At 69.7% G+C, this 57,671-nt stretch carries 47 protein-coding genes (1 of these 47 running past the window's edge); 12 read left to right on the forward strand and 35 right to left on the reverse strand.

Annotation, left to right across the window (positions count from 1 at the left end):
- Positions 1–25: 25 nt before the first annotated feature.
- The 4 genes from VNG13_06730 to VNG13_06745 form a co-directional block, all read right to left on the reverse strand.
- The gene (locus tag VNG13_06730; protein HVA60215.1) at positions 26–538 is read right to left on the reverse strand and encodes an SRPBCC family protein; all 513 of its coding nucleotides are present in this window, start codon (positions 536–538) and stop codon (positions 26–28) included.
- Positions 535–855: a helix-turn-helix domain-containing protein gene (locus tag VNG13_06735; GenBank protein ID HVA60216.1), complete on the reverse strand. Its 321-nt coding sequence runs from the start codon at positions 853–855 to the stop codon at positions 535–537. Before VNG13_06735 ends, VNG13_06730 begins: the two co-directional genes overlap by 4 nt.
- Before the next feature lie 407 nt (positions 856–1,262).
- A complete protein-coding gene (locus tag VNG13_06740) occupies positions 1,263–1,649 on the reverse strand; it encodes a hypothetical protein (protein HVA60217.1) in 387 nt (128 codons plus the stop codon).
- Between the two features lie 636 nt (positions 1,650–2,285).
- On the reverse strand, positions 2,286–2,813 hold the full coding sequence (locus VNG13_06745; GenBank protein HVA60218.1) for a low temperature requirement protein A: 528 nt from the start codon (positions 2,811–2,813) through the stop codon (positions 2,286–2,288).
- A gap of 498 nt (positions 2,814–3,311) precedes the next feature.
- Here VNG13_06745 and VNG13_06750 point away from each other — a divergent pair, with 498 nt between their 5' ends.
- Positions 3,312–4,427, forward strand: coding sequence for a hypothetical protein (locus tag VNG13_06750; GenBank protein ID HVA60219.1), 1,116 nt, complete (start codon positions 3,312–3,314; stop codon positions 4,425–4,427).
- Here the strand turns inward: VNG13_06750 and VNG13_06755 are convergent.
- The 6 genes from VNG13_06755 to VNG13_06780 all read right to left on the reverse strand — a co-directional run bounded on the left by VNG13_06755 (position 4,396) and on the right by VNG13_06780 (position 11,550).
- Positions 4,396–7,146: a penicillin acylase family protein gene (locus VNG13_06755; GenBank protein HVA60220.1), complete on the reverse strand. Its 2,751-nt coding sequence runs from the start codon at positions 7,144–7,146 to the stop codon at positions 4,396–4,398. The two genes, VNG13_06750 and VNG13_06755, sit on opposite strands and share 32 nt — an antisense overlap.
- A gap of 242 nt (positions 7,147–7,388) precedes the next feature.
- Positions 7,389–8,774 carry an NAD(P)(+) transhydrogenase (Re/Si-specific) subunit beta gene (locus VNG13_06760; protein ID HVA60221.1) on the reverse strand — a complete coding sequence of 462 codons (1,386 nt, stop codon included), beginning with the start codon at positions 8,772–8,774 and terminating at the stop codon, positions 7,389–7,391.
- A complete protein-coding gene (locus VNG13_06765) occupies positions 8,771–9,112 on the reverse strand; it encodes an NAD(P) transhydrogenase subunit alpha (GenBank protein ID HVA60222.1) in 342 nt (113 codons plus the stop codon). The genes VNG13_06760 and VNG13_06765 overlap by 4 nt, the downstream gene beginning before the upstream one ends.
- Positions 9,109–10,248 (reverse strand): Re/Si-specific NAD(P)(+) transhydrogenase subunit alpha, encoded by a 1,140-nt coding sequence (locus VNG13_06770; GenBank protein HVA60223.1) that lies wholly within the window; start codon positions 10,246–10,248, stop codon positions 9,109–9,111. The genes VNG13_06765 and VNG13_06770 overlap by 4 nt, the downstream gene beginning before the upstream one ends.
- A gap of 141 nt (positions 10,249–10,389) precedes the next feature.
- Positions 10,390–10,512, reverse strand: coding sequence for a hypothetical protein (locus tag VNG13_06775; GenBank protein ID HVA60224.1), 123 nt, complete (start codon positions 10,510–10,512; stop codon positions 10,390–10,392).
- Between the two features lie 12 nt (positions 10,513–10,524).
- A complete protein-coding gene (locus VNG13_06780; GenBank protein HVA60225.1) occupies positions 10,525–11,550 on the reverse strand; it encodes a DUF4192 domain-containing protein in 1,026 nt (341 codons plus the stop codon).
- Between the two features lie 208 nt (positions 11,551–11,758).
- Between VNG13_06780 and VNG13_06785 the strand changes: the two genes are divergently transcribed.
- A complete protein-coding gene (locus VNG13_06785) occupies positions 11,759–12,949 on the forward strand; it encodes a MarP family serine protease (protein ID HVA60226.1) in 1,191 nt (396 codons plus the stop codon).
- Between the two features lie 11 nt (positions 12,950–12,960).
- On the opposite strand, the gene VNG13_06790 is transcribed toward VNG13_06785, so the two are convergent.
- From VNG13_06790 to VNG13_06810, 5 genes are all read right to left on the reverse strand, one after another.
- On the reverse strand, positions 12,961–13,866 hold the full coding sequence (locus VNG13_06790) for a lysophospholipid acyltransferase family protein (protein ID HVA60227.1): 906 nt from the start codon (positions 13,864–13,866) through the stop codon (positions 12,961–12,963).
- A gap of 5 nt (positions 13,867–13,871) precedes the next feature.
- Positions 13,872–15,452: a lactate racemase domain-containing protein gene (locus VNG13_06795; GenBank protein HVA60228.1), complete on the reverse strand. Its 1,581-nt coding sequence runs from the start codon at positions 15,450–15,452 to the stop codon at positions 13,872–13,874.
- Complete coding sequence (locus tag VNG13_06800; GenBank protein ID HVA60229.1) at positions 15,449–16,642, reverse strand: zinc-binding dehydrogenase; 1,194 nt, start codon at positions 16,640–16,642, stop codon at positions 15,449–15,451. Before VNG13_06800 ends, VNG13_06795 begins: the two co-directional genes overlap by 4 nt.
- Positions 16,642–18,906 carry an HAD-IB family hydrolase gene (locus VNG13_06805; GenBank protein HVA60230.1) on the reverse strand — a complete coding sequence of 755 codons (2,265 nt, stop codon included), beginning with the start codon at positions 18,904–18,906 and terminating at the stop codon, positions 16,642–16,644. The genes VNG13_06800 and VNG13_06805 overlap by 1 nt, the downstream gene beginning before the upstream one ends.
- Before the next feature lie 76 nt (positions 18,907–18,982).
- Positions 18,983–19,324, reverse strand: coding sequence for a co-chaperone GroES (locus VNG13_06810; protein ID HVA60231.1), 342 nt, complete (start codon positions 19,322–19,324; stop codon positions 18,983–18,985).
- Positions 19,325–19,412: 88 nt separating this feature from the next.
- On the opposite strand from VNG13_06810, the gene VNG13_06815 reads away from it, so the two are divergent.
- Complete coding sequence (locus VNG13_06815) at positions 19,413–20,927, forward strand: MFS transporter (GenBank protein HVA60232.1); 1,515 nt, start codon at positions 19,413–19,415, stop codon at positions 20,925–20,927.
- A 2-nt stretch (positions 20,928–20,929) separates the two neighbouring features.
- Here VNG13_06815 and VNG13_06820 read toward each other — a convergent pair whose 3' ends face one another.
- Positions 20,930–22,441 carry a wax ester/triacylglycerol synthase family O-acyltransferase gene (locus VNG13_06820; protein HVA60233.1) on the reverse strand — a complete coding sequence of 504 codons (1,512 nt, stop codon included), beginning with the start codon at positions 22,439–22,441 and terminating at the stop codon, positions 20,930–20,932.
- 502 nt (positions 22,442–22,943) lie between these two features.
- Here VNG13_06820 and VNG13_06825 point away from each other — a divergent pair.
- Entirely contained in the window at positions 22,944–24,170 is a 1,227-nt protein-coding gene (locus VNG13_06825) for a S53 family peptidase (GenBank protein HVA60234.1), read from the forward strand.
- Between the two features lie 47 nt (positions 24,171–24,217).
- On the opposite strand, the gene VNG13_06830 is transcribed toward VNG13_06825, so the two are convergent.
- The 5 genes from VNG13_06830 to VNG13_06850 all read right to left on the reverse strand — a co-directional run bounded on the left by VNG13_06830 (position 24,218) and on the right by VNG13_06850 (position 30,132).
- Positions 24,218–25,456, reverse strand: a complete 1,239-nt coding sequence (locus tag VNG13_06830) for a HipA domain-containing protein (protein ID HVA60235.1) — start codon at positions 25,454–25,456, stop codon at positions 24,218–24,220.
- Positions 25,453–25,788: a helix-turn-helix domain-containing protein gene (locus VNG13_06835; GenBank protein ID HVA60236.1), complete on the reverse strand. Its 336-nt coding sequence runs from the start codon at positions 25,786–25,788 to the stop codon at positions 25,453–25,455. Before VNG13_06835 ends, VNG13_06830 begins: the two co-directional genes overlap by 4 nt.
- A 273-nt stretch (positions 25,789–26,061) precedes the next feature.
- Positions 26,062–28,899 carry a vitamin B12-dependent ribonucleotide reductase gene (locus VNG13_06840; GenBank protein HVA60237.1) on the reverse strand — a complete coding sequence of 946 codons (2,838 nt, stop codon included), beginning with the start codon at positions 28,897–28,899 and terminating at the stop codon, positions 26,062–26,064.
- A gap of 136 nt (positions 28,900–29,035) precedes the next feature.
- Positions 29,036–29,572, reverse strand: coding sequence for a transcriptional regulator NrdR (gene nrdR, locus VNG13_06845; GenBank protein ID HVA60238.1), 537 nt, complete (start codon positions 29,570–29,572; stop codon positions 29,036–29,038).
- Between the two features lie 221 nt (positions 29,573–29,793).
- On the reverse strand, positions 29,794–30,132 hold the full coding sequence (locus tag VNG13_06850) for a LysM peptidoglycan-binding domain-containing protein (protein HVA60239.1): 339 nt from the start codon (positions 30,130–30,132) through the stop codon (positions 29,794–29,796).
- Positions 30,133–30,338: 206 nt separating this feature from the next.
- Here VNG13_06850 and lexA point away from each other — a divergent pair, with 206 nt between their 5' ends.
- From lexA to VNG13_06880, 6 genes are all read left to right on the forward strand, one after another.
- Positions 30,339–31,019, forward strand: a complete 681-nt coding sequence (gene lexA / locus VNG13_06855) for a transcriptional repressor LexA (GenBank protein HVA60240.1) — start codon at positions 30,339–30,341, stop codon at positions 31,017–31,019.
- A 68-nt stretch (positions 31,020–31,087) separates the two neighbouring features.
- Complete coding sequence (locus tag VNG13_06860; protein HVA60241.1) at positions 31,088–31,552, forward strand: IS1595 family transposase; 465 nt, start codon at positions 31,088–31,090, stop codon at positions 31,550–31,552.
- A gap of 756 nt (positions 31,553–32,308) precedes the next feature.
- The gene (locus tag VNG13_06865; GenBank protein ID HVA60242.1) at positions 32,309–32,773 is read left to right on the forward strand and encodes a hypothetical protein; all 465 of its coding nucleotides are present in this window, start codon (positions 32,309–32,311) and stop codon (positions 32,771–32,773) included.
- A gap of 489 nt (positions 32,774–33,262) precedes the next feature.
- Entirely contained in the window at positions 33,263–33,466 is a 204-nt protein-coding gene (locus VNG13_06870; protein HVA60243.1) for a hypothetical protein, read from the forward strand.
- Positions 33,456–33,623 (forward strand): excisionase family DNA-binding protein, encoded by a 168-nt coding sequence (locus tag VNG13_06875; protein ID HVA60244.1) that lies wholly within the window; start codon positions 33,456–33,458, stop codon positions 33,621–33,623. Before VNG13_06870 ends, VNG13_06875 begins: the two co-directional genes overlap by 11 nt.
- A gap of 1,284 nt (positions 33,624–34,907) precedes the next feature.
- On the forward strand, positions 34,908–35,651 hold the full coding sequence (locus tag VNG13_06880; protein ID HVA60245.1) for a hypothetical protein: 744 nt from the start codon (positions 34,908–34,910) through the stop codon (positions 35,649–35,651).
- 8 nt (positions 35,652–35,659) lie between these two features.
- On the opposite strand, the gene hflX is transcribed toward VNG13_06880, so the two are convergent.
- The 11 genes from hflX to rny form a co-directional block, all read right to left on the reverse strand.
- On the reverse strand, positions 35,660–37,033 hold the full coding sequence (gene hflX, locus VNG13_06885) for a GTPase HflX (GenBank protein ID HVA60246.1): 1,374 nt from the start codon (positions 37,031–37,033) through the stop codon (positions 35,660–35,662).
- Positions 37,030–37,776, reverse strand: a complete 747-nt coding sequence (locus VNG13_06890) for a hypothetical protein (protein ID HVA60247.1) — start codon at positions 37,774–37,776, stop codon at positions 37,030–37,032. Before VNG13_06890 ends, hflX begins: the two co-directional genes overlap by 4 nt.
- Positions 37,773–38,594: a diaminopimelate epimerase gene (gene dapF / locus VNG13_06895; GenBank protein ID HVA60248.1), complete on the reverse strand. Its 822-nt coding sequence runs from the start codon at positions 38,592–38,594 to the stop codon at positions 37,773–37,775. The genes VNG13_06890 and dapF overlap by 4 nt, the downstream gene beginning before the upstream one ends.
- Before the next feature lie 29 nt (positions 38,595–38,623).
- Positions 38,624–39,454 carry an EAL domain-containing protein gene (locus VNG13_06900; GenBank protein HVA60249.1) on the reverse strand — a complete coding sequence of 277 codons (831 nt, stop codon included), beginning with the start codon at positions 39,452–39,454 and terminating at the stop codon, positions 38,624–38,626.
- A 56-nt stretch (positions 39,455–39,510) separates the two neighbouring features.
- Positions 39,511–40,491, reverse strand: coding sequence for a tRNA (adenosine(37)-N6)-dimethylallyltransferase MiaA (miaA, locus tag VNG13_06905; protein ID HVA60250.1), 981 nt, complete (start codon positions 40,489–40,491; stop codon positions 39,511–39,513).
- Positions 40,461–42,761 carry a hypothetical protein gene (locus tag VNG13_06910; GenBank protein HVA60251.1) on the reverse strand — a complete coding sequence of 767 codons (2,301 nt, stop codon included), beginning with the start codon at positions 42,759–42,761 and terminating at the stop codon, positions 40,461–40,463. Before VNG13_06910 ends, miaA begins: the two co-directional genes overlap by 31 nt.
- A gap of 121 nt (positions 42,762–42,882) precedes the next feature.
- Positions 42,883–45,207: a hypothetical protein gene (locus VNG13_06915; GenBank protein ID HVA60252.1), complete on the reverse strand. Its 2,325-nt coding sequence runs from the start codon at positions 45,205–45,207 to the stop codon at positions 42,883–42,885.
- Positions 45,208–45,249: 42 nt separating this feature from the next.
- Positions 45,250–45,936 carry a class III extradiol dioxygenase subunit B-like domain-containing protein gene (locus VNG13_06920; protein ID HVA60253.1) on the reverse strand — a complete coding sequence of 229 codons (687 nt, stop codon included), beginning with the start codon at positions 45,934–45,936 and terminating at the stop codon, positions 45,250–45,252.
- Positions 45,933–47,372 carry a tRNA (N6-isopentenyl adenosine(37)-C2)-methylthiotransferase MiaB gene (gene miaB / locus VNG13_06925; GenBank protein HVA60254.1) on the reverse strand — a complete coding sequence of 480 codons (1,440 nt, stop codon included), beginning with the start codon at positions 47,370–47,372 and terminating at the stop codon, positions 45,933–45,935. Before miaB ends, VNG13_06920 begins: the two co-directional genes overlap by 4 nt.
- Positions 47,373–47,577: 205 nt before the next feature.
- On the reverse strand, positions 47,578–49,473 hold the full coding sequence (locus VNG13_06930; GenBank protein ID HVA60255.1) for a glycoside hydrolase family 15 protein: 1,896 nt from the start codon (positions 49,471–49,473) through the stop codon (positions 47,578–47,580).
- 4 nt (positions 49,474–49,477) lie between these two features.
- Positions 49,478–51,100 carry a ribonuclease Y gene (gene rny / locus VNG13_06935; GenBank protein ID HVA60256.1) on the reverse strand — a complete coding sequence of 541 codons (1,623 nt, stop codon included), beginning with the start codon at positions 51,098–51,100 and terminating at the stop codon, positions 49,478–49,480.
- 429 nt (positions 51,101–51,529) lie between these two features.
- On the opposite strand from rny, the gene VNG13_06940 reads away from it, so the two are divergent.
- Complete coding sequence (locus tag VNG13_06940) at positions 51,530–53,308, forward strand: CocE/NonD family hydrolase (GenBank protein HVA60257.1); 1,779 nt, start codon at positions 51,530–51,532, stop codon at positions 53,306–53,308.
- Between the two features lie 77 nt (positions 53,309–53,385).
- Here the strand turns inward: VNG13_06940 and VNG13_06945 are convergent, their stop codons facing one another.
- The 3 genes from VNG13_06945 to VNG13_06955 form a co-directional block, all read right to left on the reverse strand.
- The gene (locus VNG13_06945) at positions 53,386–54,006 is read right to left on the reverse strand and encodes a regulatory protein RecX (protein HVA60258.1); all 621 of its coding nucleotides are present in this window, start codon (positions 54,004–54,006) and stop codon (positions 53,386–53,388) included.
- A gap of 4 nt (positions 54,007–54,010) precedes the next feature.
- Positions 54,011–55,114 carry a recombinase RecA gene (gene recA / locus VNG13_06950; GenBank protein HVA60259.1) on the reverse strand — a complete coding sequence of 368 codons (1,104 nt, stop codon included), beginning with the start codon at positions 55,112–55,114 and terminating at the stop codon, positions 54,011–54,013.
- Between the two features lie 80 nt (positions 55,115–55,194).
- A complete protein-coding gene (locus VNG13_06955) occupies positions 55,195–55,389 on the reverse strand; it encodes a DUF3046 domain-containing protein (GenBank protein HVA60260.1) in 195 nt (64 codons plus the stop codon).
- A 32-nt stretch (positions 55,390–55,421) separates the two neighbouring features.
- Between VNG13_06955 and VNG13_06960 the strand changes: the two genes are divergently transcribed.
- Positions 55,422–57,671: the 5' portion of a DEAD/DEAH box helicase gene (locus VNG13_06960; protein HVA60261.1), read on the forward strand. Its footprint extends 2,232 nt past the window's final position; 2,250 of the gene's 4,482 nt are visible here — the first part of the coding sequence; its start codon is at positions 55,422–55,424; its stop codon lies beyond the right edge, outside the window.

Raw genomic sequence — 57,671 nt, forward strand, 5'->3', positions numbered from 1 at the left:
CGCCCCCCCGCGACAGTGGAGATATCTAGGCTCGGTGCGGACTGGGCAGTGGCGCGCCAGTTTCGAGGACGGTCTTGAGGTTGCTCAGGATCCAGGCCCAGCCGACGACGCTCGCGGCCGTCTTTGGCGAGTCGTCGAGCCGGTCATGGACGAGAGTGAGCTTTGTTGTGTCAACATCGGCCGCCTCGAGTTCCCAGGTGACGCGGCTGGCGGGTTCGGCCGCCATGTCGGCGTCGTAGAGGCTCTTCCAAGTGTGGACGAGCCGGTGCGGTGGGTCGTATTCCTCGATGAGGTTGTCGCCCCACTGCTCGCTGTGGTCGGGTGACCAGGAGCGGATCCGGCCGCCGACGCGGTAGTCGGCTTCCAAGTGCTGACCGTGGAAGAAGCGGGCGACCTGCTCGGGTTCGGTGATGGCCGTCCAGACGGTCTCGAGCGGGGCGTTGATGTAGAGCACGTACACCTGCGTGGCGCCAGCGACTGCGCGCGGCGGCAGGGGGGTCGGGGCCGTGGCGGGGACGGCCGGCTCGGTGGTGGTCATGTGGTGCCCTCCAGACGGTTCTTGAGATCGAGAAGAAGGTCGAGCTGCCGGGCGCGGTACTTGTCGATCCACCGGTCGGCGATCAGCCGGATGGGGACCGGGTTGAGGTGGTGCCGCTTGTGGCGACCGTCGCGTCGTGTGACGACGAGCCCGGCTTGCTCGAGCGTTGCGAGGTGCTTCATCACCCCGAACCGGGTCAGCGCCGGCACCTCTGCCTCCAGCTCGCCAAGCGTGCGGCCGTCACACTCGAAGAGCCGGTCGAGCAGCAGGCGCCGCGTCGGGTCGGCCAGTGCACGGAAGACCCGGTCGTCGCCCACGTCGTCCGCCATAGGGTAACCATAGGTGACCTAGCAGTCACGTGTCAATACAGTCACGTATCGTTTATTGACGGCCAGCCAGTTCGGTGGGTTTCCCGCATGCCCGCTCGTCCAGCTCCGCCTGCCTCGCCTAGCTATCAACGCACTCATCTGCCGCGACGCGGTCGCTCACCGAAGTCCGCGTGCGACCGCTGATCGCATAGTTATGCAGCTCGGGACGTCCATCCAGGTCCAGCCCGGCCGTGGAATCACCAAACAGAGTGCCGGCTCTCGTGCGTCCCCCTGGGACGACTGCTCAAGTTTCCGGTAGCGCCGGTGCCCGGCTCGACGAAGTGGTAACGCCGCCGGCTGCAACGGCTCGTCTGAAACGCCCACTCAGCTCGATCCCACCAGCGCGCCGACTCGGTTCAGCCGACGAGCTGGTGGACCCTCTGGTACGACACGCCGGTGAGGGTGCCGATATCGCGCAGGTTCATGCCACGCGCTCTGAGGGCTCGGGCAGTGACAGCCGTGAGTGCAGCAAGCTCCTTTTCCGACGCTTCGAGGTTGGCGCGGCGCTCGCGTAACTCGGCGGCACGGCGACCTATCTCCTCGTCGTACTCGATGTCGAGATCGATGTCGCTCGGATCCACCACGTCACCAGTCATGAGGTGGATCACCTCGGCGATCCGGCTTGGGAGCTGGTCGAGCCGACGGGCCTGCGTCACACCGCCGGCTGCGGGAACGGCAACCCAGTAGCGCCCGTCCCATTCGACGGCTGCTCGGTACGTCTCGGTCTTTGTGCGCTTGGTCATCGCTGTAGGTCCTTCTGGAGCCACTTGGGTCCGAATTCGGCTGCGAACACCCGCTCGATGTTGCGGAGCACTCCTGTGCTCTGCTCTCGGTCACCAGCCACGATCGTGTTCGTCAGTCCGCCAGGGGTCAGCCACTTCTCATGCGAACCTTCGGTTGCAACGAGTACGCATCCCCTTGCGGTGAGAACCTGGCGAACCCTCCGTGTTGGTACCGGCTTCACCTTAGCAGTCTATCACCTAGACTTACCAAGTCTAGTGTCTAGACAAGTGACGGTAGCGCCGGGCATGGATGCAGCGCCCGCCCGCGAATGCTTGACGGCTATGTTCGCGCCCGCCGGCTACGTCGGGACGAGCTGTGGATCGGCTCACGCGGCTGGTCTGTCGCCGGTTGACTTGTAGGGCCGCGCGCTCGCCGACGCGATCGCTCCGCTCGCCACCAGATCAGCTCGTAGGCATGCAGGGCGAGCCACGCGGAGGCGACGAGCGCGGACACGGATACCGCGACCGGCGTGAGCGCGGCGAGTACGACGCCGGCGATCGGCCGCCCGTAGCCGAGGGTATGTGAGGCGCGCCAGCGCAGCGCCACGAAGGCCAGCAGGTATAGGGCAGAGCCGCAACAGAGAGCAAGAGCTGGGATCAGGGGCAGATGCTTACTGACGTGAGCGAGCGTGGTACGCATCGCGAACCCGAAGAGCAGGATCCCGGCCACCATCGGCAGATGCAGGTACGTGTACGCGTCACGGGCGAAGGCGACCCGTGCCTCGCCCGATGCTGGGCGAGCAGGTGTTCGATGCCTCCAGAGGCGAAGTCGAAGTAGGCGAGCCAGAAGCTCGCGGCAACTACCAGACCGAGCACCGCCGCCGTGATGACGCTGGCACTCAGATGCGTTGAGCGGGCTCCGAAGCCGATCGACACGAGCGATTCGCCGATCGCGATGACGATGATCAGGCCGTGGCGCTCGGCGAAGTGGGTCGGATTTACCCGCCAGCCCCGTAGGCCGAAGAGGTTGGGGCCGAACATCCCCGCCAGGAAGGCGACGGCCCAAAGCACTGGCCGGACATCCGCCGGGACGAATGCCGCGGCCAGGACGAGTGCCGCGCCCGGCATGGCCGTGCAGGACATCCGCAGCACCGCGCGCAGCTGGTCCGGTTCGTCCCCGCTCACTAAACTTATACATAGGCGCGTTCGGGTGGTATCTCTCAGAAGATCGCGTCGTGAGGACCGTTGAGGGCGCAATGAAGGATGCCGGTCCGACCGAGGGGATTTTGGCGCTGACACGGAGCTTGTCCCCGCGTTCCATGTTTGGTGGCGTACAGGCTGGGACGCGCAAATCTTCATAGACAACCTGGCGTCCCCGCTAGCCAACCGGGTTCGGTTGACCACGGACGGGCTGAACATCTACGTGACGGCCATCGAGAACCGGTGTTGCTCCTTGCGCGGCAAGCGACTTCGACGGGCGATCTTGACCCGGCAGGTCACACCAGGCCCAGGTCGACCTTGACCTCGTCCAGGGGTAGGTAGTCGGCTTCCTCGCGGGCGGCACTTACCGCCAGCTAGGTCATGTACCCATCGGTCCCACGGTCGCCGCGGGCTGCGGCCGGGGCATCGAGTTGCGCCAACCCGGCGCCTGACCCCCACCTCCGGCGTGAGACTCTCGGCGGGATGACGACCCTTCCCCCGCTGCGACTGCCCCAGGTCGGCGACCTGCCCGGGGTGGGAACCCCGATCGACACCCTCGCCGGCATCGGGGAGACGGACGGTGGCTTCGGCGCCCGGCTGCGGCGCGCCCGGGAACTCGCCGCGGCACTTCGCAACGAGTTCCCGAGCACCGGGATGCCCGACGCGGTGGACACCTTCGACTTGGTGTCGCTTCCGTATCCGACCCGGTTCGGCTTGTGGCGGTCCGCGGTCACCCCGGCCCCGTTCCTCACCATTACCAACCGAATGCTGATCGTGCGCTGGACCGAGTCCGACGCCACCCCGCGGATCCTGCTCTGGGAGCCGAGCGACGTTGAGCTCGACGCGAACACCCCTTACTTCGCCGAACTGGCCCGGCGCATGCCGGATCGGCTGCGCCGGTTCGCCGTCCGCGAGCACGGCGACGTCCTCGGCCGGCTCCGCGAGGCCGGCGTGGACCCGGCGGACGTGGACTACCTCGCCTTCGACCACCTGCACACCCAGGACGTGCGCCGCTGGCTCGGCACCACGGAACCGCAGGCGGACATCAGCCCGGACCGGGCGATGCCGGCCGCCTTCCCCCGGGCCCGCCTCATCGTGCAGCGCGACGAACTCGCGGCGATGGCGGACCTGCACCCACTGCAACTCCCCTGGTACCAGCCACGGACCTTCGCCGACCTACCCGCCGACCGGCTGCTGCCCATCGATGGGGACGTGCTGCTCGGCCCCGGGGTGGCCCTGCTCTCCACCCCAGGGCACGTGTTCGGGAACCAGAGCCTGTTGCTGCACACGGCGACCGGCCTGTGGGCCAGTTCCGAGAACGTCATCGCGGCCGAGTGCCTCACGCCCGAGGTCAGCCGGATCCCGGGGCTGTGCCGCACCGCCCAACGTTGGGGCCGCGAGGTCGTTCTCAATGCCAACACCATCGAGACCACGGCCGAGCAGTACAACTCGATCGTCGTGGAGAAGACTCTGGTCGACCGGTCGATCCGCGACGGCCGGTTTCTCCAATTCTTCCCGTCCAGCGAGCTCACCCGCAGCCGGCTGGCACCCGGGGCCGGACCGACCTTCAGTCACGGCGGGATCCGCCACCGGCGCTGAGCCGCCGCCGGCGCCAGCCGAAGGCCGCCAGCACGAGCAGGGCGAGCCCCCCGGCGGCCGGCATGGTCCCGGCACCCGTGGCCGCGAGCGTGCCGCCGCCGGTGGCGCCCGCGGCCCGGGAGGGGGTCGAGGCCGTCGTCGGCCGCGCCTCGATGACCTGGCCATAGCTGCCGCGGTTCGGCAACGGGTCCAGCGCCGGGACGCTGATCGCTCCCTGGGCCTGGAACTGCCCGGTCTCCACCGGCTCGTTCCAGTGGGCCACGTCCGAGCCTTGGGCACTGGTGAGCTCCGCGGCCGCGTCGAGCGCGGCCTGGTACAGCGCGTGCTGCTCGCCACCGGCCGTCCCGAGCCAGTTCCAGTGGGTCTCCCCGCGCAGCGCGGCGACGAGCACCTGCTCGGTCGCGTCCTCGAACTTGTACGTCGGCGCCGAGAGGTTGTCGACCGAGACGTAGTGACAGGGTGGGCTGGAACAGTCCAGTCCCGCGTTGCGCGCGAAATCGCCCCGCAACGTCGGTGCCTCGGTGCGGGCCAGCACGTGCTCCATCCACCGGTCGAAGAAGACGACCGCCGGGGACCCGTAGCCGCCGGTCCCGTTGACGAAGTCCCGCCGGCCGTCCCAGGTCGCGAGATAACCACGAACCTGCTCGAGCTGCGGATCCGTCGTCGCGGCCAGCGCCGCGCGCAGATAGGGCAGGAACACCCGGGCCGGGTTGTCGAGGTAGGCGACGTCGCGGGGGACCTGCCCGAGCTCCGCGAAGCTCAACGGCGCCCGCCGGGCGACATCGGCGGCTAGCGGGACCGATTCCCACTCGTCCCCCCAGAAGCCGGCCTCCCGACCGGACAGACCCTTGGACCACCACCCGACCGCCGGCTTGCCGTTCCAATTGACGACGAACCCGGTCGACGGATTGACCACATGCGGGTGCGCCGGCCAGCTCTCGAAACCCTGCCAGTCGTAGGCGCCGGTCCCGGGCATCGGAAGGGTGGGGTCGGCATTGGCGGCTTCGATCGGATACACGCCGGTGTGCCAGTAGCCGATCGTCCCGTGATCGTCGACATAGAAGAAGTTGAAGCCCAACCCCATGTTGGACACCGCCGCCCCGAAGTGGGTCGCGTCGTGCTGCTGACCGGCCAGGTCCCACGCCTGAAGCGACTGGAGGATCCGACCGTCGACGGTAGATGCGTGAACGTATAGATGGTGATCGGAATCGGGGTCGGCGACCGCATTGCCGTGCAGGGTCCGGTAGAGGTGCATCGTGGTGGGCGTCAGCGGGCACAGCGGCGGAACCTGCGGGTTCGGCAGCCCCGTGAGCAGCCCGGTCACGTCGGTCGGGGGGTTGGTGCAGCCGAGGGTTACGGTCTGCTCCTGGATCGGAAGCCAGCGACCGTCGTGGAGGTAGTGGGTGTTGGACGCGTCGAGCTGCTCCACGTACAGGTCGGAGTTCGCGTCCTCCGCCGAGGTCACCGTCCATGCGGCGTCGGCGTTTCGACCGATCACGAACAGCGGGATGCCGGGGACCATGATCCCGCGCTCGTCGCGCACCGGATCATGCACTTCGGCCTCCCAGAGGAACCCGGGCACCGCCCAGCCGGTCTGTGGCCCGCCGTAGAGCATCGGCGCGTGGTCCTTGGTCAACCGGCCGGAGACGATCACCGCGTTGCTGCCCCAGCGCGGAATGGCGAGCAGGCGCTGAAGCAAGGTGACCTGCGCCGCCGCCAGGTCCACCCGGCGCTCGATCGGCGCGACGTCAGCGAGGGGTGGCAGCGTGGACGGGTCATGGTTGGCGTAGCGCGAGCCGGTGAAGGCGCTAGGCACCGGACGGCCGACGTGCCGCGGGAAGATGCCGTCCTGGGCGGCGATGGACGTCGGGGCCCGCGGGTCGTCGAGCGGAAGGAGGTCTTCGAAGATGGTCTCGGCATGGGGCTGGCCGTATTCGTTGACCAGATCGAGGTAGGTGACCGCCGCCCCGAGCTCGCTGCCGCCGAACTCGCCGAAAAACCTCGCCGCGTACTCGCCGAAGCCCAGACTGTCACCGACCGTCCAGGATGCGATCGGGTAATCGTTGAGCAGAAGGAACTCGGCCGGCAGCTTCGTGACGTCGGTCTCGGCCTGGCGGATGTATGCGTTTATGCCGTCGGTGAATCGCTGGAGCCCGATCCGGTAAGCGGACGGGAGCCGGGAAAATTCGGCGTCGAGCAGCGCGGTCCCCTCGCTGGCGCGGTGAACCGCCATATCCATCGGCAACCCGCTGGGCCCGATCAGCTGGGCGAGCGTCCCGTGCCCGACATGGCGGAAGACCTCCATCTGGAACAGCCGATCCTGGGCCATCGCGTAGCCGATCCCGTAGTAGAGGTCGGCCTCGCTCGACGCGGTGATGGTCGGCACCCCGTAGCTGGGATCCCGGTAGATGAGGACGTTCGGGTCGCCCGGCGCGGGGCTGCCCTCGCCCTGGCCCTGGAACTGCATCGACTTGTAGGTCCAGCCGGTGTAGAGCGGCAGCTGATCCTGGGTGTGCGGACCGTACGTCGGGGCGACCCCCGTGGTCGCCGCCGTGAAGCTCGGCAGGGTGTCCAGCCCGGATTCACCCGGCGGGACGACGTTCACCGCCCGTAGTCGATCCGAGGTGGGCCCGGCGCCGCTCGCTCCGGCTCCAGGCGGCACGGCCAGGGCCAGCGCCGCGCCGATCAGGACGAAAAGAGCGCCTCGGTCAGCTCGCATACCGTGAACTTAGGCACCGGCCGGAGATCTCCTGCCGGCACGGACGAGGGGGACCCCGGCAGGGTAGCCAGGGTCCCCCTCGGTCGGCCCGTTAGGTCGCCTCACGGCGTCGTGTCGCTCGTAGCGACTGGTTTGGGTCCGGGGGCCTAGTTGCGAACCGACCCCTTGAACTTCGACCGACCCGAGCCGGGTCGATACGGCCGAACGGGGGTCCCTCCGGAGCCGACCGGCGGACATGGCGACTAGGCGCTCTTCACCGCGGCGACCAGCGCCGTCAGGGTGTCCTTGGCGTCCCCGAACAGCATCGTGGTCTTGGCGTTGTAGAGCAGCTCGTTGTCGATCCCGGCAAAACCCGGGCGCATGCTCCGCTTCATGAACACGACGTTCGTCGCCGCATCGACGTCGAGGATCGGCATCCCGTAGATCGGGCTGCCGGGCGAGTCCCGCGCCGCCGGGTTCACGACGTCGTTGGCGCCGACGACCAGCACGACGTCGGTCTGTGGAAACGTCGGGTTGATCTCATCCATCTCTTTGAGGTGCTCGTAGGGGACATTCGCCTCGGCGAGCAGAACGTTCATGTGGCCCGGCATCCGACCGGCCACCGGGTGAATGGCGTAGGCGACCGCGGCGCCCCTGGCTTCGAGCAGCTCGGCTAGTTCGCGGATCGTGTGCTGGGCCTGGGCGACCGCCAGCCCGTAGCCCGGGACGATCACGACCCGGCGCGAGTAGGCAAGCAGGACCGCGACGTCATCGACCGAACCCGTCCGCACCGCCCGGTCGCCGGCGCCCGCGGCCAGCGCCACAGATGTCCCGCTCGCGGTGAACGACCCGAACAGGATGTTCGGGAGCGAGCGCCCCATGGCCTGGCTCATCAGCCGGGTGAGGACCGTTCCGGATGCACCGACGAGGGTCCCCGCGACGAGTAACAGGGTGTTGTGCAGGACCGCACCCGAGGCCGCGACGGCGAGCCCGGTGAACGAGTTGAGCAGGCTGATCACGACCGGCACGTCGGCCCCGCCGACCGGCAGGACGAACAGCACGCCGAGCACGAGCGCGGCAACCGCCAGGATGGCGAGGGCCGGTGTGCTCCCCGTCACCAGCACGACGACCAACAGCACGAGCACCACGGCCGCAACAGCCGAGTTGATGTATCTGCCACCCGGGATCGTCACCGGCCGGCCGGTCATGAGCTCCTGAAGCTTGGCGAAGGTCAGGACGCTGCCGGTGAACGAGACGCACCCGACCGCCGTGCTGAATACCACGGCGAGCGCGGTGCCGACCGCCGGGCCACCGCCGATCCGCACGAAATCGGCAATCGAGACCAGCGCCGCCGCGCCGCCGCCGACCCCGTTGAAGGCGGCGACCATCTGCGGGATCGCGGTCATCTTGACCGAGCGCGCGGCGGGCACGCCGATCACGGTGCCGACGGCGACACACCCGACAATCAGACCGATCCGGTGCAGGCCGGGGACGAAGAAAGTGGCGATCGTGGCGACCACCATGCCGAAGGCGCCAACCAGATTGCCGGCCCGGGCGGAGCGGGGCGAGGACAAGCCCTTTAGGGCGACGATGAAGCAGACCGCCGCGAATAGGTACCCGAGCCGGATCGCGTCGATGCGCGCCGTCACGCCGACCCCTGTCGGTCGCGGCCGCGCGAACTTCGGCTCTTGAACATCTCCAACATCCGGTCCGTGACGACGAAGCCGCCAACAACATTCACAGTCGCCAGGATCACCGCCGCGACACCCAGGCCGATCTCGGGCCCGTCGGTGGCGAAGCCAAGGATCAGCATCGAGCCGATCAGGATCACCCCGTGGATCGCGTTCGCGCCGGACATCAGAGGCGTGTGCAGGATGCTCGACACCTTCGAGATGACTTCGAAGCCGACGACGACGGACAGGATGAAGATCGTGAGCAGCGCCAGCCCGCCCTCGCCGGTAACCCCTACCGCTGCCAGGCTCCTCATCGCCCCTCCCCCCCGGCCGAGGCCTCTAGGGCGGCCGCGTGCACGATGGTGCCGGACCGGACCAGGCAGCAGCCGGTAACGATCTCGTCGTCGAAGTCCGGTTCCAACCGGCCGTCCCGCGTCATCAGCAGCACAAGGTTGGCGACATTGCGGGCGAACATCGCGCTGGCGTGCGCGGCCAGTTGGCTCGGCGCGTTGCGCAGTCCGATGACGGTGACGCCGCTGTGCTCGACGTCCTCGCCGGCTCGGGTGAGCTCGCAGTTGCCGCCGCTGTCGGCGGCGAGATCGACAATTATCGACCCCAATCTCATGCCCTCGACCATGGAGGTCGTCACAAGGACCGGGGCCGGACGCCCGGGGACGGCCGCGGTCGTGACCACGACGTCGGCGGCGGCGACCCGCGCCGCCAGGAGCTCGCGCTGCTTGGCGAGGAAATCCTCGGACTGGACCCGGGCATAGCCACCGGCTCCTTCCTGGCTCTCCAACGGAAGCTCGAGGAAAGTGGCACCGAGGCTGCGCACCTCGTCACCGGCCGCCGGCCGGACGTCGTAGGCCTCGACGACCGCGCCGAGCCGCCGAGCGGTCGCGATCGCCTGGAGTCCGGCGACCCCCGCGCCGAGGACGAGGACCCGGGCCGGCGGCACGGTTCCGGCGGCGGTCATGAACATCGGGAAGAACTTCGGCAGCCGGGTCGCGGCCACGAGGACCGCGCGGTAGCCACCGGCCAGCGCCTGCGACGACAGCGCGTCCATGCTCTGCGCCCGGCTGATCCGGGGCACCAACTCGAGCCCGAATACCGTGGCCGCACGTGCCGAAAGTGCGTCCAGCAGGTCGCGGTGCCCGGCCGGCGGAAGGAAGCTGACGACGACCGCGCCGGTTCGGAGCCTCCGGACGGCCTCGAGGCTGGGCGGTCCCACCGCGAGGAGGACCTCGGCGCCGCCGAGCAGGCCATCGAGGTCGCCGGACACCACCGCTCCGGCCGCGGCGAAGGCATCATCCGGGACGAGGGCACCGATGCCGGCACCGGCCTCGATGTGCACCTCGTAACCGGCCGCGGCCAGCTTGCTCACCGTGTCCGGGACGGCCGCGACGCGCCGCTCACCGGCAGCGGTCTCCCGGACGACGACGAGGCGCACGCAGGAACCGTAATGCCTGCATGCATCCGCTGTTCGCCCGGCCGGTCACCTCCGGCCGAAGGCGTAGGCGGCGATCGCCGCCGCGGCGGCCAAGTTGAGCGAGTCCACCCCCGGAGCCATCGGTATCCGGACCCGCTCGCCTTACGCGATGAACAGACCCTCCCGCGGATCCCGCCGCCGGCGCAGCGCCGCGTCGGTCAGCGTCGTGAAGTCGACGAGGCGGGGGTCGGCCGGGTCGGTCACGGTGACGATGTCGCGAGCCATAGTTGCGCATCATCACCGCGACGAGGGGGTGTCGACCAGGCGGGCCAACCGACCGGCCAGCGGCGCCATCGGGCCCGCGGCCCGAACCTGCGAGGCCGCGGCGCGGGCCAACGGCGCATCGCCGTATCGGCTGGCGACCGCAGCCAGGATGAGCCCGGGGCCGCAGGACCAGCCGGCCGGCGCCCGCCGGAGCAGCTCCGCCCAAACGGCGAGGCCGGCCGCCCCGCGGCGACCCGCAGTCCATTCCGGTCCGCGTCCGCACCGGTCGAAGACCGCGGGGTGGTGAACGCCCACGACCAAGCGGGCCACGGTGGCGACCGGGAGCGGCCCGGCACCGCCCGGCGTGAGATGACCGCGCACGGTGGCCCCGAGCAAGGCGAGCGTTTCGGCACGCAGGCTCCGAGCGGTCCGGGGGTCCGCTGCGAGCCGAGCCCCCACGGACCCGCCTGCCCGCGCCACCGCGCGCTCCACGCGGAGCCGGTCGAGCCCGCGGTCCGGCCGGACCAGATCGGACAGAGCCTGCCGGCTGGGCAGGACCGCCAACCCGGCCGCCACCAGCGTCGCGGCCACCCGGGCCGGCCCGCCGGGGACGGTCGGTTCAAGAACCGGGGTGCCATCGGGCGGACAGCACGCCGGGTCGGCACACAAATGGGACCACCATCGCCCGGCCTCGACCCGCAACGCGTCCCGGATGCCGATGCGGCGGGCAGCCAACTCCGCCTCCAGGCACGGCCAGAGCGTCGCCGGCGCCCGTCCGAAGACGACCACGACGACCTCGGCCACGCCTTCGGCGGCCGATTCGGCGACCAGCTCGCGGGCGACCGTTGCGGCGTCCGCCGCGGCCGGAATGTCGGTGCGTGACACCGACCGCAGGCGCGACCGTGGTGGCGCGCCGGCCGCGGAGGGCAGTCGGCTGAGCGCCAGGACGATCACGCTGCGATCCGGGCGATACCCGAGGAGGTACGGAACCGCGGCGATCACGTCCGCCGGTTCGAGCAGCGCCAGCGTGGCCGGGCCCGGGGCTGCGAGATCGACCATCCGAGCAGGGTGGTCCGCGACCCGTCCGGGGGCAACGACCCGACGCCGGACTGTGGATCCCCGGCCACCCGGCGGGGTTGTGGATACGGCCCCCGGTTTGCACCCGCTCCGGATCGCCAGGCACGATATCGAGCGGACTAGGACAGGAGAGTGCCAGCGTGGGCCACGGCTGGACGAGCGCCGTGACCCGGCAGCCGGCAGGAGGGCGATGAGGGGCGACCTTCTCGACCTGATCCTGCTCGGCCTGATCCTGCTCTCGGCGGTCCGCGGTTACCGACGCGGATTGCTCGTCGGTGCCGGATCCCTGATCGGTCTGATCGGTGGGGCGCTGCTCGGCACCCGGGTCGCCGGACCGATCGCGAACGCCTTCACCTCCGGTCGCGCGGCAGCGGTCCTCGGGCTCGCCGTCGTGGTCTTCTTCGCCGTGCTCCTACAGGAGGTGCTGGCACACGCGGCAGCGACCGCCCGGAAGGCGATAAGGTTCACGCCGCTGCGAACCCTGGACGGGATCGGGGGTGCGGCGCTTTCCGTCTTCGCGCTGCTCTTCGTCGCGTGGGTGATCGGCTATGCCGCGGAACGCTCGCCGTTCACCACCCTGGCGCGGCAGGTGCAGCGGTCACGGATCCTCACGGCGGTCGACGCGATAGTGCCCAGCCACCTCTACCTCGACTTCTCCACCTATTTACGACTGTTCGAGCAACAGGGGCAGTCGATCTTCGTCGGCCTGACCCCGCCCAGCGCGCCGCCCGTGCCACCACCGGTGAACGGTGCCGTCCCGCCTGCGGTGCTACGGGCGGAGGCCCCGAGCATCGTGAAGATCGTCGCACTGGAGCCGGAGTGCAGCCAGCAGACGGAGGGCAGCGGCTTCGTCTATTCGGGCGACCATGTGCTCACCAACGCCCACGTGGTGGCCGGCAGCCGGGAGGTGCACATCGTGGCGGACGGCTCCGGCTCCGGTCTCGACCTGCCGGCCACCGTCGTCCTCTACGACCCGAACGTCGACATTGCCGTCCTCGAGGTGCCCGGCCTGTCCCGGCACGCGCTGGCCTTCGCCGGGCGGGCAAGCACCGGTGACTCGGCGGAGGCGGCGGGATACCCGGAGAACGGTGGCTTCACCGCCACCGCGGCCCGAGTCCGCGGAGAGGAACCGGTCAGCGGGCCGAACATCTACGACAACCGCACGGTCACCCGGCACGTCTACGTGCTGCGCGCCCAAGTCCGGCCCGGCAACAGTGGGGGGCCGGTGCTCGCACCCGACGGTCGGGTCTACGGCGTCGTGTTCGCAACCTCGACCACGGATCCGCAGACCGGCTACGCGCTGACCGCGGCCGAGGTCGCCGCCGATGCGAACGCCGGGGCGACCGCAACTTCCGCCGTCGGCACCGAGGGCTGCACCTAGCGGGTCCCGGGTCAGCCTTTCCAGGCCCCGCGTCGGACCGGGATCGCCGGGGGGGTTGAGCTCTCCCACGTCCGCCGCCACTTTGCGACCGGCGGACCGGAAGCTGCCGGGGTCGTCCCATCGGCGGCCCGGCGGGCGGCGTCCCACCAGGTCGACGCGTCCTCATCGAGCAGCTGGGCCAACGAGGCGGACATCCGACGCGCGAAATCGCGGGCCGGCTCACCGTCGCCCACCCACAACGGCGGGCCGAACCGGACCCGGACCGGCGGCCGTCCCGGCAGGGGCCAACCGCGGCCGCGCGGCATCGCGGCGAAGGATCCGCGCAGGGCCACCGGGACCACCGGGACCCGGTGTGCCGCGGCAAGGTACGCGGCACCCGGCCGCAACGTCCCGACCCAGCCGTCCGGCGAACGGGTGCCTTCAGGGAACACGACGACGTTCCACCCGTCGTCGAGGACGCGCCCCGGAGTCGCGGCCAGCGAGCCGGAGCGCCGCTCGATCGGGAACGTGTTGAAGACGACGGCGGATCCGACGGCGCGCCACCAGGTGTCGAAGAAGTAGTCCGCGGCCGCCGCGACCGCGGTCCGGCGGCGCCAGGCATCGGGCAGCGAGAGCAGCAGCAGCGGGGTGTCCAGGTGGCTCGAATGGTTGGCGATGAAGATGACCGGCGGCTCGAGGTGGTCGAGGACGTCGAGCCCGCGGACGTGCGTACGGATCTCGGCCTGCAACAGGGGGCCGAGCCCGAACCGGTGAACCCCGTCGCGCACCGCGGTCATCGTCCGGCTTCGGGCCCAGCCGGTCGGGAACTCGCGCCGGGCCCGGTCCGGCTGGTGCGCTTCCGCGGAACGCGGGACCAACGGGCGGTGCGTCCAGTGCCAGCCGCGGGATACCTGTCGCACATCGCCTGCCAGACCCATGGTGCTCAGCGCACCTCAGCGATCGTGTGCGGTGGCGTGTGCAGGTAGGTCATCGACGGGCTCGACCCCACTGTGCCGGAGACCATCTCGAGGGCGTCCGCGAGCGTCGTCGCTGCCCGGAACCCCATCCGGGCCACCGTCCGGCGGTCCGCCCCCACCCAGACGACATCCCCTACGTGGTCGAGCGCGTGCGCCGCCCAGTACCACATGTAGAACGGGTGCACGCCGTGGTAGGCGTAGGAGGTCCGGTACAGGTGGATGTACCAAGGGTCCGTCGCGTACTGCCGCTCGAACTTGGCCTCGACGGTGGCCGGGTCGGTCGACTCGGCGAGCACCTCTTCGAAGAAGTCGACGTACGACGGATGGTGCAGCTGGCTGAACTCGTAGGGCACCGGGTGGTAGAGGATCACCGCGCCACCACGGCGGACGAGCGGCATGCCACGGTAGGAATTGAACAGGTATCCCAGGCCCAGGCAGGTCGCGAGGATCGGGTTCATCACCGAGTTGACGTTGTACGGGCACAGGTATGGAAGGCCGAGCACGAGGACGTCGGACTGACCCTCGACCTCGACCAGCTGCTGGCGGTGCACCATCGCCAGGGTTCGTTCGTGCACCTCCTCCGTCTCGCCGGCGGTCACGCCGGTGACCCCATAGGGCGCTTCGAGGGAACGGAACACCCGGCGACGGATCGCAGCGGGCGCGACCGCCAGGGCCCGGCGGGCGGCGAGCATCGATGCCTGATCGGACAGCGCCCACTCCCATTCACGCTTGACGAGGAACTGGAAGGGCGCGGGGAACACGTCGTTGTTCAGGGTCGTCTCGATGGTGAAGATCTTCAGATGTTCCGCGAGCAATCGGCCCATCCGCCAGGCCGAGCTGTGCAGGGCCGAGCGCTCGGCGTCCATGAACGACCGGGAGTGCACCATCGTCTGGGAGTTGTGGTGGTGCCGAAGAGACTTGTAGGAGGCCAGCCCCACCGGCACCGACTTGTGACCGCCGTCCATGGCCACCAGGTTGATGTTGACATAGACGAGCAGGTCGGACTCCGCGGCCCGTCGGTTGATCTCGACGTCCTCGTCCTTGTCGGTGAGCCCGATGTGCGTGAGGTTGGCCCGATCCTCCGCGTCGTGATTCGTCAGCTGGCCATTCGGGAAGAACGATCGGAACACCCGCTCCCCGACGATCCGCTCGAGCTCGCTGGGGGTAAGCCGCCGGTGCAAGGCATTTGCCGCGATCAGCTCGACGTCGTCCACGCCGGCCGCCGCCGCCATGGTCAGCACGGCCTCGATGACCCGCTGGCGGACGTCGGGACGACGCATCGGCGGGAGCGGCAGCGAAAGATCGTCGAACGCGATGGTCAGCCGCATTCCGGGGCGCAGCAGTGACGGCAACGGCTCGCACCCGAGCGGATGGAGCAGGGCCTCCCGGATCATCCCGTCCAGGTCGGCTATCGCCGGCAGCGGGTCCGGTGGGTAGACCACCCGGGTCCCGAGCGGAAAGGTCTCGAGTCGAAATCCTTCCCCCTCGTGAACGACGAGCGGCGGGGTGCGCTCGTCCACCTCGAGAACGAAACCGGGGCGGCTCACGAGCTACTCCTCGGATCGAAGACGACCTTGACCGTACCGAGTCGGCCGGCGGACAGGGCGTGGTCGAGGGCCTCCCGCCACCGGTAGAGCGCGTAGGTCCCGCCGACGAGCCCGTCGAGGGGGGCGGTGCCAGCGATGTCCAGGGCGGTGCCGAAGGCCGAACGCCCGTCCGGGCCGGTTCCCCCGGAATATGCCCCGACCACCTCTAGTTCGCGAAACCACGCCGGCGAGAGATCCGCGCCCGGTGCCGGCATGGCGGCGCACACGACCCGGCCGCCGGCCCGGACCAGCCGCAGGGCGGTGTCCAGCGAACCTCGGCTACCCGCTGCGTCGATCGCGACGTCGACGCCACCGAGCAGGAAGTCCGGTCCGCGCTCGGGGCTCAGTCGCAAGGCCCGGGTGGCCCGCCGGACTCCCCCGGTGACCTCACCGGGTCCGACCACCGCAGTGGCGCCGAACCGCCGGGCCAGCTCGGCTTGGCGAGGGTGTTTGGCGACCACCGTGACCGGCCCCGACCCGGTGAGCGCGCGCAGGGCGAGGACCGTCAGCAGGCCGACGGCTCCGGCGCCGACGACGAGGACGGAACCGCCATCGGGAACCGCGGCCCGCCCCGCGGTGTGCACCGCACAGGCCAGCGGCTCGACGAGGACGGCCCGTTCGTCCGGCAGCTCGTCGGGAACCGGGTGCAACTGGGAACGGTGCGCGAGCATCGTGCGGCTCCATCCCCCGCCGGTCTGCTCGCAGTACCCGGTCTGTAGGCCCGGCGACAGGTGCCCGACGGTGATCCGATCGCAGCGGTTCGCGTCGCCGGCCGCACAGGCCGTACACGGTTCGAAACCGCGCGGAAGGCAGCCGAGGACAGGGTCGAGGACGACGCGGGTCCCCCGGCCGAGATCGTCACATTCGTCGAGCAGCTCCCCGACCACCTCGTGGCCGGGGACGAACGGGAGCGAGACCAGCGCGGAGAAGTAGAACGAGGCCGAGCCGGACACGGTGGCCAGATCGGAGCCGCAGATCCCCGACAGCCGGGGCGCCACCCGGGCCCAGCCGTCCCGCACCGGCTTAGGTTCCTCCCGGTTGACCAGCCGGAGCGGGGCGACCGGGCCGGCGATCAGCCCCGGGACCCGGGAACCCAGGGCCCGCGCCGCGACGTAGCGGGGCAACGAGCGGTAAACCTCGAGGGCAAGCATCAGCGCACCCCGGCCCGGGGGTGGGCGGCCACCGGCTGGGCTGCAATGCGCGCGGCGCCGGTGCGCCAGTCCTCGATCGGCCAGCGGCCCCGGCGAGCCGCGCGGTAGAGCGCGACGTCGGGGTTGACCGCGACCGGGTGACCCACGGCCCGCAGCATCGGCAGATCCGAGTGACTGTCCGCGTAGGCGTAGCTCGCGGCGAGATCGAGCCGCTCGATCGATGCGTAGCGTCGCAGCCAGGCCGCGCGACCCTCCCCCACGAGCGGGGGGGAGGCCAGGAAACCGGTGGCGCGGCCGCCCGCGTCGAGTGAGAGATCGGCGGCGACCACATCGTCGAACAGCGGCTGCAAAGGGCGGGTCAGCGGCCGGATCGCCCCGGTGATGAGGACCGTGCGATGACCCGCGGCCCGGTGCTCCCGCACCCGGCGCAAGGCGGTCGGGGACACCCGGGAAAGCACGAGGTCGGCCACGACCTCGTCGACCAGGTTGTCGAGCTCGGCCAGGGCGGCGCCGGCATAGCGCCGGTAGACGGCCCGGAGGAAGGCGCCCCGGTCCCGGCGCTCGGCCCGCAGATATCCGGGGAGCCGAGTGGCGAGCGAGCGCAGCTCGTCGAGGCGCCTCGCGCCGTTGAGCTCGCCGAACCGGAGCCACAGGTAGGACTCCACGACGTTGGAGGACAGCAGAGTGCCGTCCATGTCGAAGGCCGCCAGGATCTCCCCCCCGGCCGGCAGGCCGCGAGCAACGGCAGCCGGCCGGGCCGGGCGACTCGACATCATCGCGCGCATCGACCCGGCGACGCTCGGACAGTGCACGTCGACGATGTAGCGCGGCCAGTCGACCGCCGCCGTGTCGAAGCCGAACGCGGCCCGGTCTTCGGGCTCGAGCGAATTGTGCAGCGCGAGCGTGCGGTCGTCGGTGAACACGAGCTCGGTCTCGACGTACGGCCGGTACAGATCGTGGTAGCGGCGAAGGAACTCGAGCCGCTGCTTCTGCCGGTCCAGGCTGCGCGCCGCCTCCCGAACCCGGGTCGACCGCGGCAGCCGGCTCACCACGGAATCAGCCGCCGCATGGGCCCGCTCGCTCGAACGCAACACCCGCTCGACACTGTCCCCGCCGGGCCATCGCCAGGTGGGGAGCCGGGCGGCGCCCCGGCCGGGCTGCTCGAACGGGTGCGCCTCGAAGTAGGTCCGGACGTGATCGTGCAGGTGACGGAAGGTCAGCGGGTTCCGGGCACCCGAACTCACGTGGTAGTAGGCCCGCCCACCGGGCTCCGGCGGGTGCGCCGCTACGGCGAGCAAGGCGCCCACCACATGGTCGACCGGCACGATGTCGGCGATGGCGTCGGGGGCGGCCGGGAATTCCGGGAGCTCGCCCCGACCGTAGGCCAGGATGATCGGCTCGGCCATCTTGAAGCCCTCGATCCAACCCGGGTATGGCCGCTCGAGGGCCGATTCGATGATCGACGGTCGGACGATGGACACGGGCCACTCGCCGGTCAGCTCTTCGACGGCCCGCTCGCCCAGCGCCTTCGTGAACGTGTACACATCCGTCCAGCCGAGCGAACGGGCACGCTCCCCACCGGCCGCGACGAGTCGCTCGCGCACCCAGTTTCGGCGCAGCCGCTCCGCGTCGGTCGCCGTGGTGATCGGGCCGGACCGCCGGTGATCGCGCTCCGCCTGCTTGTGCAGCGCGGCCAGCCGCGAGGGGGAACGCGACGCATCCTCGATCGCCGTCCGGAGCCGCCCCGCGGCGGCCGTCTCCTCGCGCCAGTCGACCTCGTGGTCGAGGCTGGCCTCGGGCACCGCCCCGCGCCGGCGACCGGAAACGTACGCCGTCGAGACGTGGACGTAGTGGGGTCGGGCCCCGGCGTCGGCGAGCGCCCGCAGCAATGCCTCGGTGCCTGACACGTTGGTGGCGAAGCCCTCATCGATCGGCGGGTCGAACGAGACGTCGCCCGCGCAGTGGATCACCACGTCGACGTCGGCCGGGAGCGGTGGCAACGCGGCGAGCTCACCTTCCAGGACGGCGACCCGGGCGTCGAGAACGGCTAGCCGGTCCCCCCCGCCGGCCCACCCCGCGAACGCCGCCTTCCCGACGAGCTGGTGCAGCCGGTCCCGCCCGGACTGGCCGGGCTTCGGCCTGATCAGGACGCTGACCGCGACCTCGGGCAGGTCGGCGAGAAGGCGCGCGAGCAGCGCCTCGCCGACGAAGCCGGTCACGCCGGTGAGGAGGACCCGCTTGCCGGCCAGCCTCTCCCGAAGCACCCGCACCTCCAAGTGTTATTCGCATCCAACCAGCGGAACGGTTCCGCTGGGCCGACCGGGGTTGGTCGGGCGCTCGTTAGAGATAAAGACCGGTGGCGCCGCCCTCGATGCGGTCGGCCGCGACAGCATGCAGGTCCCGCTCCCGAAGCAGCACGTAGAGCACGCCGTGCAACTCCACTTCGGAGCGATCCTCGGGATCGTAGAGAACCCGGTCGTTCGGTTGGACATTGCGCACGTTGCCGCCGACGGCGACCACTTCGGCCCAGACCAGCCGGCGCCCCATCTTCGCCGTGGCCGGAATGACGATCCCCGCCGTGGAGCGCCGCTCCCCCGCATCCGCGTCGATCGAGACGAGGATCCGGTCGTGCAACATCCGGATCGGACGCTTGCTCTCGTCTCTCGCCGCGGTCGGACTCACAGCCACGACGTTAGTGCCGGCCGCGGAATACCCCGCGCCGGGTGTGGAGTTGACTCCCTCGTCCGCGGCCAACGACGAGGGGGCGAGGGTGCGCCAGGGTACCCGGATCGGCGCGGCTCGAGACGCACCCGCGGACGGGATCATCCTGGCGCTCGTCTGCCTCGCCCAGTTCATGGTCATTCTCGACGTTTCAATCGTCAACGTCGCGCTGCCCTCGATCCGTTCGGACCTTCACTTCAGCCCGATCGGCCTTCAGTGGGTGGTCAACGCCTACACCCTCACCTTCGCCGGGTTCCTGCTGCTCGGCGGCCGGGCCGCCGACCTGCTCGGGCAGCGTCGGGTATTCCTGGCCGGTCTCGGCCTGTTCACCGCGGCCAGCCTGGTGGGCGGGTTCGCCCCGAACGGCACGGCCCTGCTGATCGCCCGTTCGGTACAGGGCCTCGGCGGGGCCGTGCTCTCGCCGGCGACCCTCACGGTCCTGATGAGCACCTTCCCGGAAGGTCCCCGGCGGGCCAAGGCGATCGGCCTGTGGAGTGCGCTGGCCGGCGCCGGGGGCGCCACCGGCGCGGTCTTCGGCGGGCTCCTCACCGCCGAGGCGTCGTGGCGCTGGATCCTGTTCGTAAACGTGCCGATCGGCGCCGTCGGGTTGGTCGCGGCCCGGGTGTTCCTCCGGGGGGACCCGCCGCGCCAGCCGGTGCGAGGTCGGCTCGACCTGCCGGGTGCGGTCCTGGTGACGGCCGGGCTGGTCGTCGCCGTCTACGGCATCGTCAGCACCGACCAACACCCCTGGGGCTCCGGCCCTACCCTGCTCACCCTGGCGGCGGCCGCCGCCCTGCTGCTCGGCTTTTTCATCCGCGAGGCCCGGTACGCGCGCCAACCGCTGATGCCGCTGCGCGTGTTCCGGTCGAGGTCGGTGACCGGGGCGAACGTGGTGATGCTCGGGATCAGCGGTGCCGTGTTCGCGACCTGGTATTTCCTGTCGCTGTACATGCAGAACGTGTTGGGGTACTCACCCGCTGCGCGCCGGGGTCGCCTTCCTGCCGCAGTCGCTGGCCATCATCGCCGGCGCCCAGCTCAGCTCGCGGCTGGTGAGCCGGATCGGGGCCCGGCGGCTGCTGCTGCTCGCTCCACTGTCGTCCGCCACGGGCTTGTTCTGGCTGTCGCGCCTCCCGGTGCACGGCAGCTACGTCACCTCCTTGCTCGGGGCGAGCATGCTGACCACTTTCGGCATCGGGCTGGCCTTCACCCCGATCGCGGTCGCCGCCACCTCCGGGGTGGCCCGTGCCGAGGCGGGGCTGGCGTCGGGGCTGGTCAACACCAACCGCCAGATCGGCGGGGCGGTGGGGTTGGCGGCGCTGGCCACGGTGGCCGCGGCCCGAGCGCGGAACCTGCTCGGCCCGGATCGGCTCGCCGCCCTGTCCCGGGCGGGCATCGGAACCGGTCGCCCCCCGGCCGCGGTGGCTCAGGCGCTCACGTCGGGCTACGACCGGGCATTCCTCATCGCCGGGTTCGTCGCGCTGGTCAGCAGCGCGCTCGCGCTCATCATCCCGAGCCATGGCCGTCCGGATACGTGGCGGTGCGGAACGGCACGATCGTCCGCTGAGGTCAGCCCGCCGCGGCCCCGCGACCCGTCGCCGAGCGCCTGGACTTCGCCGTTCCGGCGGGGGTGACCGTGGCTGCCGGCTTCTGCTCCGCGAGCGCCCGGAGAGCGCTCATCTCCGCGTCCAGTTGCTCGGCCATCCGGTCGAGATCTGGCACCAGTTCGCGGCAGGAGATGAACCCGAAGTGCAGTGCCCCAAGGTAGCCGAGCACCGTGATGTTGAGACCTTGACCGTCGGTGATCGCCGACAGGGGGTAGATACCGACGAGTTGAGCACCAGCCAGATACAGGGGCCGGTTTGGCCCCGGCACGTTGGAGATCATGAGATTGAAGGGGCGGACCCGCTCGATCAGCCGCAACCGGGCCGCGGCCCGGGCCGCACGGCCGGCCAAGGCCGGCATCGCGAATTCGTTCACGTCGGCCAGCAGATTCGCCGGGAGCGCCTGATGCTGGTCCTTGGCGGCCCGCATGGCGTCGTGCGCCGCCCGTAGCCGTTCCGCGGGATCGGAAAGGTGGGTCGGGATCGGCGCGATCATCGTCGACACCCGGTTGCCGAGCGTGCCACTCTGCTCGGTGGTACGCACCGAGATCGGAACCCCGGCCAGCAGGGCGGCGTCCGGCAGGGCGTCGTGCTCGAGCAGCCAGCGGCGCAGGGCACCCGCGCACAGGGCCATGACGACGTCGTTGACGGTCAGCCCGAACGCCACGCGCAGCGGCTTGATCTGGTCGAGCGGGATCCGGGCCATCGCAAAGTTGCGATGGGCGCTGATGCTGCGGTTGAACGGGGTCGCCGGTGCCCGCAAGGCCGATTGGGACAGGACCGAGCCGTCGTCCCGGCGAAGCAGCCGATCGATCAGCGGCAACCTGGGTCGCGCCGGCAGGGTGACGAGTCGGGGCACAGATCGGGCCAGGCCGGCCGACATCCGAACGGCCCGCCACGGGTTGCCGGCCAGCGCCCCGAGGCTGCGGGCGAGCATTGCCGCCGTGCCGGGAGCGGTCTCGGGAGCCCACTGCGGCGACTCCCGCTCGCCCTCCCGGCCGTCTGGCGCCAGGTCGAGAAGAGCGGTGAGGATGTCGTTGCCGGACACCCCGTCGATCGCCGCGTGGTGCACCTTCGTGTAGACGGCCTGCCGGCCGCCGGCCAGCCCGTGGATTAGGTAGAGCTCCCAGAGCGGGCGCTGGCGGTCCAGCGGCCGGGCGTGCAGCCGGACCAGTTGGGAAGCCAACTGCCGATCGTCGCCCGGCGCCGGCAGGGCGAGCTCGCGGACGTGGAACTCGATGTCGAAGTCCGGGTCGTCGATCCAGTACGGGTTGTCGAGCCCGAGCGGCACCTGAGCCAAGCGTCGACGAAAGGGCGGGATCAGGTGCAACCGAGATTCCACGCCCGCGGTGACCCGGTCGAGGGTGAGCGGGCGCCCGGGCGGCGGCTCGAGGACGGCGACGCTACCGACATGTCCGTAGGTGGTCGCGGTCTCGATCGAGAGGAACACGGTGTCGAGGCCGGTCAGCTGGTGCATTGCAGGCTCCAGGCTCGGGGATGTCGGCGCTGGGTTCAGCGAACACCATGGCGGCACGGCGCGCCAAACCGGGACGAAGCCGACGGGCCGCGGGACCGCCGGGTCAGCGAACGACGACGCGGACCTGCCACAGGCGTTGGGGCGGCTCGCATGCGGGGTGCGAGTGTAGACAGGTGAAGTCGGTCATGGCCGTCAGGTCCGCCGTTCCGCGCTCGGTGGCTAGGAACGACGCTTGGGCGGCGGCGGCGATGGGTACGCGCACGCCGGTAGGACGCGTCCGGCACGACCAGCGTTCCATGGGCTCCCGATGCGTTGGGGGGCGGGGCCGTCGTTGAGCCGACTTTTGTCCAGCCCAATGCCGGACAAAGCGGGCGCGCTGCCGAGGGAACCGGCGATCGCTGACGCGAGTCTGGTCGATGTGCTTGAAACCGCGACGAGCCGAGCCGATGATGACCGTAGGGGCCGCGCCCGTGGCACCAAGGCCTGGTGAAAGGTGGCCCCCGTGCGCCGCTTGTCAACGTTCGCGCTCGGCGCGGCGCTGGTTGCCCTCCCCGGCATGGCCGGGGCGTCGGTTGCCTCCGCGGCTGGTGCGCGCTCGGTCCCGAACAGCCACCGATACGTGCACGTCTGCGCCGCCCCCGCCGAGGGCGATGCGGCCTGCAACGCCATCCTCGCCGAGACGGTGGACCGGTACGGGCGGCCGACGCCCGCGTCCAGCCCGTCCGGGTTCGATCCGGTCGATCTGATTTCCGCGTACAACCTCCCCTCCGCGACGGCGGGCTCCGGTCAGACGATCGCGGTCGTCGACGCCTACAACGACCCGTACGCCGAATCGGACCTCGGCGTATACCGATCCCAGTTCGGGCTCGCGGCGTGCACTACCGCGAACGGGTGTTTCCGGAAGGTGAACCAGAACGGCGGGACGAAGTACCCGAAGTCGAACGGCGGCTGGTCGCAGGAGATCTCGCTGGACCTGGACATGGTCTCGGCAATCTGCCCGAACTGCCACATCCTGCTGGTGGAAGCCAGCTCGTCGTCGCTGGCCAACCTCGGGACAGCGGTCAACCGGGCCGTGACGATGGGAGCGAACGAGATCTCCAACAGCTACGGCGGTAGCGAGTCCTCTTCGGATCCCAGCTACGACAGCGCCTACTACGACCACCCCGGAATCGCCATCACGGTGAGCTCCGGTGACGGCGGGTACGGGGTGGAGTATCCGGCGGCATCGCAGTACGTCACCGCGGTCGGCGGGACGAGCTTGGTGCGCGACTCCGCCACCTCCCGAGGCTGGTCGGAGACGGTGTGGTCGACGTCGCTCACCGAAGGCGCGGGGTCTGGATGCTCCGCCTATGACGCGCAGCCGTCGTGGCAGGGGAATGTCTCGAACATCACGACCGTCTGCGCTAGGCGGGCGGTCGCCGATGTGTCCGCCGTCGCCGACCCGGCGACCGGGGTGTCCGTGTACGACTCCTACCGCTACCAGGGGCTGTCGGGCTGGCTGGTGTTCGGCGGCACCTCGGTTGCCTCGCCGATCATCGCGTCGGTGTACGCGCTGGCCGGGAACGCGGCAGCCGTGACCTACGGGTCCTACCCGTACGGTCAGACCGGGTCATTGAACGACGTGACCTTGGGCTCGACGGCATCGTGTGGCTCGGATCTGTGTACGGCTGCGCCGGGCTGGGACGGCCCGACCGGGCTCGGCACGCCGAACGGCAGCTCCGGGTTCTAGGCCCGGCCCGCGGCGCTGACATCCGCGAGGGCGTCGCGCGGTGGCCCTCAGACGGCGACCTCGTCCAGCGCCACAAACGCCGGCTGCATTCGCCCGATCTCGCTCGCCGACAGCCCGTGGCCCGCGGCGATCGTGCGCCACTGCCTGACCGCGTTCACAACCTCCGCGAGCACATTCCGCGCGTCAGTGGGGGCGAGACGGAGCAACTCCGCGACCCCGAGCGCGACCTCGACTGACGCTGCGTCGTAACCGTCGTCGATGGCGGTGCTGAGGTACTTCGGCCCGGGGTCGGGGTTCGGGTTGAGGTCGAACGCCGGGGAGAGGCGCCAGGAGTCGCCGCGTTCGTGGAGGAACCCGTGGTTGCGGAGGTGGTCGTCCGTGTTCGAGATCAACACCGAGAACACGATCCGCCGCCACAGCTGATGCAGTTCCGCGGTCGCACGCGTCGACACTCTCTCGAGGACGTCCGCTATCTCCAGGTAGCTTCGCTGGTCGCCGTCCGACGCCTCGAGCATCGTCATCGCACTGGAATACCCGATCCGACGACCGTCCGCGGTTCGGTCGAATCGGTCAACGACGAGCACGTGACGGCCGGCGAGGTTGAGCAGCCGGGACTCGGGGACTGTGATGCCCGCCGACGCCGCGAGGTCGAGCGCGACCTTCTCCCAGGCCGTCACCGTCCAGGTGCTGTCGTTCGCGCTCGGGAACTTCGCGATGGCCACGCGGCCGTTCGCGCCGAGCACGTGCGCTTTCGGCCTTGCGCCACCTAGGGAGCTGCCGACATGCACGAGACGCTGAAGATCGGGCAGGTCCGCGGTGTCGCGCTCTGCCCGTTCGGCGAGGTCGAGCAACGAAGGGAGATCCGTCAGCGCCGGCACGCCCGTGTCGGTGTCGGCCAGGAACGGCCCGTCCTCCTTCCGGAAGCGCAGCGCCCCCTGCCGGAGGTCGTCGCGGACGCCGAGCAGGAACTCGATTTCCCCGAGGGACCGGGCGGCTCGCCCTTCGGCACGAGCCAGCGCGGCCTCCCGACGCTTCATGAGAGTGCGTCCCCACCGGTCGGGGGCACAGTCAGAGAACCCCCCGAACAGCGCCAGGCCGGCGCGGGTCTGGTGCGTGCCTCGGGTCAGCGGCAACAGCGGGTCCAGCGCGTACGCGCCCGGGTGCGCCAGGAACGACGACTCGTAGGCGAACGCCGCCGACTCGGTGTTGCGACGTCGGCTGGCGTACAACGTGCCCGCGAGCACGTCCTGCCCGTCGATCGCGACGTGCACCTGGATGGCCGTCACGTGGACCTCCGGTGGCGGACCCGCTCAGGCAGCGCCTCGTCGGCACGCACCCGACCGATGTCGGTCGAGTACGGGTCGACGGCAACAGAGAGCATGTCGAGCACACCGAGCGCCCGGGCGACCCTCAACAGATTCGCCAGATTGGCGCCACCGCCGTTCTCGAGCCGGGTGACCGTGCTGGCACCGACGCCAGCGCGGTCGGCCACTTCAGCCACGGTGAGGCGCCGGAGGCGCCGCCAGGTCGCCAGGTCCTCACCGATCTTGTGGAGGGCGCGCGTGACCGTCGCCGGGGCCTTCGGCGGGACCTTCGCCGGGGCCTTCGTCGGGGCCACTCACGCCTCCCAAGTCACATGTCATTATTGACGTCCTAAGAGGCTTAGTCAATCATTTGTGATGTCTCAAGAGGCGCTTCCGGAACGGACTGGCCAAAACGGGGACCGCCCCGGCCACGCTCTGCGCGGCCGGGGCGGTCTTGGTCGTTATGACGATCGTGGTTCGCCGGTGAACCTCATAAGGAAGGCCGGTTGCGAGCCGACCGTCCGTTTTGCCGCGATCCCACTGTCACGGCGCGAGCAGTGAGCGTGTCCTCCCGGCGAGTACCGCCATCAGCTGCAGCCGCTCGTGCTGCCGCACGACTCGCAGACGTAGCAGCTTCCGGCCGGCCGCATCTTGATACCGCAGGTGAAGCACAGCGGCGCGTCCACCGCGGTCTGCGAGCTGACCGCGTCCGAGCCGTCCGACCCGCGGGCGTGGCCGGGCTCGGACTGCGTCGCCGGCGGCTGCGGCGCCGGCGCCTCGACCGGGGCCGACTGGGCCAGCGTTTCGACGTCGATCTCCTCTTCGGGGGCTGCCACGGGCGGCCCGTAGGAGGAGTCGACGACCTTGGCCGCCCGCTCCTCGGCACTGAACACACCGAGTTCAGCCCGCCGCTCATAGGGCAGGAAGTCGAGTGCGAGCCGGCGGAAGATGTAGTCCATTACCGACTGGGCGATCCGCACGTCCGGGTCGTCGGTCATCCCGGCCGGGTCGAAGCGCATGTTGATGAACTTGCTGACGTAGGTTTCGAGCGGCACGCCGTACTGAAGGGCGATCGAGATGGCGATGGAGAACGCGTCCATTACGCCGGCCAGGGTGGAGCCCTGCTTCGACATCTTGAGGAAGATCTCGCCGAGTCCGTCGTCGTCGTAGGCGTTAGCCGTCATGTAGCCCTCGGCGCCGCCGACCGCGAAGGACACGGTCTGCCCGTGCCGGCTCTTCGGCAGCCGGTGCCGAGTCGGACGGTGCTCGACCGGCGCATCGTCGACCGCAACCTCTTTCTTCGCCGCCCGGGCGTTCGACAATGGCTGACCTACCTTGCAGTTGTCCCGGTAGATAGCCAATGCCTTGAGGCCGAGCTTCCAGCCCTGGAAGTAGATGTTGGCGATGTCCGCGACGCTCGCCGATTCCGGGACGTTCACGGTCTTGCTGATGGCGCCGGAGATGAACGGCTGCACGGAGGCCATCATCCGCACGTGACCCATGGCCCCGATCGCACGCTCGCCGATCGCGCAGTCGAACACGTCGTAGTGCTCAGGACGCAATCCGGGCGCGTCGATGACGTTGCCATGCTCCGAGATGTGCTCGACGATCGCCTCTGCCTGCTCGGCCTGGTAGCCGAGCTTTGTCAGAGCCCGCGGGACGGTCTGATTGACGATCTGCATCGATCCGCCGCCGACCAGCTTCTTGAGCTTGACCAGCGCGAGATCGGGCTCGATCCCGGTTGTGTCGCAGTCCATCATCAGGCCGATCGTCCCGGTCGGCGCCAGCACGCTCGCCTGAGCGTTGCGCCACCCTTGCTTCTCCCCGATCGCTAGTCCCTGCTCCCAGGCTTTCGTGGCGTAGTGCAAGATGCGCGCCGCGTCCGGGTCGGAGGGACGGACCGCGTCGTTGGCGGCGGCGTGCTTGCGCATGACCCGCTTGTGGGCGTCGACGTTGCGTGCGTAGCCCTGGTAGGGGCCGACCACGGCGGCCAGCTCGGCGGACCGCTTGTAGGCGGTTCCCGTCATCAGGCTGGTGATCGCGGCGGCGACAGATCGCCCACCCTCGGAGTCGTAGGCGTGGCCGGTGGCCATCAGCAGCGCGCCGAGGTTGGCGTAGCCAATGCCGAGCTGTCGGTATGCCCGGGTCGTCTCGGTGATCGCCGGAGTTGGGAAGTCCGCGAAGCAGATCGAGATGTCCATCGCGGTGATGATGAATTCCACGGCCTTGGCGAAGGTGGGCGCGTCGAACGTGTCGTCTTCGCGAAGGAACTTCATCAGGTTGAGGCTCGCCAGGTTGCAGCTCGAGTTGTCGAGGTGCATGTACTCGGAGCACGGGTTGCTCGCGGTGATCCGACCGGTCTCGGGGCTGGTGTGCCAGTCGTTGATGGTGTCGTCGTACTGGATGCCCGGGTCGGCGCATTCCCAGGCGGCCTGCGCCATCTTGTCGAACAGGGACTTGGCGTCGACCGTCTCGATCTTCGAGCCGTCCTGTCGGGCCCGGAGGTGGAACTCCTTACCTTCCTCGACCGCTCGCATGAACTCGTCGGTGACCCGCACCGAGTTGTTCGCGTTCTGGTACTGCGCCGAGACGATGTCCTTGCCCCCGAGGTCCATGTCGTAGCCGGCGTCGCGGAGCACCCGGATCTTGTCTTCCTCGCGGGCCTTCGTCTGGATGAACTCCTCGACGTCCGGGTGGTCCACGTCGAGGATGACCATTTTTGCGGCCCGACGGGTAGCTCCACCGGACTTGATCGTGCCGGCGGATGCGTCCGCGCCACGCATGAAGGAGACCGGCCCGGAGGCGGTTCCGCCGGACGAGAGCAGCTCCCGGCTGGAACGGATCCGGGAGAGGTTCACCCCGGCACCGGAGCCGCCCTTGAAGATGAACCCCTCTTCCTTGTACCAGTTGAGGATCGAGTCCATGGTGTCTTCGACCGCGAGGATGAAGCAGGCCGATACCTGCTGGGGCGCGGACGTGCCGACGTTGAACCAGACCGGGCTGTTGAAGCTGAAGATCTGGTGCAGGAGCATGTGGGTGAGTTCGTGGTCGAAGATCTCCGCGTCCTCGTCGGTGCCGAGGTAGCCGTGCGCGACGCCGGCCGACACGTAAGCCTTGACCACCCGGTCGATGAGCTGTCGCAGGCTCGCCTCGCGCTGGGGGCTCCCCGCCGCGCCACGGAAGTATTTTGTGGTGACGATGTTCGCCGCGTTGACCGACCAGAAGTCGGGGAACTCGACACCGCGCTGCTCGAAGTTGATCGAGCCGTCGCGCCAGTTGGTCATGACGACGTCGCGGCGCTCCCAGGTGACTTCGTCATAGGGATGCACCCCGGGCTTGGTGTAGACGCGCTCGAGCCGCAGCCCGCGCGTCTTGCGCGGGCCACCGCTCCGAGGGGTGGGCGCGCTGTTCACCGTCTCCGTCATTGGGGTCCTCCTTTGAACGCCCTACATAGCAACACCTGGGATGCCGGAGGTCGTCCCGTCCGGCGGGGCTGATCTGGTCTGCGAGCGGGCCGCCGGAGTGGATCGGCGCCGCCCCCGGGAACGCGGGGAAGCGCCGTCAGGTACCGGCGTGGGACAGTTGCACCGAGGGCGGCGCCGGATCATGGATCCCGCCGAAGGCGTCCAGGTGGTGCGCCTCCTCGCGGTTGGGGTGCCCAGCCTTGAGGTCGGCGATTTCCGCCTCGAAGTCGGCCAGGGAGTCGAAAGAGCGGTAGACCGACGCGAACCGCATGTAGGCGACCTCGTCGAGCTCCCGGAGCGGAGCGAGGATGGCGAGCCCCACCTGGTTCGACGGCAGCTCGGCACAGCCGGACGAGCGGACCTCGTCCTCGACCCGCTGAGCGAGCAGCGCCAGTTCGGCTTCGGAAACCGGCCGCCCGGAACAGGCTTTGCGGACGCCATCGACGACCTTGGTGCGGCTGAACGGCTCGCTGACCCCGCTGCGCTTGATGATCGACAGGCTCGCGGTCTCCACGGTGGTGAATCGGCGGCCGCATTCCGGGCAGGAGCGCCTCCGGCGTACCGCCGTGCCGTCATCGGCCTCTCGGCTGTCGACGACCCGGCTGTCCGGGTACCGGCAGAACGGGCAGTACATCCGGCCTCCTTGACCACGCGGCGACCCGAGGGCTGTGGGCAACCTGTGGGCCACCTGTGACTGACCTGGGCACAACCTGTGGACGACTTACACCGTTGTAACTACTAGATCTAGGGAACCGTAGGCATCGGGCGCACCCGACGCAAGCGATTCCGCGGATAATCGACGAAGTCGCAGGTCACACGGCGTGTCGAAGATCAGGGCTCGGCGTGTCGCGCCCATTACTGCGACGGCGGCAGGACCAGCACCTCGCCCGGTACCAGCTGCGGACGCCCCAGGTGATTGAGCGCCATCAGCTCGTCCACGGTGGCCCGCGGATCGGAATCCGGGGCAACCTGGTTCGCGATCTCCCAGAGCGTCTGACCGGAGGTCACGACGAGGTGACGCAGCTGCGGGGCCCGGCCCGGACCGGTGGCAGCCTGCAACGAGACCCGGCCGAGCGAGAAAAAGGCGAACAGGCCGAGCATCGCAGCGGCCACGATCGTGACCCTGCCTCGACGGGTCAGCCGGAGCCGGCCTTCCGGGCGGGGCGGATCGATCTGGTCTGACAGGTGTGCCATCTTGTCCTCCCGACGAACCTGGCGGTCGAACCTGTGTTCGATCGAACGTATGTGCGAGTTCTACCACGATCGGCCGACAAAAAACACGACACGTTCGAACAGGTGTTTGAATATGCACTTAACGAGGGCTACGGTGGCGATCACCCGAGCGGGCAGAGGAGGCCACGGTGACGGTGCGCAGAACCACAGGCGGCGACGAAGGCGACGTGCGCGACTTCCCCGACGCAGCGCCCGACGCCACCGGTCTGACAGCTCGCCAGCGGCGCATTCTCGACGTCATCCGGGAGGCGGTGGCCCGACGCGGCTATCCACCGTCAGTGCGCGAGATCGGCGAGGCCGTGGGCCTGACAAGCAGCTCGTCGGTGGCTCACCAGCTAGCCGCGCTGGAGCGCAAGGGCTACCTGCGTAGGGATCCGAACCGGCCTCGGGCGGTCGAGGTGCGCGCTCCCCGTCCCGTGGCGCCCGGTCTCCAGGACTCCGTCGATCAGACGGACAGCGGGGACGCCCGTCCCACGCCCGCCTATGTGCCCGTGGTCGGTCGCATTGCCGCCGGTGGCCCGATCCTCGCCGAACAGGTCGTCGAGGATGTCTTCCCGCTGCCCCGGCAGCTGGTCGGCGAGGGCACGCTATTCCTCCTCCAGGTCCGCGGCGACTCGATGATCGACGCAGCGATCGCGGATGGGGACTGGGTCGTGGTCCGCCAGCAGCCGGTCGCGGACAACGGGGACATCGTCGCTGCGATGATCGACGGCGAAGCCACGGTCAAGACCTACCGGCGACGCGACGGGCATGCCTGGCTGATCCCACATAACGCGGCATATGAGCCGATTCCGGGCGACGAGGCCACCATCCTCGGGCGTGTGACGGCGGTTCTGCGCCGGGTGTAGCCCTCCGACTACCGGAGTTAGCCGCAATGTGTGACTGACAAACCCATGATCTGTAGGAAGCTCGGGTGATGGCTAAGCAAGACCTTGCGGTGCCCGATCAGGCCGCCCGGCTCGGCACCGACGGCGCCGCCTACCTCATGCTCGAGGGATTGCGCTGGGGCGGCAAGCCAGACGGCTGCCCCCACTGCGGCGGGATCGGGCGCTGCTTCTACCTCAACCCCAACAACGGTGTGTCCCGCAAGACCCGCACCGGCAAGATGTCCGAGCGGCGGGTCTGGAAGTGCGGGCATTGTCGCAAGCAGTTCTCCGTGCTCACCGGGACGATCTTTCACGGCAGCAAGATCAGCTTGCGTACGTGGCTGCTGGTGATCTTCGAGATGTGCGCGTCCAAGAACGGAGTGAGCGCCCGGGAGATCGAGCGCAAGTACGACGTGACCGCGAAGACCGCGTGGTTCCTAACCATGCGTATCCGCGAGGCCATGCGCCGCGAGCCACTAGCCGGGCTGCTGACGGGGACCGTGCCGGGCCGGTGAGATTTTCATCGGCGGGGAACCGCAGAGCCGGCATCGCAACGACCCCCGCAAGCAAGTGCCTACGCCACCACCAACAAGGCCCCGGTCCTAGCACTGATGCCGTACGAGACCCGCGAGGTTCGCTCCCGCATGAACGCCGACCTGAACGGCACCACGTCAGCACCGAGCACCTGCCCCCTACCTGGCGCAGTTCGCACTTCCTCTACTCACGGTGCGGCCGGTGATCCCGATCGGGCGCTCATGGCCACACCGGAGGGCGACGGCGCGCTGACGAGCCATCGAGCGGACAAATGTGACCCGCGTCACGTTCCGGCGCGGCCCTTGGAGTTGTCCGCGGCCGTGTGTACTCTGGTTCTCAAGTGGGCTGGGCTTTCGTCCGGTCGGCGGACAGGGGTTGCCTTTCGGCAGCCCCTTCAGCTTTCCTGCCAGTGTCCCTCTAATTTTGATGCCACGAGGGGAGGCAGTGGCTCCTGGGCTTCGACCGAGCCTGCGAGGTGCCACAAGAAAGACTTACTTCGATCTCTTTCTAGTCTCTTCCAGGCCAGGCCGCACTCTTTTCGCACCGCGTCTCGCAGATCGTCGATCCTATCCATGCTCAACCTTTGCTCGCCGAGACCAAGACACTCCAAGTAAGACTTGACGACGTTGGGGTCTTTACACACAACGGCTAATCGGTTGTGGCACCGCCGGATATTGGCCATGGTGGGTCTCTCTTGGGGGAGCAGCGGAGAGTTCACCGGCACATCCCATTGCCGGTTGGCAAAAACCCCATTGATGATTTCCAAGGCATCCAAACACGCGTCGCGCTTAGATGCCCAGATGTCTCGCCGTCGTTCAGCAAAGAAGGCGACGAGCGCTGCAACCGCTGACGATGAAATCAGCGAAATGAGAACCGTTCCGATAACTACCACGCTATTGGCTTCCTTCCCGCGCCTACGCGGTCGCTCTGAACATGCTCTCGCAAGTGAGCGCAATGGCGACGTGGGAACGGGGGCGTCCTGCCGATTGGTCAGCTTCGCGGCCCTTGTCCGCCGGGTAGAGGCACTCGGCTTCCGTGAAGCGGGTGGGCGGGAGAGCCATCGGGTCTTCGTGCATCCCAAAGTCACGGAGTTGATCAATCCGGATCTGCAAACGGAGCAGGGTCATGCAAAGCGGTACCACGTCAGCCAGATGGCGCAGTCGATCCTGCGAGACGATCTGCTCCTCAAGGAGGAGCCATGAACACCGAATACCGACTCGAGGTCTCCTGGAGTGACGAGGATCAGGCTTGGAGCGCCGATGTTCCTGATCTCGGGTTCTGCCCCACGCATAGACCGACCCCTCACGACGCGGTCGCGGAAGTCGAGCGAGCGGTGGAGGCTTGGACCGACGCGGCGCAGGCAACTAGTAGGCCATTGCCGGAGCCACGGGCCCGAGCCGATCACGGCTGATCCGCGATCTTCATCGCCGCTCGCGCCTCTACCTAACCTCGCCGCGCCCAAGGCAGATCGCGGGCCCCTCAAGCAGCAGTCGAGGGTTCGCATGCCCCACATGCGGCCCACCGGCGCCCTGATCTGCGCCTTTGCAACCGGAGCTTGCGCGGTTCGCGAACTCCTTGCGCTCGGGCAGAACACCGGCTGAAGTGTCAGACGCTGCCGCTACGGTCGTATCCGTGGTCCCCTTCTCCATGTTCACGCCAGGTTCCGTGGCGACGCTGGAGACGAGTCGCGAATGACAATCGGCGCGGAACCTCCAGGCGCCTTGTGGCTGACCCTGGAGGAAGGCCTAGGCCTGCTGGCCGGCCTTGAGGACGCTCGTGACGCGCTGATCCTGGCCGGGCGCCTGTCCGTGGTCGTCGGAGTCGAGGACCAGATCCGACTGATCAGCCGTAGACTGGGTTTCGAGGACCCGGAAGGTGGTGCCGATGGCCGCTGAGTTGCTGCGTGCCAGCGAGGCAGCTCGTCGATTGGGGATCCCGACGCGCGACCTGTTGCGCCTGGTTCATGAGCGGAAGATTCGCTTCGTGATGGTCGACGGCATTGCGCACGTGCCTGCTGAGGCGCTTGCCGAGTACCGGACAAAGGCATCCTAGGCTAGGGAACCGACCCCCGCCGGGGCCGCGCTCGCGGTGAGGTTAGAGGATGATCACCGAACCCACGAGTAGAACTCGAGGGTTCGCAATGCCCCACACGCGGCCCCGCGAGCGCCTGTGTATCCCCGCGTACCTCATGCCGGGACATACCGTTTAGCCATGCCCGCGCGCCGCGACCCCGAGCGCGACGTGTCAGTCAGCCTCGCCCCGCTGGACCCAGAGACGGCGCTACGAGCGTTGCTAGCCGTAAAGCCGGCCGATGAGGACGGGAAGGGTCAGCAACCCGAACCTAGCGAGGGCTGATTGGCGGTGATGCACGCAGGACACCGGCACCACTGAGGACGGCCCATGATCTTTGGGCCAGCACCCGGGCCGAAACTGTTGCCTGACCCCGCGCACTCTCCGACCGATCCGGCTTGTGCAGTGCCATAGGGGGTGCATGCTGCGGACCTTGCCCCGTTGGGTTTGTCAAGTCACATATCGCGGAGTTATCCACAGGCCGAGGGCAAATACTAGAAGGCTTGGCCGCTTTTTCGTACACTCCCGCCTCGTGGGGGTTGGTCACGTCTCGGGCGATTTGCGAGGCTCTCTGCTGGGGGCCATCGGCCTTGCGGTAGTGGTCGCTGTCGGTGGCTGCTCTGGGAGCACCTCCCCGCAGACCTTGCCCAGCGTCTCAGGCAGTCCTGCTCCAAGTGGCTCGTCTTCTCCCGCGGAAACAAGTGCGAGCGCCGTTGCTTTCGTGCGGCTCGTCTACTCGGAGTTGAACACGGCGCTCAAAACAGGAGACACCTCGCAGCTGGTGAGGGATGTGTCACCCGCATGCACTTGCTACCAAGTGATCAGCTATGTCCAACGCGTCTATCGACAAAATCACCTGGTCGGCGGCGGCTACACCATCCTGAAGGTTGAAGACACCGCCATATCTGGCCGGAGCGCTTCTGTTCTGATTCAGTACCGACTTTCGGCAGTGCGCGTACTCGATTCCACTGGTCGGACACTTCAGGTCCAGCCTGGAAGCGGCCCCACCACAGTGGCGCTCGTTCTCACATGGAACAGCGGGCGCTGGATCGTGTCAGCGACTCACACGTTCCCGGCCAGTTGAGAGTCATGAAGCGATCTGTCGTGCTCGCGGCGCTCAGCTTAATCAATGCCGTGATTCTCCCCCAATCAGCAACCCCGTCGCCAAAGCCTCCCGCAGACTGCAGCGGATTCGGTTCCTGCTGGTCGCCTCCGGCCAGTGGGACAACTGATACGACGGCCCAGTCTGGGGTCGGTTCTTATCAGGTGTTCCTCTACCGCGCGGATGGGTCGGCAGTGCTCGTCGCGGTTCCTGCCGAGAATGCTGTGGAGCAGCACCACTACAACTGGATGTGGATTCCCACGTGTGCTCTGTCCGCGCCCACCAACCTGCAATTGTCATGCGCCCACACCGGCAACGGTTGCCCCGACCCAAGGGACCATCTCTACTGGGTCTACTACACCGACACGAGCCTTGTCCCGCCCGACGGCTGGCACCGGGTCCCCACCACCTACTGCCTGGGGCCGACTTCGACCGTCCCGGTGGCGGTACTCCAGGCCGACGTGCAGCGCCAGTTCCGCAACCTGCCGCTGCCCCGGGGAACCATCTCCGTCGAGCCCCCGAGAGCCGGCGTCGTGAATCTTCCGGTCCTCGCCTTCACGAATACCCCCTCAACGCGCATTTTCCACGTCACGGCACTGGGAGCGGCAGTCACGCTGACGGCGACGCCCCAGCGGTGGGTTTGGCGCTGGGGTGCCGGTGCGCCCGTTACGACGAACGGACCGGGCGCGCCGTACCCCACCTGCCAGCAGGCCACGTCGAGCTGTGCCGCGTTCACATATACCGAGCCCGGCAGCTACGGCCCGATCTCGGTCACCGTGAGCTGGACCGCGACCTACACGGTCGCGGGTGTGGCCCAGATCTTCAGCATCACCACACCGGTCGATGTCGGCGTCGTCGGCCCGGTGGTACGGGTGGACGATGCCCCGTCCCAGCTAGTGACGCACTGACGGGCGACTCAGGCCGGGAACTCGGCAAGCGCCGCAGCCAACCCCGGGCCCACCCGGGCGGCCAGCCAGGTGCCATCCGGTTCGAAACGCGTCTCCTGTACCTCACCCTCGGAGTGGACCCGCGAGACCAGATCGCCACGCGAATAAGGCACCAGGGCTTCCACGTCGATCTCCGGACGGGGAAGACGTCCGCTCAGCGCGGCCAATAGCTCGGGCACGCCTTCGCCCGAACGCGCCGACACGAACACCGCGTCCGGGGCGATCCGGCGCAGCCGAGCGGCGACCAGCGGGTCGGTGATGTCTAGTTTGTTGACCACCACCAACTCCGGCACGTCCGTAGCGCCGATCTCGCTGAGCACCTCGTGGACAGCGGTGATCTGGCCCTCCGGATCGACGTCGGAGCCGTCCACGACATGCACGATGAGGTCCGCCTGGGCAACCTCCTCGAGCGTGGAACGGAAAGCCTCGACCAGCTGATGTGGCAGGTGCCGGACGAAGCCGACCGTGTCGGTCAGCGTGAACGTCCGGCCGTCATTGGTCTCCACCTTGCGCACCGTGGGATCGAGGGTCGCGAAAAGTGCGTTCTCGACCAGCACACCCGCGCCGGTGAGCCGGTTGAGCAGCGAGGACTTGCCGGCGTTGGTGTAACCGGCTATCGCCACGGAGGGGACTTCGTGGCGTCGACGCTCCTGGCGCTTGACGTCGCGGGTGGTCTGGATACCAGCGAGCTCCTTTCGCAGGCGAGCGACACGTGTGCGGATCCGACGCCGGTCGGTTTCGATTTTCGTCTCCCCGGGCCCCCGGGTGCCGATCCCACCACCGGTGCGGCTCAGCGCTTCGCCCCAACCGCGCAGGCGCGGCAGCAGGTAGGACAGCTGTGCCAACTCCACCTGGGCTTTGCCTTCGCGGCTGGTCGCATGTTGGGCGAAGATGTCGAGGATCAGGGCGGTCCGGTCGATCACTTTGACCTTGACGACGGCCTCGAGTTGGCGCAGCTGACCGGGGGTGAGCTCCCCATCGCACACGACCGTATCAGCGCCCACCGAGACGACCACGTCGCGCAACTCCTTGGCCTTGCCAGACCCGACGTAGGTAGCCGGGTCGGGCTTGGCTCGCCGCTGCACGAGTCCGTCCAAAACCAGCGAACCCGCGGTCTCGGCCAGCGCCTTGAGCTCCTGCATGGAGTGTTCGGCGTCGAGCAGCGTGCCTGACGTCCAAACCCCGATCAGCACGACCCGCTCGAGTCGCAGCTGGCGGTACTCGACCTCGCTGACGTCCTGAAGCTCGGTCGTGATACCCGGGATGCGGCGCAACGCCCGTCGCTCGTCGAGGTCGAGGCTGTCGTCGAACTCGTGAATCCCCGCACCACCCGGTTGGGTCATCTGCTCCCAGTCACTTCTAGACGTTCTTCACACATAACGACAAGCCGCGCCAACCGCTTCCCGGCATCCTCACCGAGCAGCGCATAACCGCGAGCGGCCAACACGTCGGTCGCGCGCTCGGCGGCAGCGCGCCGCTCGGCGAGCGGCGCCGGGTCAGGATAAGGCGGCTCCCAGCCGAGGAACGCGGCGACTTCGGCACCGTTCGGCCCGCTGACCACCGCCTCGAGCGGGCGCATCCCGGAGGCGAGGACGGCGATCGCGTGCACCCCACCGCGATGTTCGCGCATGACGTGGAGCAACTGAGCCGCCCGGGCCGGTGGATCCTCGGGCAGCGCCATCGCGCGCCAGCCGGCGAACAGCGGCAAGCCGGGTGGCTCGACGGCACCGGCGGCGAGCTCGAGCAGCTCACACAGCTCCTCGAGCGAGGGGACACCGGTGAGGTGCGCTCGCCCCCACTCGCGGCAGCAGGTCGCGTACGCCTCGGCGTTGCGCTGCGCGGGATCGACCGCGCGCGCGCTTTCCCAACCCCGGCGCACTGCGTCCGATGGGAAGAAGGCGAACGCGGCATGGACCACGTCGGCGTCGACATCCCCGAGCACGCCACCGCGGCCACCGAAGTAGAACGGCCAACCCTGGTAGCCGAGCTCGCCGCCGTGGGCCAGGGTGGCTCGGTCGGTCATGAACGCGGCGCCGAGCCGGCCGATCGGACCGGCGACGGCGGCCGCTACCTCCTCGGGGGTCACCGGGTACCTCGGACTTCGTCGAGCCAGTCCGCCCGAACCTCGCCCTCCGCGACGAGCCGGGCGGGGCCGGTGAGGTGGATCCGATTCCCGGCCCGGATTTCGACCTCGAGCCGGCCACCCGGCACTTCGACGGCGATCCGATCGGCTGCGGCCTCGGGCCACGCCGTCGCGGCGGCGGCGGCGGCGCAGGCGCCGGTGCCGCAAGAGCGGGTCTCGCCGACCCCGCGCTCGTGGACCCGCATCAGGAGCTGACCTGGCCCGCGCACCGCGACGAATTCGACGTTCGCGCCGGCCGGGTAATCGGGGCCCTCGACGTCAGGGGCGTCCCGCAGGCTGCCGGCCTCCCCGGGGTCCTCGACGCGAACGACGAGGTGCGGGTTGCCGAGCGAGACCCCGATCGCCGGCCAGGTGCGGCCGCCGGCGCTCACCCGTGCGGACGGCAGCGACGTGAAGCTGCCCATGTCCACGGTGACGTCGCCGCTGGGCGGGACGGTGAGGGTTTTGATGCCGTCGAAAGTGTCGATGGTCAAGCCCCCGGTCGCGGCGAGCCCGGCGTCGACCAGGTAACGCGCGAAAACCCGGATCCCGTTGCCGCACATCTCGGCGACGCTGCCGTCGGCGTTGCGGTAGTCCATGTACCAGGCCGGGTCACCACCGGTGGCGACGACGCCGAGGATGCCGTCGGCGCCGAGACCACGGTGTCGATCGCACAAGGCGGCCACGACGTGGGGCGCGAGGGTCGCTACCGCACCGGCGTCGGGCAGGATGAGGAAGTCGTTCTCCGTCCCGTGCCCTTTGACGTAGCGCAGCCCGCCCACCGGGCCAGCGTAGATGAACGGCCCTCCGGTCAGCCCGATCGCGCCTGCGGGATGAGCCCGGGGGCGTGCCAGCCGGTCTGCTTCGACAGCATGCGGCGCGCTTCGTCGGCGCGCTGCGGCCCGGCGAACAGGTACCCATGCGCCCGGTCGCAGCCGAGCTCACAAAGTCGGGCGCCCTCGGTCCACGATTCGACGCCCTCGGCCACCACGTAGAGATCGCGGGCATGCGCCAGCCGGATCACCGAGGCGACGATGTTGTCCTCGTCCAGATCGGAGCCGACCCCTCGGACGAACGACCGGTCGAGCTTCACCGCGTCGATCGGCAGTTCCCCCAGGGTGGCGAGCGAGGAATACCAGGTGCCGAAGTCGTCGATAGCGAGAGCCACCCCGGCGTCGCGCAACTCCTGAAGGACCGTCGCGGCATCCCGGCCCCGGTTCGTGAGCGCCTCTTCGGTGATCTCCAGTCCGAGCGCCCCCGCCGGAAGGCCGGCATCCGAGAGCAGCCGGGAGACGCGACCGACGAAGTCGGGCTGGGAGAGTTCCGCGGCCGAGATGTTGATCCAGAGCTGGTATGGATCGTTGCGGGCGCTCACCGCGGTCTGCCAGGCAGCGAGCTCGGCGACGCAGGTTCGGAGCACCCAGTCGTCGAAATCGACGACGAGACCGGTCGCTTCGGCCACCGGCAGGAAGTCAGCCGGCCAGAGCAGACCGCGCCCGGGATGCTGCCAGCGGAGCAGCGCCTCCATGGCGACGACCGCGCCACTGGTGAGGTCGATCTCGGGTTGGAAGTGCAGAACGAGCGCCTGATCGTCCAGGGCCCGCTCCATCACCGGGAGGAGTTCGAGGTCAACCGTCGTCATGGCCAACCCCATTTCGACCCGGCGGCGTTGCCGCGTATGGGGTCAGCGTGATCCATTCAGGGGATCTGGTCAACCGCTTCCGCCCGGTCGGCTGGTGCGGCCGCCCGGGCAAGCGCCTGTTCGGGCAGATCGGGGCGATCAGCGGGGAGCCAGTGCACCCGGGGATCGCGGCGGAACCACGACCGCTGTCGCCGGGCGAAGCGCCGGGTGGCGGCGACCGTCCGAGCCCGGGCCTCCGCCTCGCCGAGCCGGCCGGACAGGTGCTCGAGCACCTGGTGGTAGCCCAGCGCGCGACTCGCCGTGCGCCCCTCCGGCAGCCCGGCGGCCGCCAACCGCCGCACCTCGTCGACGAACCCGCGGCCCCACATCCGCTCGACCCTCGCCTGGATCCGCTCGTCGAGCGTCGCGTCCTCGAGGGCGAGCCCGATCTGCACGGCGTCGTAGCGGTACCGGTAGGCCGGCAGGCGCGCCGAGAACGGCTGCCCGGTCATCTCGATGACCTCGAGCGCCCGGACCAGCCGGCGCCCGTTGCTGGGGAGGATCGCGGCCGCCGCCGCCGGATCCCGCTGCCCGAGCCGGGCGTGCAGGGCCGCTGCCCCTTCCGCGTCGAGCTCGGCCTCCAACCGGGCGCGCAGCACCGGGTCGGTGCCCGGAAACTCGAGATCGTCGAGGACGGCCCGGACGTAGAGACCCGAACCCCCGACCAGCACCGGCGTCCGGCCGACGGCGAGCAGGCGATCGACGGTCTCCCGGGCGAGCCGCTGGTAGTCCGACACGTTCGCAGCCCGGGTCACCGGCCAGATGTCGAGCAGGTGATGCGGGATGCCCGCCCGCTCGACGGGGTCGAGCTTGTCGGTGCCGACGTCCATCCCGACGTAGAGCTGCATGGAATCGGCGTTGACCACCTCGCCGCCGAGCGCGGCGGCGAGGCGCACTCCGAGCGTGGACTTTCCGGTCGCGGTCGGCCCGACGACGGCGACAACCCGGCCGCCCGGACCCGTCAGGTTCAGCGGGTCGAGCGCCGCCGGAACCGCCAGCCGGCGAGGCTCATGCCCACCACGATCGCAGCCAGGATCGGCGCCCCGAGGCCGCCGGTCGCCGGGAGCGACGCGGACCCGCTGCCGACGACCTTGATCGGACCGTGCGCGCCGACCGAGCCCACCGGCTCCACCGATCCGTGGAAGGTGCTCACCGCCGGGATGACCGTGTCGAATGGCGGGAGCGACTTGACGACGTGGAACGTCCCCACCGGATTTCCCGACAGCGATCCGACCGTGGTGGCAGTGAAGGCGGTAGCGCTGTAGAGCGTCGTCCCGGGCCCGTGTCCACCCAGATCCGCGAACGGGATCTCGATGGTGATCGTCCCGTTCGCCGGGTTGTACGAGCCGGGCACCACGGTCCCGGAGTCGAAGGCTGCGATCTTGGTCTCGGTGCCCTGCTGCGGCTGGCCGGCGAAGAATCGCGGCGCGCCGCCGAGCACGCTCTCCATGCCCGCGTAGTAGACATTCCCGTTGCCCTGATGACCTGGGTCATAGGTTGTGAACCGGGTGATCCATTCGCCGGTCGTGCCGCCCAGGCTGGGGCTGACCGAGGTGCTCGCCAGGCTCTTCGCCTTCATCGTCACCACGAGACCCTGCGCGTTCCGGGCGATCGCCGCGTAGGTGAGATCGAGGTTGTCACTCGCCGGGGTCCGCGAGCCGTCCGCCGAGAAGAACGCATCCCCTCCGGTCTCCGTCACGGAGTTCTCCGGCACCCCGGGGCCGGCACCGGGGCCGTTGATGGTCCCGGCGATAAGACTCGGGCCGCCGATCTGACGGACCACGACGGCCGGGCCGTTGTTCGCAACCGCGCCGGTCGGCCCGGTGAGGTAGTAGTTCGACGTATCGTCGACGTAGCTGAAAATCAGCGCCCCGCGGGCGTCGTGGTTGACCTGGAGGTAGTCGCCGAGGCTGCGGTCGCCCTGGGTGACCTCACAGGTGGTCCCGGCGGTGCAGATCGGCCCGTACTTGATCGGGTGCTCGCTCACCGTCACGGTCTGGAACGACGGCCGCGGCGATGCGGCACCGAAGTCGGTCTCGTTGAGGCTGATCCCCGCCTGCACGCTGAACTCGCCGTGGCTGAGCGCGTCGAAGGTGTAACTGCCGCCTTCGCTCGTCTCGTTCGTGTGGTACCACGCGACCGCGACCCGGCCGGAGGAACCGGCGGTGATCCAGGGGAAGGCGTTGGAGCCGCTCGTGCTGACCTGCACAGGCTGGCCCCAGGTGATGCCGTCCTTGGAGGCGGCGACGAACACCTCGTACGGCCCGCTCGGGGAGATCGTGGGCGTCCCGGCGACGTTCTCGTCCTTCAGCTGCTGCGACGCGAACGACTCATAGAAGTGCCCCGCACTGTCCTCGGCGACCGTCGCGAACAGCGCGGCGCCGCAGTACTCGGTCTTCCCGAGGTGCGCGGTGTCGGCGGGGAAGTCGGGGCAGAGCGCGGAGTCGAGAATGGTCGTCGTGTACGAGCCGGTGAGCGTGGGGAAGCTGCCGGTGATGGTTCCGCGGGACGACGAGATCTGGTTGCCGTCCGCTGTCGTGTGCGCGATCAGCACGTGACCGGTCGGGTCGACCTGGATGTTGCCGGAGATGCCCTCGTTGTCGGTCACGCAGTCGTAGAACCCGGTACCGGCGCAGTGGCCATCGGTCTGATTGGCATTGATCACGGGCGCGAACGTCAAGCCGTTGGTGCTAGCGGTGAGCACCAGCTGGTTACTCACCGGTGCATTGGGGTCGAGCCCGCCGACTACGTCGTCGTAGTCCTCGTAGATCCGGAAGTTCGGGTCACCGAGGCTGCCCTGGGTCGCGTACCACATCCGGTCCACCGGCGTGTTCGGCGCACCGGCGCAGCTCGACGTGAAGCTGATCCCGCCGTTGGAGCTCACGCTGTTCGACAGGTTGCTGAGGTTCTGAAGGTCGGAGAAGAACAGGTTGCCCTTGGGGTCGAGGTGCACCTCGGTGTCGCCGCCACCCTGCGGGCAGGTGCCGAGCAGATGTCCGGTGCCGGCGATGTTCGCCGGTACGAAGTGGAAGCTGTTGCCGTGGTCGAGGGAGGTCCACAGATAGCTGAGGGTCCGTGACGAGCCCTCGGGGACCGAGGAGTACAGAACGTCCCCGGGGCCGACGTTGATGTCGGGCTCGAAGCCGGGGTACTGCTCGTCGACGACGACCTCGTGGGAGAACTGGTAGCTCGCCGCGGCACCCTGGGCGGTGGCGGCCCCACCGACTCCGGCCGCCACCGATACGCCGGTCACCAGGACCGCCGTCATCCAAGCTCGCCGACTACCCATGAGGCCTGCCTCCAGCTGTAGGTCCACTGTTGGACCCCCGCGGTCAACCGTAGCCCGGTTTGCCCTGTTTCGCGCCGGAGGTAGTGCCCGACCCGCCCGCTCAGGATCGGGTGCCGCTGCGCAGCCGCCGAACCACGAGGCTAGTCGTTAGGACGATGAGAGCGGCCAGCGGGGCGCCCAGGCCGCCGGTGCTCGGCAGCGAACCCCCCGGAGCCGCCGCCGGCTGCGCGGCCTTGATCGGACCGCGTGCCCCGATCGAGCCCGCCGGTTCCACCGATCCGGTGAATGTGAGGTCGCCGGGAATCGTGTAGTCGAACGGCGGCGCGGATTTGGTCAGGTTGAATTGACCGGCCTGGTTGCCCGCGAGCGTGCCCACGGTGAGCGCGGTGAACGCCGTCGCGCTGTACAGGCGGGTACCCGGGCCGTGACCCCCGAGATCACTGAAGGGGATCTCCATGAGGATCGTTCCGGTCTTTGGGTCGTAGGAGCCCGGAATCGCCGTCGAGGAGTCGAACACCGCCTGCAACGTCGGCGCCTGGGTGGCCTGGGGCTGACCGGCGACGAAGGTCGGGGTCGCGCCGGCGATCGACTCCATGGCCGCGTAATAGATGTTGCCATTGCCGTTGTGCGCCGGGTCGTACGTCGTGAACCGCATGATCCACTCCCCGGTCGTGCCGCCGACCGCCGGGCTGGTGAGCAGGCTGGCCAGGCTCTTCACCTTCATCGTGACGACGAGGCCCTTGGCGTCGCGGGACAGCGAGGCGTAGGTGAGGTCGAGGTTTTCACTCGCCGTCGTGCGGGTGCCGTTGCCCGAGTACGAGGCCGGCTCGGGCTGGGCAATGACCGAACCCTCCGGAGCGCCGGGACCGGCACCCGGGCCAGTGATCATGCCGGTCGTCAGGCTCGGACCGGCGATTTGGCGTACCACCACCGGAGGCCCGGAGCTGGCCACGGCCCCGGTGGGCCCGACCGCGAAGTAGTTCGAGGTGTCGTCGACGTAGCTGAAAACCAGCGCCCCCCGAGCGTCATGGTTGACCTGGAGGAAGTCGCCGAGGCTGCGGTCGCCATTCGAGACGGTACAGCCGAGCCCCTGGGTGCAGATTTGGCCGTACTTGATCGGATGCTCGCTCACCATCACCGTCGTGTAACTGGGCGTTGCAGCCATGGCATTGAGGCTGATCCCGGCCTGCACGCTGAACTCGGCGTGGTTCAACCCGTCGAAGGTGTAGTCGCTCCCCTCGTGGGTCTCGTTGGTGTGGTACCAGGCGATCGCTACCCGGCCGTCGGATCCGGCCGTGATCCAGGGAAAGGCGTTCGAGCCGCTGCTGCTTACCTGAACCGGCTGGCCCCAGGTGACGCCGTCCTTCGATGCGGCCACGTAGACCTCGTAGGGCCCAGTGATGACCATGGACGGGCTGCCGGAGACCAGCTTGTCGGTGCGTTGTTGTGAAGCGAACGCCTCGTAGAAATGACCTGCGGAGTCCTCGGCGATCGTGGCGAAGTTAGCGGCCCCGCAGATCTCGCTCTTCCCGAGGTGCGCCGAGTCGGCGGCGAAGTCGGGGCAGAGCGTCTTGTCGAGGATCGTGTGCACGTAGCTCGCGGTGAGCGCCGCCGGAGCGGTTCCGGTGATCGTCCCCCGGGACACGACGATCTGGTTGCCGTCGCCGGTCGTGTGCGCGATGAGCACGTGGCCGGTCGGGTCGAGTTTGATGTTGCCGGAGATGCCCTCGTTGTCGGTCACGCAGTTCAGCGAACCGCCGCCGAGGCAGTCACCGGTGAACGAGGGGTTGACGACCGGGAAGAAGGTCAGCCCGTTCGTGCTCACCGTGAGGACGAGCTGGTTCGTCGGATCGTTCTGCACGTTGTTCAGGTCGGTCCCGGACACGACCGCGTCGTAGTCCTCGTAGATCCTGAAATTGGGATCCCCGAGGCTGCCCTGGGTCGCGTACCACATCCGGTCCACGGGGGTGTTCGGCGCACCTACGCAGTTCGACAGGAAGGTGGCGCCACCATTGGTGCTCACGCTGTTCGTCAGGTTGGACAGGTTCTGCAGATCGGAGAAGAAGAGGTCACCCTTTGGGTCGAGGGCCAGCTCGGTGTCCCCACCGCCCTGTGGGCAGGTCTCCAGCCGTCCGGTATCGAGGATCTGCCCGGGAACGAACTGGAAGCTGTTGCCGTGGTCGAGTGATGACCAGAGCCAGCTGAGCGTCGTCGAGGACCCGAAGGGCACCGAGCTGTACAAGGCGTCACCACGGCCGACCTCGATGTCGGGCTCGAAACCACTGCGCTGCTGATCGACGACCACCTCGTGGGAGAACCGATACCCCGGCGCCGGGGTCGACGCCGTCGCGATGCCAGCCCCGGCACTGAAGGCACCGACCGCCGTTCCGGCCAGCAAGGCAGTGAGCAAACGGCGGCTGGCCATGAATGTTCTCCTCGGAACGGGAACGACTCGGCAGGCCGGGGTTCAGGGCCCCCAGCTGGCGACCAGATATCCCACCCCGTACGGAGCCGCGTCGAAGCGTACTGCCCCCCGCAGCTGGCTGCCGGTGGCTGCGCCCGCCAGGACCTGCCAGGGCGCCCGGCCGGCGACCAGGAGATCGGCCGCGAGGCCAGGATCGAGATCGCGCAGGCAGGAGGTGTCCACCGCAGCCAGGGCGGCCGCGACCGCCCGGTCGTAGTCGTCCGCGCGCGGGTCGATGTAGCCCGGGGCCTTGACGTCGTGCCGAGCGCTTCCGTCGCCCATCACGAGCAGCGCGACGCGGTCGGCGAGCCCGGCGAGTTCCACGCCCAGCTCGGCGCACGCCGGGGGGGGATCGTCGGCGGCGACCGCCACGGCACGCCACGCCCCGTCCCATCCGGCCGCGTCCAACAGGTAGCCGCCGATCGCCAGCGACAGCGGCAGCGCCGGCCCGGCCCCCACCGCCGCGACCGGGCCCCAACCGGAGAAGTCCGCCGAACCGCCGGTGCGGTAGTCCGCGCCGGTCGGGGCGGATCCGACGAGGACGAGCAGGTCCGGCGCCGACCCTGCGAGTTCGGCGATCACCGCCAGGCAGGCCGCGCGCAGGTCGTCGAGCTCCGCGGCAGCGCCCGAAGCGATCCCCGGGACGAGCATCGGCGGGTGCGGGCAGACCGCGGCCGCGACCAGGCTCACCTGGCTGCGGTCGGGAGCCCGAGAAACACTCCTGGGCGCGCCGGCTGGGCCTGCCGGCTCTCCCAGGCGTCCCCGCCGCGGGTGCGGCGGACGGCTAGGGGCGGCCCGTCGGCAAGCAGGTGATGCGGCGCGGCCCGGCTGATCTCGACGCTCACCACGTCGCCCGGCCGGATCGGCTCGGCGGGCGAGCCCGGATGGAAATGCACCAGCCGGTTGTCCCGGGCCCGGCCGGACAACCGGCGGGTCGCCGCGTCCTTGCGCCCCTCCCCGGCGGCCACGAGCACCTCGAGATGACGGCCGACGAGCCGTCGGTTCTCGGCCCAGGAAATCTCCTCCTGCACCGCGACCAGCCGCTCGTACCGGTCCTGAACCACCTGGTGCGGGACCTGGTCTGGGAGTTTCTCGGCTGGCGTACCTGGACGTTTGGAGTACTGGAAAGTGAAGGCACCGGCGAATCGGGCGGCCCGAACGACGTCGAGGGTGTCCTCGAAGTCGGCTTCGGTCTCGCCCGGGAAGCCGACGATGATGTCGGTGGTGATCGCCGGGTCGGGCAGGCCGGCGCGAACCCGTTCGATGATGCCGAGGTAGCGCTCCCGCCGGTAGGACCGGCGCATCCGGCGCAGCACCCGGTCGCTCCCCGACTGCAACGGCATGTGGAGTGCCGGCATGACGTTCGGGGTCTCGGCCATCGCGGTGATTACGTCGTCGGTGAAGTCCCGCGGGTGCGGGCTGGTGAAGCGGATCCGCTCCAGACCCTCCACCGAACCGCAGGCCCGCAGCAGCTGCGAGAAGCCGTCCGCCTGGCCGAGCTCACGTCCGTATGAGTTGACGTTCTGCCCGAGCAGGGTGATCTCCAGCACCCCCTCGGCGGTCAGCGCCCGCACCTCCGCGAGGATGTCCGCCGCCGGTCGGTCGCGCTCGCGGCCGCGCAGGGTCGGCACGATGCAAAACGTGCAGGTGTTGTCGCATCCGACACTGATCGCCACCCAGGCCGCGTACGCCGACTCCCGCCGGGTGGGCAGCGTGGACGGGAAGACCTCGAGCGACTCGAGCAGCTCGACCTGGCTCTCGGCGTTCACGCGGGCCCGGTCCAGCAGCGCCGGCAGCGAGGCCAGGTTGTGCGTTCCGAACACGACGTCGACCCACGGCGCCTTCTCCACGATCCGGCCGCGGTCCTTTTGCGCCAGGCAGCCACCGACGGCGATCTGCATCCCGGGATGCGCGGCCTTGACCGGCCGCAGGTGCCCGAGGTTGCCGTAGAGCCGGTTGTCCGCGTTCTCCCGGACGGCACAGGTATTCAAGACCACGACGTCGGGCTCGTCGCCGTCCGCCACGGGCAGGTAGCCGGCGGTGTCCAGCAAGCCCGCGATGCGTTCGGAGTCGTGCACGTTCATCTGGCAGCCGTACGTGCGGACCTCGTAGGTGCGGGCGCTCACAGGGTTCAGGGTACGTGGCGTCGCCGCATCCGCGGCTGCTGCGCAGGCCCGATCTGACCGCCCGCGGTCCCCCGCTCCCGCCGAGTGGGCGATTGTGCGAATCCGCCACGCACCGAGTGGGCGGTTGTGCCGGGCACAATCGCCCACTCGGCGCCGGGGCCGGACAGGAGGCGCCGCCGGCACCGCCCGACCCGAACGCACCCGGTCAGGAGACCGGGGTCTCCGCGCCGCCGGTACCGGTCCCGGCAAGCAGCCGGTCGAGGGCGAGCTCGGTGTAGTCGTGCGGCTCACCGTCGGTTGGCAACAGCCCCCGCCGGGCGGCCGACAGGTGGGCGCACGAGGTGATCAGCGCCATGTGGGTGAACGCCTGCGGGAAGTTGCCGAGCAGCTCCCCCGTCGACGGGTCGTACTCCTCGGCGTAGAGCCCCACGTCGTTGGCCAGCGCCAGCAGCCGCTCGAGCAGGTCTTCCGCCTCCGCCAGCCGGCCGGCGTGGGTGAGGCAGTCGAGCAGCCAGAACGAGCAGAGCAGGAAGACCCCCTCACCTCCCTCGAGCCCGTCCGGGGCGTGGTAGCGGCGGAGCAGCCCGTCCTCCCCGAGGTCGCGGCGAACCACCTCGATCGTCCGCGCCACCAGCGGGTGGTCGGACGCCAGGAACCCCAGTGCCGGGAACAGGAGGACCGCCGCGTCGGCCACCGGGTAGCCGACCGCCTGGCCGAAGTACCCGCCGACCGCGCCCTCCTCCAGCAGGTAATCGCGCAGCGCGTCCCGCTCGGTCCGCCAGCGGTCGAGGTCCCCGGGCAGGTCCCGCGCACCGGCGATCCGCAGCACCCGATCCAGCGCCACCCAGCAGTTGAGCTTCGAGTGCAGGAAGTGGCGGGGATCGTCGCGGATCTCCCAGATGCCCTGGTCCGGCACGCGCCACCGGTCGCAAACGATGTCCGCGAGACCGGCGAGGAACGCCCAGTTCGACTCGGTGAGCACGCCGTCCGCCTTGCCGAACAGGTAGGCCGCCTCCACCAGCTGGCCGTAGCAGTCGAGCTGGAGTTGTTTCACCGCCCCGTTGCCGATGCGCACCGGGCGGGACGCCCGGTGGCCGTCGAGGTAGTCGAGCTCGACCTCAGGCAGCGATCGCTCGCCGCAGACCCCGTACATGATCTGCAGGTCCCGGGGGCGGCCGGCCCCGGTCCGTTCCAGCCATCGCTTGAACGCGGCCGCCTCCTCCCGGAAGCCGAGGATGAACAGCGAGGCGAGGGTCAGGGTCGAGTCCCGGATCCACGTGTAGCGGTAGTCCCAGTTGCGCTCCCCGCCCGGCAGCTCCGGCAGCGACGTCGTCGGCGCCGCCACCACGGCACCGCTCGGCGCGTAGATCAGGGCCTTGAGGGCGAGTGCCGAGCGGTGCACCGCGGCCGAATGGTCGCCGTCGTAACGGCAGCCGGCCATCCACTCCCGCCAGAACCCCACCGTGTCCTCGAGCCGGCCGGCCATCGCCGGCCCATCCGGCAGGTCGGCCGTCCCCCACTCGGTGTGGGACGGAGTCCAGGAGGCCTCGACGTAGGCCTCCTCCCCCGCCTCGAGTGTCCAGCTGCCGACCACCGCCTCGGCATCGACGCCGAGCGGCCGGGTCGCGCTCACCCACAGGGCGTCCGCGCCACCGACGACCTCGGCGGCGTGTTCTGTGAGCAGCGTGAACCGCGGCACGAAGCGGCCGTACTCGAATCGCGGCGCGATCCGGATGTCGACGGTCGCCCGACCGGTCACGCAGGCGATCCGCCGCAGCAGCGCGGCATAGGGGGCGCCGTCCCCGCGCCGCACCGGCATGCAATCGGTGACCTCCACCCGACCCTCGCTGCCCTCAAACGCCGTGACCAGCACGTTCGTGTCGTCCAGGTAGCGCCGGTCGATCGACCGCACGTGCCGGGGCGTCACATCGAACGAGCCGCCGCGGGACTCGTCGAGCAGCCGGCAGAACACCGCCGGCGAGTCGAACCGGGGGAACGTCGCCCAGACGATCCGCCCCTGCCGGTCGACCAGTGCCGAGGAATGGCAGTCACCGAGCAGGGCCAGCTCGGCGATGCTCCCCAACGGGTCGGTTCGGCTCATCCGCCTACCGGGCGTATTCGGTCGCCCGGGACTCGCGAACCACGGTGATCCGGATCTGACCCGGGTAGGTGAGCTCCTCTTCGATCTGCTTGGCGATGTCCCGGGCGATCACCTGTGCCTGGATGTCGTCGACCTTGTCCGGGAGAACCATGACCCGGACTTCGCGCCCGGCCTGCATGGCGAAGACCTTCTCCACGCCCTCCTGCCCGGAGGCGATCTCCTCGATCCGCTCGAGGCGTTGCACGTAGTGCTCGAGACTTTCCCGGCGGGCCCCCGGCCGGCCGCCGCTGATCCCGTCCGCGGCCTGGGTGAGCACCGCCTCGACGGTGCGCACCTCGATCTCGTTGTGGTGCGCCTCGATTGCATGAACGATGTCCTCGTGCTCGCCGTAGCGGCGGGCGACCTCGGCACCGATCAGCGCGTGGCTCCCCTCGACCTCGTGGGTCAGCGCCTTGCCGACATCGTGCAGCACCGCACAGCGCTTGAGCAGCCTCGGGTCCAGGCCGATCTCGCTCGCCATCATCGCGGCGATATGCGCGCTCTCGACCAGGTGCTTGAGCACGTTCTGCCCGTAGGAGGTGCGATAGCGGAGCCGACCGAGCAGGGCGATCAGGTCCTCGTGCATATCGGTGATACCGAGATCCACGAGGGCGTCCTCGCCGGCCCGTACGCAGATCTGCTCGACCTCGACCTTGCTCCGCTCGTACACCTCCTCGATCCGGTGCGGATGGATCCGCCCGTCGAGTACCAGCTTCTCCAGGGTCAGCCGCCCGACCTCGCGACGGACCGGGTCGAAGCAGGAGAGGAGAACCGCCTCCGGGGTGTCGTCGATGATCAGATTGACGCCGGTCACCGACTCGAAGGCCCGGATGTTGCGGCCCTCCCGGCCGATGATCCGGCCCTTCATGTCATCCGCCGGTAGGTGGAGCACGCTGACGACGGACTCCGAGGTCTGCTCGGAGGCGACCCGCTGGATGACCGTGGTGACGATCTTGCGGGCCCGCTCCTCGCCGTTCTCCCGGGCGTCGGCTTCGATGTCGCGGACGATGACCGCGGCCTCCCGCTTGGCCTGGGTCTCGATGGTCGAGACCAGCTCGGCCTTCGCGTCGGCGGCGGTGAGCCCGGCTACCCGTTCGAGCTCACGGCGGCGCTCGTCCTCGGCCTCGGCGAGGGCCAGTTCGCGTGCCTTCAGCCGGCCCTCCGCCTCGGCCAGTTCGAGGTCGCGGGCCTCGACCCGGCGCTGCTCGGCGTCGAGCCGCTCCTCCCGCTCGGCGAGCCGGTTCTCCCGGCGCTCCAGGTCGGCCTTGAGGTCCTGCAGCTCGACCTTGATGATCCGGGCGTCCTCCCGAAGGGAGTGCACCTCGGCCTCGGCCGCTTTCCGCGCCTCGACGACCGAGTCCTTCGCGCTGGCCTCGGCCGCCCGGCGGATCTCGGCAGCGTCCCGCTCGGCGGCCTGGAGGATCGTGGCCGCCTGGGTCTCGGAGCGCTCGACGGCGGAGGTATCGGCCGGCTGGCTGCTCGCCGGCACGGGCCGGGTGGCCCTCGACAGTCGGCGCAGGGCGACGCTCAAGGCTACGGCGAGCGCCACGACGACCAGACCACCGACAGCGGCGAGGGCGGCGCCCACCGGACCCTCCTCCCGCTCCCGGCCGGCCGCGGCACGGCCGGACTCGCGCGAGGAGGCGCAGCGCCCGAACGCCGAGGGCCGCCCGGAGCACCGTCCGAGGGGCCACTCGGCCAGGTATCACCCGCGCGGACGCGGGAGCGAATGTCGCAGTCGGTCGGTCGGTCGCTGCTATCTCGAATCCAGGTCGGCAGACCCCGGATGTCACTCCTCGTTCCTCTTGAGGCTAAGCCGCCGCCGCGGGCACGGCAAGGACCCCCGCGATCACCGGCCGGATTTCAGCGGGTTCCGGCCGGCTCGGCGAGATAGCGGTCGGGCGGCCGGCCGGTCTGGGTGAACGTCCACCGAACCGGATTCGGCCGCCCGGCAGGTGTCGTCAGCGCCCTGTCGTATTCGTCAGGTAAGCCTGCTCCCTTCCTCCCTGGAGTTCCCGTGTCCTTCGACCCGCCCGCGACGCCCGGCCCGCGATGGAGCCGGATCAGCCGGGGGGCGCTCGCCTCACCGCTGCTGCTCGCCGCCCTCGGCACCGGCCTGGCGGTGGCCACCGGCGGCGCCGCGCACGCGGCGACCTGCCCCAGCTCGACCACGACCAGGGTGGCCGCGTCCGGCGGCGCGGTGGCCTACAGCTACGTCCGCGGCTGCATCACGAGCTTCGACGGCACGCCGATCGTGTACAACCTGTTCGAGCCGACCGGCGCCTCCGCCCGGCACCGGGTGTACGCCGTCCTCGAAGGGCCGGGCTGGGGTGGCGCCGGAAACACGACGCCGGACAACAACCTGCTCAAGGCCGACTACGCCTACCTCACCTGGGACCCCCGCGGATTCGGCCAGTCCGGCGGGGTCGCCGAGGTGGACAGCCCGCTGTCCGAGGGCCGCGACGTCTCGGCGCTGATCACCGACGTGCTCGGCTCGCGGCCCGAGATCGCGGTCGACACCGACCGGCGGGATTCGACCTACGGCCAGCCGGCGGTGGGGATGCTCGGGGCGAGCTACGGCGGCGGGATCCAGCTGTCCAGCGCCGCCTTCGACCGCCGGATCAAGGCGATCGTGCCCGAGTGGGCGTGGAACAACCTCGACTACTCGCTCTACCCGGGGGGCAACATCAAGCTCGGCTGGGACGAGTTGCTCTTCGGCGCCGGTCTCGCTGAGTCAGGGGCGGCACACGCCGCGACGGTGACCGGTGGCACCGCCGGCACCCAGACCGGCGGCTACGACCCGAACATCTACCGCTCCGAGGTAGCCGGCCTCGCCGAGGGTTACCCCGACCAGCAGACCCTCGGCTGGTTCGGCCAGCGTTCGATGGCCAGCTGGGGCGGCGGGCGCGACGGTCACGTCCCGGACGTGCCGACCCTGCTCGTCCAGGGCACCGTCGACACGCTGTTCAACCTCGACGAAGCCTGGGCGAACTGGAACATGATCCACAAGGCTGACCCGAAGAACCCGGTCAAGATGATCGCGTTCTGCGGTGGGCATGTGTCCTGCCCCACCGGAAACGGCTACAGCGACACGCCCCGCACCGGCTTCGAGAAGGGGGTCCCCGACTCGACGTTCATCGAGAACGCGGCGATCAACTGGTACGACGTCTACCTCCGCCACGACCGGGGCGCGAAAGACACCCTGCCAACGGTGCTCGGCCAGGACCAGGCCGGCACCTGGCATGCCTTGACCAGCTTCCCGACCGCGGCCGGTCCAGGCGGGGCGACCCTCACGAAGACCGCGCTGTCCGGGACGGTGCTCAGCACCGGCGTCCCCACCGGAACCGGCCCCAACTCCTCGATCGACCCGGCCGTGACCGACGGGGCCTCGCCCAGCGGCGACCCGGGCACGCTCACCGTGGCGCTGATCACGCACGCCAAGGCCGACACGTTGATCGCCGGCGAGCCGCACATCGCGCTCACGGTCACCGTGGACGGGCCGAGCACCGGCCTGTTCTTCAAGCTGGTCGACGTCGCCACCAACCAGGTGGTCGACCTGCAGACCGCTTCCTACCGGCTGGACAACACCGACCTGCCGAACAACGCCAACAACCCCAACCTGCCGCCGGCGGCGGAGAAGGTCTCGCTCGACATGGTCGGCGTGGTCTACGACCTGCCGAAGGGCGACAGCCTGGAGCTGCAGGTGTCGACGTCGGCCGCCCCGTTCACGCCCAACCGCGGCGCATCCGTCGTCAGCCTCAGCGGGTCGCTCCTGCTGCCCACCTTCCAGGGCTAGAGGGCTAGCCAGGGGGCCAGCCGGGGGCCAGCCGACGGCCAGCCGGGAGCCAGCCGGCGGCGGTGGTGGACGCCCGGTCAGCGACCGCCGTTCACCACCTCGCGGATCACCCGCGAGGACACCGCGGTGGAGTAACCCTTGCGGACGAGCATGCCGTAGAGCCGGCGCACCGCGACCTGCGCCGGCAGCGGGGAGAACCGTCGAAAGCGCTCCGCGGCGAACGCCAGCGCGCTGGCGTGCTCGGCTTCGGGATCCACCTCGCCGAGCGCCTCGTCGGCGACCGCGGCATCGACCCCGCGCTGGCGCAGCTGATCGGCCAGCGCGCGCCGGGCCAGGCCCCGGTTCTTGCGGTTCTCGATGAACGCCTCGGCGTAGGCCGTGTCGTTGATCAGGTGCAGTTCCTCGAACCGGTCGAGCACCCGGGCGGAGACATCTTCCGGCAAACCCTTGCGGCGCATGGCGGTGGCGAGCTGCGCCCGGGTGCGCGGGGCGGCGGTGAGCAGCCGCAGGCAGATCGCCCGGGCCACCGCCTCCGGGTCGGCGTCCGACCCGTCCGCTCCGTCCGCTCCGGGACCATCCGCCGGGTCGTCGGCCGAGACCGCGCGACCGAGTCGCCGGCCACCCTCGTCACCGAGCGCCTGCGCCGACCAGCGCTCTCGGGCCCGCTCGGCGGCCGTCGGATCCTGAACCGGGAACATGCGCTCAGAAGTCCACCGGGATCGGGTCGATCGGGGCGACGTCGGCCGGCGCATCGACCTTGGGGCCGATCCCGAGCTTCTCCTTGATCTTCTTCTCGATCTCGTCCGCGAGGTCCGGGTTGTCCTTGAGGAAGGTCCGGGCGTTCTCCTTGCCCTGACCGAGCTGGTCGCCCTCGTAGGTGTACCAGGCTCCGGACTTGCGGACGATGCCCTGCTCCACCCCGAGGTCGATGATCCCGCCTTCGCGGCTCAGCCCCTGGTTGAACAGCAGATCCATCTCGGCGATCCGGAACGGTGGGCTCACCTTGTTCTTGACCACCTTGACCTTGATCCGGCTACCGACGGCCTCCTGGCCGTCCTTGAGCGTCTCGATCCGCCGGACGTCGAGTCGCACCGAGGCATAGAACTTCAGGGCCTTGCCGCCGGAGGTCACCTCGGGGCTGCCGAAGAAGACACCGACCTTCTCCCGCAGCTGGTTGATGAAGACCGCCGTCGTGCCGGTGTTGCTCAGCGCACCGGTGATCTTGCGAAGGGCCTGGCTCATCAGCCGGGCCTGCAAGCCGACGTGGGCGTCGCCCATCTCGCCCTCGAGCTCGGCCCGTGGGACGAGCGCCGCCACCGAGTCGATGACGATGATGTCGATCGCCCCGGAACGGATCAGCATGTCGGCGATCTCCAGGGCCTGCTCACCGGTGTCCGGCTGGGAGACGAGGAGGGCATCGGTGTCGACGCCGAGCTTCTTGGCGTACTCCGGATCCAGCGCGTGCTCGGCGTCGATGAAGGCGGCGATCCCGCCCAATTTCTGGGCGTTGGCGATCGCGTGCAATGCGACGGTCGTCTTTCCGCTGCTCTCGGGTCCATATATCTCCACCACCCGCCCGCGCGGTAGGCCGCCGATGCCGAGGGCGACGTCCAGCGCGATCGACCCGGTCGGGATGACCTCGATCGGCGCTCGCACCTCGTCGCCGAGCCGCATCACGGAGCCCTTGCCGAACTGCCGCTCGATCTGGCCGAGCGCGGTCTCCAGAGCCTTGTCCCGATCCGGTGCTGCCATGCCGACCCCTCGCTTCCCGCGGTTGCTTGCGAAGCTAGCCGCAGCCACCGACATTTCGCGGACGTCGTCCACAGTAGGCGAACAGGTGTTCGAATCGCCCGACGACACGCCGGCCCGCGAAGCCCCCCGAGGCGTCACCGCTCCCGCGGTGGCACCTGGAACGCCTCACAGACGGCCCGCCAGACGTCCTTCGCCGCCTCACCGGCTGCCAACGCCTCCATCGCCGTCCGCCCGCCCAGCGCAGCGATCACCTGGTCGCGGGCCACCGATTCCGCGTACCCCGGGCCGAACACGCGCTCCATCCGGAGCCAGAAATCGGTGAGCCGCACGAATTGTCACCCTACGGGGACACAATCAGCGGATGCCGTCCCCGGACCGTTTCTCCCCCGCCACTCGGGCCTGGTTCGACGCGTCGTTCGCCGCGCCGACACCGGCCCAGGTCGGCGCCTGGGCGGCGCTCGCGGATGACGAGGACGTCCTGGTCGTCGCCCCCACCGGGTCCGGGAAGACCCTCGCCGCATTCCTCGACGCCCTGGACCGGATCACCACCTCCCCGCCGCCGAAGGACAGCCGACACCGCTGCCGGGTTCTGTACGTGTCCCCGCTCAAGGCGCTGGCCGTCGACATCGAGCGCAACCTTCGATCCCCACTGGCCGGGATCCGCGGCCAGGCCGCCCGACTTGGCCTGCCGATGCCCGACGTGGCGGTCACCGTCCGCTCGGGCGACACGCCACCGCAGGAGCGACGCCGGTTCGCCACCCGGCCGCCGGACATCCTGATCACCACGCCGGAGTCGCTGTTTCTTGTGCTCACCTCCCGGGCCCGCGAGCAACTGGCCGGGGTCGGGACCGTCATCGTGGACGAGATCCACTCGTTGATTTCGACTAAACGAGGCTCCCACCTCGCACTGTCCCTCGAACGGCTCGACGCGCTCCTCGACCGGCCGGCCCGTCGGATCGGGCTGTCCGCGACGGTCCGGCCGCCGGAGGAGGTGGCGACGTTCCTCGGGGGCACCCGCCCGGTGCGCGTCGTCGCGCCGACGTCGGCGAAGGCCATCGAGGTGAAGGTGGTGGTGCCCGTCGAGGACATGGCCGAGCCGGGCGCCGATGCGGACGCGGCCGCCGACCCGCGAACCGGATCGATCTGGCCGGCGGTCGAGGCCCGGGTGCTCGATCTCGTCCTCGATCACCGGTCGACGATCGTGTTCGCGAATTCCCGCCGGCTGGCCGAGCGGCTCGCCGGCCGCCTCGACGACCTCGCCGCGGAGCGGGAGCTGACCGGGCCGGTCGCGGCGGCGCACCACGGCTCGGTGAGCCGGGAGGAGCGCTCCCGGATCGAGGAGTCGCTCAAGGCCGGCCGGCTGCCCGCGGTCGTGGCGACGTCGTCCCTGGAGCTGGGCATCGACATGGGTGCGGTCGACCTGGTCGTCCAGGTCGAGTCCCCGCCCTCGGTGGCCGCGGGCCTGCAACGGATCGGCCGGGCCGGTCACCAGGTCGGCGCGGTCTCCCGGGGGGTGATCTTCCCGAAGTACCGCGGCGATCTGCTCTGCGCCGCCGTCGTGGCGGAGCGGATGAACGCCGGCGCCATCGAGGAGCTCCGCTACCCGCGCAACCCGCTCGACGTGCTGGCCCAGCAGATCGTCGCGATGGTGGCGATGGAGCCGTGGCCGGTGGACGACCTGCTCGCCCTGGCCCGGCGCGCCGCGCCGTTCCGGGAGCTTCCGACCTCCGCGTTCGAGGCCGTTCTGGACATGCTCGCCGGTCGCTACCCGAGCGACGAGTTCGCCGAGCTACGGCCGCGGCTGGTGTGGGACCGGGTGGGCGGCGTGCTGTCCGGACGGCCGGGCGCCCAACGGCTAGCCGTGACGTCCGGCGGCACGATCCCCGATCGGGGCCTGTTCGGCGTGTTCCTCGTCGGGGGTGCCGACGGTACCGGTTCCCGCCGGGTCGGCGAGCTCGACGAGGAGATGGTGTACGAGTCCCGGGTGGGCGAGGTGTTCACCCTCGGTGCGTCGTCGTGGCGGATCGAGGACATCACCCATGACCGGGTGCTCGTCTCGCCGGCGCCCGGGCAACCCGGGAAGCTCCCGTTCTGGCACGGTGACACCCTCGGCCGCCCGATGGAGCTGGGGCGTGCGCTCGGCGCGTTCGTCCGGGAAACCTCCGCGCTGCCGGCGGCGCAGGCGAGGCTCCGGTTGGCCGCCGCGGGTCTGGACGGCTGGGCGGCGGAGAACCTGCTCGGCTACCTCGCCGAACAGCGGAGCGCGGCCGGCCACCTGCCGGACGACCGGACGATCGTCGTCGAGCGGTTCCGCGACGAGCTGGGCGACTGGCGGATCGCCGTGCACTCGCCGTTCGGCGCCAAGGTGCACGCGCCCTGGGCGCTGGCGCTGGCCGCCCGGCTGCGCGAATCCTCCGGCCTGGACGTCCAGGCGATGCACACCGACGACGGGATCGTGCTGCGACTGCCGGACACCGACGACGCCCCGCCGTCCGGTCTCGCGGTGTTCGAGGCGGAGGAGGTGGAGGCGCTCGTTAGAGCCGAAGTCGGCGGCTCGGCACTGTTCGCGAGCCGTTTCCGGGAATGCGCCGCACGCTCCCTGCTCCTCCCA

Source organism: Mycobacteriales bacterium (assembly GCA_035533475.1).
GTDB lineage: Bacteria > Actinomycetota > Actinomycetes > DATLTS01 > DATLTS01 > DATLTS01.

Bases quoted from the DNA above. Each gene is read 5' to 3' on its own strand.
- VNG13_06755 (HVA60220.1), bottom strand. From the start codon at position 7,146: ATGCGAGCTGACCGAGGCGCTCTTTTCGTCCTGATCGGCGCGGCGCTG.
- VNG13_06875 (HVA60244.1), top strand. From the start codon at position 33,456: ATGGCCGCTGAGTTGCTGCGTGCCAGCGAGGCAGCTCGTCGATTGGGG.
- recA (HVA60259.1), bottom strand. From the start codon at position 55,114: ATGTCGGTGGCTGCGGCTAGCTTCGCAAGCAACCGCGGGAAGCGAGGG.
- VNG13_06840 (HVA60237.1), bottom strand. From the start codon at position 28,899: ATGACGGAGACGGTGAACAGCGCGCCCACCCCTCGGAGCGGTGGCCCG.
- VNG13_06860 (HVA60241.1), top strand. From the start codon at position 31,088: ATGGCTAAGCAAGACCTTGCGGTGCCCGATCAGGCCGCCCGGCTCGGC.
- VNG13_06740 (HVA60217.1), bottom strand. From the start codon at position 1,649: ATGACCAAGCGCACAAAGACCGAGACGTACCGAGCAGCCGTCGAATGG.
- VNG13_06800 (HVA60229.1), bottom strand. From the start codon at position 16,642: ATGCTTGCCCTCGAGGTTTACCGCTCGTTGCCCCGCTACGTCGCGGCG.
- VNG13_06790 (HVA60227.1), bottom strand. From the start codon at position 13,866: ATGGGTCTGGCAGGCGATGTGCGACAGGTATCCCGCGGCTGGCACTGG.
- VNG13_06730 (HVA60215.1), bottom strand. From the start codon at position 538: ATGACCACCACCGAGCCGGCCGTCCCCGCCACGGCCCCGACCCCCCTG.
- VNG13_06850 (HVA60239.1), bottom strand. From the start codon at position 30,132: ATGGCACACCTGTCAGACCAGATCGATCCGCCCCGCCCGGAAGGCCGG.
- VNG13_06870 (HVA60243.1), top strand. From the start codon at position 33,263: ATGACAATCGGCGCGGAACCTCCAGGCGCCTTGTGGCTGACCCTGGAG.
- VNG13_06780 (HVA60225.1), bottom strand. From the start codon at position 11,550: ATGGTCGATCTCGCAGCCCCGGGCCCGGCCACGCTGGCGCTGCTCGAA.
- VNG13_06765 (HVA60222.1), bottom strand. From the start codon at position 9,112: ATGAGGAGCCTGGCAGCGGTAGGGGTTACCGGCGAGGGCGGGCTGGCG.
- hflX (HVA60246.1), bottom strand. From the start codon at position 37,033: ATGACCCAACCGGGTGGTGCGGGGATTCACGAGTTCGACGACAGCCTC.
- VNG13_06930 (HVA60255.1), bottom strand. From the start codon at position 49,473: ATGAGCCGAACCGACCCGTTGGGGAGCATCGCCGAGCTGGCCCTGCTC.
- VNG13_06750 (HVA60219.1), top strand. From the start codon at position 3,312: ATGACGACCCTTCCCCCGCTGCGACTGCCCCAGGTCGGCGACCTGCCC.
- VNG13_06915 (HVA60252.1), bottom strand. From the start codon at position 45,207: ATGGCCAGCCGCCGTTTGCTCACTGCCTTGCTGGCCGGAACGGCGGTC.
- VNG13_06900 (HVA60249.1), bottom strand. From the start codon at position 39,454: ATGACGACGGTTGACCTCGAACTCCTCCCGGTGATGGAGCGGGCCCTG.
- VNG13_06775 (HVA60224.1), bottom strand. From the start codon at position 10,512: ATGGCTCGCGACATCGTCACCGTGACCGACCCGGCCGACCCCCGCCTC.
- VNG13_06945 (HVA60258.1), bottom strand. From the start codon at position 54,006: ATGTTCCCGGTTCAGGATCCGACGGCCGCCGAGCGGGCCCGAGAGCGC.
- VNG13_06785 (HVA60226.1), top strand. From the start codon at position 11,759: ATGAGGGGCGACCTTCTCGACCTGATCCTGCTCGGCCTGATCCTGCTC.
- VNG13_06820 (HVA60233.1), bottom strand. From the start codon at position 22,441: ATGCACCAGCTGACCGGCCTCGACACCGTGTTCCTCTCGATCGAGACC.
- nrdR (HVA60238.1), bottom strand. From the start codon at position 29,572: ATGTACTGCCCGTTCTGCCGGTACCCGGACAGCCGGGTCGTCGACAGC.
- VNG13_06910 (HVA60251.1), bottom strand. From the start codon at position 42,761: ATGACGGCGGTCCTGGTGACCGGCGTATCGGTGGCGGCCGGAGTCGGT.